Genomic DNA, 44,967 nt, shown 5'->3' with positions numbered 1-44,967 from the left:
CATGGTTGCCGGCAAAGACGAGGTAGGCGGACGCTGTATCAAGGGAATCTGCGGCCAGGTGGACGGTTCGGTGCTTCCGGGATTCGTCGGTTTCGAAGCCGGGCAGTCGGCTTTCGGAGACATCTACGCCTGGTTCAGGAAGATGCTGGCATGGACACTGAAAGATATCCCCGGAGGGGAGGCCAGGCAGAAAGTTCTGGACGGCATGCTGGTGGAACTCACCCGTGAGGCCCAGGACATGGAACCCTCCGAGGACGGTGTTGTCGCCCTGGACTGGATGAACGGCCGCCGTACCCCCGATGCGGACCAGAACGTGAAGGGTGCCGTTGCGGGACTCACGCTGGGTACCAGCGCCCCGGAAATATTCCGTGCGCTGGTGGAAGCCACCGCCTTCGGTTCCCGCCGTATTGTGGAGCATATGAAGGGCCAGGGGCTGCGCATTGATTCGGTCAATGCCATCGGAGGTATCAGCAAGAAGGCGCCCTTCGTGATGCAGACGCTGGCGGACGTGCTGGACATGCCCATCCGTGTGGTACGCTCGGAACAGACCTGTGCCTTGGGAGCGGCAATGTTCGCGGCAGTTGCCGCAGGGGTGTACAAGGATATCAACGAGGCGACAAGGCACATGGAGTCGGACATCGAGGCTGAATACCGGCCGGATGAGAAAAGAGCCCTCATCTACGAAAAACTATACAAGAAATATCTTGAACTGGCAAAACTTGCTGAAACCATTAACTAAGTATACAAACCATTAATCTATTTAAAACATGAGAATCAAATCATTAATTTTGGCGGCCTTATGCATGGTCACCGTGGGTGTTTACGCCCAAAGCAACTACCCGTTCAACGGTCTGGACATGAACATGGGTAACCTGTCAAGACTGTCCGATGCCAAGACACGTTCCATCAGCCCTGAGAACTTTACAGGCGAGAAGGGCAAGGGCGGCATGGCCGATCCGGTCAGGGACAAGGATCAGCGCAATGTGGCCAACGCCCACCATGCGGCCAAGGACCTGGGCAAGGGTTGGAAGGTAAACCCCTTCATCATCGTGAAACCGGGAGAGACAATCACGATTGCGGAAATCGAGGGTCCGGGAGCCATCCAGCAGATCTGGATGACACCGACCGGGAACTGGCGCTTCTCCATCCTGAGAATGTACTGGGACGACGAGAAGGAGCCTTCCGTCGAATGTCCGGTGGGTGACTTCTTCTGCAGCGCATACAATGAATATGCACAGCTCTCCTCACTGGCCGTCTGCGTGAATCCGGGCAGCGCCTTCAACTGCTACTGGAAGATGCCTTTCCGCAAGAAAGCCCGTATCACGCTGGAGAACATCAACACCGCCGAGGAGATGCGCCTGTACTACCAAATCAACTACACCTTGACAGAAGTTCCTGAGGACGAGGCCTACTTCCACGCGCAGTTCCGCCGCTCCAACCCGACCCAGGGGTCGCTGCACACGCTGATTGACGGTGTGAAGGGCAAGGGACAGTACGTGGGTACCTACCTGGCATGGCGTGTAAACGACAACTGCTGGTGGGGTGAAGGGGAAATCAAGTTCTACATGGACGGTGACAAGGAATACCCGACTATCTGCGGGACCGGGACTGAGGACTACTTCTGCGGCTCGTACAATTTCGAGAACCAGAAGACGCGCCAGTACCAGGAGTTCACCACCCCCTATGCCGGCATGCACCAGGTAATCCGTCCCGACGGGCTGTACCGTGCGGTGACCGCTTTCGGGCTGTACCGCTGGCATATCCTTGACCCGGTACGCTTCGACAAGGACCTGAAGGTCACGATACAGGATTTGGGATGGCGTCATGACGGACGCTACAACAACCAGAAGTCGGATATCTCGTCGACCACTTTCTGGTACCAGGCCGAGCCGCATGCCAAATTCCCGGCTTTGCCGAGCAAGGACGATTTGGAAATTCCAAGATGGTAAAATTGGGTATACCCGATATTTAAAATTACGTTGTTTTTTTATTAACTATTAAATCAAAGTATTATGAGGATTTCTTTTAAAAGGAATGGTTTCATAGCATTGGCATCAATGCTATCATTTGCAGTGTATGCAGGGGATAATTTGCCCCTTGCAACCGCTGCATCGGGGACAAATGGATCTATTCAAGTATCTGAGCATGGCGTAGATACTTCTAATGAGATTCAACAAGCGAGAGTAATACAAGGAACAGTTCTGGAAGAAGGGACTAATGAACCTCTTATTGGGGTAAATGTTGTCGTTAAAGGAACTACTATAGGTACAACTACTGATGTGGAGGGAAAATATTCGATAAGAATACCTTCTGATAATGCTGTGTTAGTCTTTTCTTATATTGGTCAAAAAACAGAAGAATATTCTGTTAAAGGCTTGAAATCTTTGGATGTTATTATGAAAAGTGATGCTACGATGTTGTCTGAAGTCGTTGTATACACTGGTTATATGACTCAGAAAAAAGCTGACTTAACCGGATCGGTTGCATTGGCGGATTCAAAAGACATCAAGAAGACTTCCGCTAACGTTATGAAAGCTATGCAGGGTAAGATGGCCGGTGTGAAAATTAGCAACAATGGCGGTAATCCTGCAGAAGATATAGGCATTCAAATTCGTGGTCTTTCTTCTTTGTCTGGAGCTGTTACTCCATTAATTGTATTGGATGGTATGCCAGCTGAAGGTCTGAATCTACGTGACATAAATTCAGGAGATATTGAATCTATTCAGGTATTGAAAGATGCTGCTTCTGCCTCAATTTATGGTGCACGTGCTTCTGGTGGTGTGATTTTAGTCCAAACTAAAAAAGGTAAAGCTGGTAAGACTACCATTGACTATAATGGTAGTGTTTCTGTAAGTTCTATAATAAATAGACCGGAAATGATGAACGCCACAGAATGGGGTACTGCTGCCTTCCGCGCTGCTGCTTATGATGAGTGGGCTTATGGTTCAGGCCTATTATTACCAAATGGCTTTGAGTATGAGTATCATAGAGGTGATAATGGAATGCTGGTATTGGATAATATGAAAATGAAAGAATATTTGGATAATAATCAATTGGTAAAAGCAACTGATACAAATTGGATGGATGAGATTTTCCGTACAGCAGTTTCTACAAATCATCAGTTGACTATTTCTAATGGTTCGGATAAAGCTAAAAGTTTGTTTTCATTAGGGTATACTAACAACCAAGGTACACAAATTCATTCTTTTTTCAAACAATATTCTGTACGTGCTAACACGGAATATAGTTTGATTAAAGATCGTTTGAAAGTAGGAGAAAATTTAGCTATTTCTTATTTGCAGTATAAAAGTCAATGGGAAACCTTTTTGGCTATGATTATGCCACCTATGGTTCCTGTTTATGATGTAAATGGTAACTGGGCAGGACCTGCAGGACTTGATGATTTTGATAATCCGGTACGTAAAATGACTATGGGTAAAGATAATATCAATAATTATGTGAAAATTATTGGTAATGTTTTTGCAGACCTGAATATTTGGAATGGTATATCTGCTAGAACTCAGTTTGGTATAAATTATGGTAACTCTTATAGTAGAACAGTAGATGGGGCTTATGTAGAGACTGGTTTTAGAGGCAATGATAAAAATTATGTAAGAAATAACCAGTCCCATCCGTTAAATTATGTATGGACTAATACTTTGTCCTATAATAAAAGTTTTGGAAAACACCATATTGATGCTGTATTTGGTAGTGAGTTTACCCGTTATGTACAAGAAGGTTTTTATGCAAGTAGAGAAGGACTTTATTTGGAAGATCGTGATTTTGCCGGTCTTAGTGTTGCTACCGGTGATGAAATTGATGTAAGTAGTTCTGCTGATGAATATACTTATTTCTCTCTTTTTGCTAAGGCCAATTATTCATATGCTGGTAAATATTTGTTGTCTGCAACTGTACGTCGTGATGGTTCTTCTTTGTTTGGTGTCAATAATCGTTATGGTGTATTTCCTGCATTTTCTGCTGGTTGGAGAATTAAGGATGAAGCTTTTATGGAAGATGCGGACTGGTTGTCTGATCTGAAAATTCGTTTCAGTTGGGGTACGAATGGTAGTGTACAAGGATTACCTCGTGGTTACACAACTACTCCATTTACTACTAATTATTTTGATACTGCATATCCTATTAAGGGACAAGCAACCGGCGCTTTGCAGTCTGGCTATAGAAGAACTTGGATTGGTAACCCTGATTTGAAATGGGAAACAACCAAACAAACAGACTTCGGCGTTGACTTTGGATTTTTCAATCAACGTTTGACTGGTTCTTTTGACTATTACTATAAGAAAACAAATGATATCTTGGTCCAGACTCCATATATCGCAGCAATGGGTGAAGGTGGTGAACCTTGGGTTAATGGTGCTAGTATGAATAACCAAGGTGTAGAATTTACAGTATCTTTCAAGAGTGACCCCTCCAGTGAATTCCAGTGGGCTGTTAGTGCCAATATTGGTACATACAAAACTGAATTGACTGACCTTCCTTCCAATGTAATCAATAAGTATGCTGGTGATGGTGTACACGATTTGATTTTAGGACGTTCTCCAAATTCTGCTTATGGTTTGGTAGCTGATGGTATTTTCAAAACTCAAGAGGAAGTTGATGCTCATGCAGACCAGCCAGGTAAAGCAGTTGGACGTATTCGCTACAAGGACTTAGATGGTGATGGTGTAATCAATGAAACATATGATAGAACTTGGATAGGTTGCTATGACCCGGATTTCTTTGGAGGTCTTAATTTTGATTTCGCTTATAAGGGTTTTGATTTGAACTTGTTTTTTGAGGGTATGTTCGGTAATGATGTAAATAGCGACTGGAAGAAAGAGAGTGATATTTGGCTTTTCACCAATCCTGCATGGAAAAATCATGCAACTCGTATGTTGGGCGGTTGGTCACCTGACAATCCGAATTCTGATATTCCGGCTATCTCGAATAATACTGCCAATCAAGAACAAAGATTCTCTTCTTGGTTCATAGAAGATGGTTCATACATTAAGTTGAGAAATATTGAATTGGGTTATACATTTCCGACTAAGCTTATCAAAAAAATGCATATGAGTAATCTGCGTTTGTATGCTGCTGCATATAATGTATTTACTTTGAAGAAGTTTTGGGGAGATGACAAATATACAAGTTTCGATCCAGAAAGACCTTCTTATCATTATCTGACACCATTTACTTTCAATTTCGGTATCAATGTTTCTTTTTAAACTTAATTAATAAATTATTATGAAAAGCAAATATATAACTTTATCAATTGCTCTATGCTCTATATTAGGAGTCAGCAGTTGTGATTCATATTTGGATATCAATCCTAAACAAGTTCTGGACCAAAATATACTTAACAAACCTAGCGATATAGAAGGTTTTGTCACAGCAGCCTATGCCCGTATGTGTGAGATGGGGTCATTGGATTCCTCTCCTTATATGTATTGGTGGAGTGGTTCTATGCGTTCGGATGACTGCTACAAAGGTGGTGGTGGTGTTGCTGATGCTGTAGGTTCTTTTGGTAACATATCGCTTTTTACTTATGTAAATCCTAATACCGGTGCATTGGATGGTACTTGGTATAATTCTTATCAAGTTATCCAAAGATGTAATACAGCAATTCAAAGAATGGCAAATTTTACGGAAGAAGAGTTGCCTAATAAGAATAGTTTTATGGGTGAGATGCTCTTTATTCGTTCATTTACGTTGTATCGTTTGAAAAAACTTTGGAAATATGTACCCTATATTGATGAGAATGTAGTAGGTATGTCAGATGCTTTTGAAGCAGTGCCTAACCGTGAATTGGATAAAGGGAATGATCTCTACTTATGGCAACGTATTCTTGATGATTTTAAGAAAGCTGAAGAATTATTGCCTTTGGATCAGATGGATAAAGGCCGTGTAAGCCGTAATGCTGCTACTGCTATGGTTGCTAGGACAATATTAAATATGGCTTACGAACAGGATGACCGTCATCAGGTGATAAATATCAATAAGGAATTACTTGCAGAAGCTTTGCCTTATATTGATAAAATTATTGATCAAGAAGGTGGTCGTGTAGGTTTGGAATCTGATTTTGGTAATAACTTTTTGGTAGAGTATGATAATGCTACTAAAGAATCCATTTGGGAATTACAATTTGCTCTTGATAATAATTTTCATACAGCAGGTCGATTTAATCGCGCTGAAGGTTTGAATCATCCATGGATGTGGCCCGAAACACAACCTGGTAATTTTGTATTTAAGTGTTGTGACTTTAACCATGCTAGCTATACGTTGACTAATGCGTTTAAGACAGATGAAAACGGTTTACCCCGTTTCGAGGATTATAATGAGGATGATTATGGTCAATATATTAAAAATTCAGATGGTTCTTATAATTTGGATATCGTTAATTCTGGCGCTAAGCCTTACTTTGATAAGTATACATGGGATCCCCGATTTAGCCATACTATCGTAGCTCCTGGACAGCCTTGGAAGTATGATCCTGATTTATTATTCCATTCAACTGCTACTCGTGATCCGATTACTTATAGTTTCTTGAAACCCATCAAAGATATGCCACATCCTGATTGTGGTTGTATTGCTTATGATGGATGGCAATTTAATTCTATGAATAAGAAGATGATTCGTTACGATGACGTGTTGCTGTGGAAAGCTGAGATTTTGATTCAATTGGATAGAGAAATGGAAGCCCTGCCATATATTAACCAGATTCGTACTCGTGCTGCCAATAGTTTGGTTCGTTTGACTCAAGCTGACGGTTCATATACAATGAATTATCATATTGCTACTTATCAGCCGGGTATTAACTGTAATTGGACTAAGGACTTTGCATGGAAAGCCTTAATGTGGGAAAATCGTCTTGAATTTGCTTGCGAAGGTCATCGTTTCTTTGATTTGCAGCGTTGGGGATTGTTGGAAAAGACAATGAACGAATATTTTGCTATTGAAAGAACTCGCTTCGATTGGTTCAATGATGCTCGTTTTACTGCCGGTCGTGATGAGTACTTTCCGATTTCCCAACCACAAATGAATTATTCAAAGGGTAACTATACGCAGAATCCGGGATATTAATGTTTAACTATTAAGAAGAAAATTATGAAAAAGATAGTAACCATTTTTACAATGTTGTTGGTAGTGTTATCACTGTCCAGCTGCTATGACAGAGATGTGCTTGATGACAAGGGCTTGAATTATTTCATGCCTACGCCTGAGAATGTGCAGTATATTCAAGATAATGCTACTACAGTGACATTGACTTGGAGTATTCCTTCAGTAATTCCAGAAGACTTCAGACGTCCTATTTCAGTACAGATTCAAATAGTGGAAAATAATATTTATAGAGATAGAATAACCTTGGTAAATGAGGAAACCTCTCATACTTTCACTATTGATCCTGCTAAGAAGTATCGCTATATCGTTAAATTGGTAGGTACTTTTACTGAGGAAAATCAAGAAACAGGGCGTACATCTACTGTTACTTCTGAGGGTGTAATAGTTAATGTCGAATAGTTTCGAGAAGGATTTTTGTAGTTAATGATAGAGAGTGGGCTTTTACTGGTATTTTTCTGAGTCAGCTCACTCTCTATTTTAATATTTGATATAAGGCGAATGGGTTATCTGGTTACGATAAATTGAAAAATGAATCAATAGACATGAAAAACATATTATTTATAGCATTCTCTTCGTTTATATTTTTATTTGTTTCTTGTACTTCTGAACAAGAAACTGAAACTTATATTCCTATTGATGAAATTATACCTTTGGATACTCATTTGATTCCAAATAAGGATACAAAAATTGTATCAACAACATTGAATTTTAAGGATATTGATGCCATAGATTATTTGCTGGTTAGAAAGAGTGTAGGTGACAGCTATTCAGCTAAGATAAGTCAAAGCGAACTTACGTCTGATTATATTTTCAATTATACCATCCAAAAAACAGATCCACAGAAATTTCGGCTAGTATTAGCTGCCTTTTACAAAGATGGTAATATGTCAAAAGAGCTCTCTTTGAATGTGGATAACCGTTGGGGTTTTTTTATTCGTAATGTTACTCGTATAGCTCGTGTTACAGGGAGTATAATAAATGGAGAAAACTTTCCAAGTCCTAATAATACTGCGACAAAATGGAATGTAGGAGGAACAGATCTTGGCATTATTTGGGAGATGCAGCCCGGAAAATATGGAATTTTCTTTGGTGATACTTTTGGGTATGACTTTAAGCCTAATCCAGCTAATCCTGGACCTAACGGAGGGAGTTGGCGTAGTAATGTGCTGGCTTTCTCGGAGGATAATGATTTAGAAGATGGATTGTCATTCAGCAATATGGCTACTGATGATAAAGGGTATGCCCGCGAGATAGTATATGGGGGAAAAGATTCGTCAGGTAATGGTGATTGGACTTCTATCCCAACAGCTGCTATTCGTGCTAATGGAATAGATTATGTACATTATTTTAATATGAGAAATTGGACGGGATGGATTACAAATTATTCGGGAATATATAAGTCGGTTGATAATGGTTTGACATGGGCTAAATGTAAAGATATAACCTTCTCATCTTATAGTTTTTTTGGCCAGGTAGGGTACTTTAAGAAAGATGGATATGTTTATATGATAGGTACTCAAACGGGGAGGGATAGCAATGCTAAATTAGCACGATTTCATGAAACAGATATTGAGAATAAGACAGCTTATGAATATTGGAATTCTTTTACTAATCAATGGATAAAAGGCAATGAAAATGAGGCAACTGTATTAATAGAAGATAAGGTTGGTGAACTTTCTTTTATATATAACGAGACACATAAGAAATGGATAATTGCTTATTTCAATGCAGATAGATATAATATAACTATGCGTACGGCAGAAGACATAACTGGCCCATGGAGTGAACCCTATGAGCTTGCTAATGGTAGAGAGTATGCCCAATTGTATGGTTCTTACATTCATCCGTTGTCGGTAACTGGTGATAATTTATATTTTACGATGTCAATGTGGATGCCTTATAATGTTTTTTTAATGAAGGCTGAATTGGCTGATATGGGAGAGTTTTAATTATATTGATAAATATAATATCATGAACACACGCACATTAATTATAACTTTTGTTTGGATGATAATGTCCAACATAGGCATCTTTGCTCAAGAGCATTGGGATGCACAAGAGAGAATTGAGTTGAATAAGGGTGTTTTTCCGAAGAATTTTAGTAAAGCTATTGATATTATACAGTATGATTTATTAGGAATTGAGAGAGGAAAAAGCCATGTGAAAGTGATAGATAACAACACTTTGTACATAAACCTTTCTTTTTCGCTTAAAAACTCTGTTCAACAAGGTGATTGGCGTATAGCGGTAAAGCCGGATTTTTTACCTTCATTCCATTGGGCGCCACATCTTACTCCTACTGATAGAAATGTCATCGATCAACATGTATTCCGTTCTCCTGCCCTTATCGTAGCAGACGATCATCAAACTCTTATTCTTATCCCCGATTTGGATATTATGCAGAAGGGGACTCCTGTACGATGGTATATGGATATGGACGCATCCTCTAATACACTTATTCTCGGAATGTGTAATAACCATGTATCCGAACACGTTCTGTTTGAGCGTGATCAAGAAACTACTTACCCAAAAGGAGATATTGAAATAGGCTTTTATTTGATGTATTCTGATAGCAAGGAAGTATTGCGGAATCCTTTTAAGAAGCCGTTAGAATTTATGTGGAGTCGATGGGGGCATGCTGCATATGAGAAAGGTAATCCGGTGAAGGAGAACCTAGAAACGTATGTGAAACATACTTATAATTGGGCTTTTAATTCATGGTCAGAAAATGTGTGGCAGCAATTTGAGTTAGATGGGAAAAAAGTGGGTGCTCCCGTATTTATTGTGAATGTTACTCAAAGTCCTAATTATCCGGGAGAGATTAATGAACGTGAATTTCGTTCTATCTGGAATCAGGCATGGTTCAGTTCATTGCGTTCTGCAAGTGGATTATATCGATATGCAAGAAGAACCGGTAATAGGGAGCTTCTTGCAAAAGCAAATTTGACAAAAGAACTGGCTCTGTCATTTCCGCAGAGGAATGGTTTTTTCTATGGACTTATCGGTACGGAAATGCATGAAGTAGAGATTGATGGTAAAAAGTATAATCGGAGCAAGGGGTGGAATACCTATTATTGGGGAAATTCCAACAGAAATCCTTATACCTGGAATCCGAAAGAATCTCCGTATCATATTCTTGATATGAGTTGGACAGCATTGTTGATGCTTCGGTGGTATGATGAATTAGAAAAAGATGCCCGTCTTTTGGCTTATGCAGAAGATTATGCGATGGCTTTACTTGGAATACAGTATGAAAATGGTTTTTTCCCTGGCTGGCTTGACTTAAAGACAATGCAGCCGATGAACCATTTGAATGCTTCTCCTGAAACATCTTTATCAGTTACTTTTTTACTTAAACTGTATGAGCTTACACATAAGGAAGAGTATAAACGGGCAGCATTTAAAGCCATGAATGCAGTTATCCATGAAATTATCCCGGTTGGGAAGTGGGAAGACTTTGAAACCTATTGGTCTTGTTCTCGTTACGGTTCGGATAACTTGGTAGGTAAAAAAGTTTTGCGGAACAATATGCATAAACAGAATAATTTTTCAATGTTCTGGACAGCTGAAGCCTTACTGGAGTGCTATCGTCTTACCTCAAATAAAGAATATCTTGATTATGGACAGCGTACACTTGATGAATTGCTGATGACCCAAGCATCGTGGCAGCCGCCATACATGTATGTAAATGTATTGGGTGGTTTTGGTGTGTTGAATGCCGATGGTGAATGGAATGATTCACGCGAAAGTCTTTTTTCCGAACTCATCATTCAATATGGAAAACTTTTTGATAAGCCAGAGTATATAGAACGGGGATATGCTGCACTTAAGGCATCTTTTGTAATGATGTATTGTACTGAAAATCCTCAAACCAAACAGCAATGGGAAAAAGTCCATCCGTTCTTTGCTTCAGAGGATTATGGATTCATGATGGAAAATTACGGGCATGGCGGCCGTACAAATCCGGTAGGTGAAGGTATGGGTGAGTTTACAATCTATGATTGGGGAAATGGAGCAGCGGCTGAAGCGTACAACCGCATCCTTGATAAATTTGGAAAAATAGAATAATGATTCGTTAACATTAATAATTCAACTATGGTAAGATCAACTTTAACTTTATTGGCCCTATTTAATGTGGCTATACTGTTTCCGGGTAAAGCAATGTCCCAGAACAGTGAAGGGCGGGAGTTTAACGGTAAGTATCAAAAGGAATATCTGGATAAGATTGCATTTCCTATAGGGGGAATCGGCGCCGGAATGTTCTGTTTGGAGGGAACCGGTGCCATTTCGCATGTGTCTCTCAGACACCATCCTGATGTGATGAATGAGCCGTATACCTTTGCTGCGATTTATGTAAAGGGGGTTGAGAACGGAGCAAAGGTATTGGAAGGGCAGGTTCCGACTTGGAAGTTATTTGGTCCTGCACAGAGTGGTTTAGGTAGGGGAGACAAGACGTACGGTCTTCCACGCTTTGAAGAGGCGGTATTCCAGGCACGTTTCCCTTTTGCAACTGTAGATTTGAAAGACAAGGATATGCCTTTGGCTGCAAAGATTACGGGTTGGAGTCCTTTCATTCCGACGGATGCGGACAATTCCAGTTTGCCGGTTGGAGTACTGGAATATCAATTTACAAATACTTCCGGTAAGGCTATCGAGACGGTATTTTCTTATAATACCAAAAATTTCATTGATGGTCAGGGTACTATTCAAGGAGTAAAGAACGGGTTTGTTTTAGAATCCGATCAGAACAACAGCGGACTGGCCATTTATGTGGACAATGATGCTGCTGTCGTAGACCATTGTTGGTTCCGTGGTGCCTGGTTCGATCCGCAGACTGTGGTTTGGGATAATATTCGCTATGGGCGGATCGCTGATAAGCAACCGGTTAAAGGTGCTGCTCCGGGAGCGTCTGTTTATGTTCCGTTAGCGTTGCAGCCGGGAGAGACGAAAACAGTCAGGGTAAACTTCTGCTGGTATCTGCCCGATTCAAACCTTTCTATCGGTGGTGCCAGAAAGGTAGGACAGGCATTTACGGGAATGCCCTGCAAGGGAACGGCTTCCGGTCAGCAACCTGTGAGCGGCTTTGTCGGCAAGCAGTTGCTGAACTCGTTCGATAGGGGTGGAGATGGACTGACGGGTATTATTCAGTCTCCTGAGTTCAATATTGGGAAAAGATATCTGAAGTTTCTGGTAGGTGGAGGCAGTCAGGCTGACCGTACTTCTGTAAATCTTGTAGTAGACGGAAAGATTGTAGAGACGGCGGTCGGAAATCAGACGGAGACTCTGAGTGAAACCGTATGGGATTTGAAACCTTATCAAGGAAAGAAGGCTTTTGTGAAAGTCATTGATTTGGATGTTTACCCGTGGGGACATATTCTGGCCGACCAGTTTGTGTTGACAGACAATAGGAATGAAGATATTTACAACTTGTCTTCTACATCCACCTTACTTGCCGATTTTGAAAGTAACAGTTGGGGAGACTGGCAGGTTGTGGATTCTTCTGAAGAAGAAAAACAATTCCTGGCAGATGAAGGAGATGTCGAAGCTACCTACAGACCTTGGTACTCGGAGCGCTTCAAGAGTTTGAATGAGGTTATCGGCTATTGGGATGCAAACCAGGCGATGCTGGAAAAGAACAGCCGGCTGTTCAGCGATGCATTCTATAGTTCCTCTTTGCCGGCAGAAGTACTGGAGGCTGTTGCTGCTAATTTAACTATATTGAAATCTCCTACGGTATTACGTCAATGGGATGGAAGATTTTGGGCTTGGGAAGGATGTCAGGATTCTTTTGGCTCTTGTCACGGAAGTTGTACGCATGTGTGGAACTATGCACAGGCTTTGCCCCATTTGTTCCCGTCTTTGGAAAGAACCTTGCGTGAAACGGAATTCAGGGTAAGCCAGAATACGGAAGGACACCAGAATTTTAGAGTCAACTTGCCTATTTCGGCACCGCCTCACAACTTCCATGCTGCTGCCGACGGACAGTTGGGCGGGATTATGAAAGTTTACCGTGAATGGCGTATCAGCGGGGATACACAGTGGATGAAAGACCTTTTCCCGGCAGTGAAAAAGAGTCTTGACTATTGCATCCGTACATGGGACCCCTTGCATAAGGGCTATCTTGAAGAGCCGCACCACAATACTTATGACATCGAGTTCTGGGGACCGGACGGCATGTGTACAAGTTTCTATTTGGGAGCTTTGACTGCGTTTATAGAGATGGGCAAGGAGCTGAAGCAACCCGTTAAGGAATATACGGCCCTGCTGTCAAAAGGCAAGAAATACATGGAAACTGCACTCTTCGATGGAGAATATTTCATACAGAAAATTCAGTGGGAAGGGCTTCAGGCTCCCAATCCGGTTGATGTAATGTCTTTCGGGGGAAGTTATTCCGAAGAGGCCCTGAAATTGCTGAAGGAAGAAGGGCCAAAATACCAATACGGTACCGGTTGTCTGTCCGATGGAATTTTAGGGATGTGGATGGCTTCCGTATGCGGACTGGATGAAGTGCTGGACAATGAAAAGGTCAGGAGCCATCTGGTGGCCGTACACAAATACAATCTGAAACATGACTTGATAGACCATTTCAATCCTCAAAGACCGGTGTATGCTTGTGGTAAGGATGGCGGATTATTGCTTTGCACATGGCCGAAGGGTGGTATGCTGTCACTGCCTTTTGTATACAGCAATGAAGTCTGGACCGGTATCGAATATCAGGTTGCCAGTCATTTGATGATGAAAGGTGAGGTGGAAAAGGGCTTGGATATTGTCCGTGAATGCCGTGAGAGATATGATGGAAGAGTAAGAAACCCATTCAATGAGATAGAGTGCGGCCACTGGTATGCACGTGCCATGGCAAGCTATGGAATGTTGCAGGGGCTTACAGGAGTACGGTATGATGCTGTTGACAAAACCATGTACATCAATTCTAAGATTGGTGATTTCAAAAGTTTCATCAGTACTGATACCGGTTTCGGAACCATTGAATGGAAAGCAGGAAAGCCTGTGTTGAATGTGGTTTATGGCAACATTGATGTGAAACGCTATAATGTTTCGGGCAAGATTGTGGATTGAGGTCAATTAGGATAGGATGTACAATCAAAGACAGATTAAGATGACAGAGAAGAAGAAACTTTTTGTTTTGTGTGTTGCACTATTTTGCTTTATGGCTGTTTCTGCACAGCAGAGAATGTCTGTATCGTCTCCTGATGGAAAACTTAGATTTTCTCTGAAAGTGACGTCGGAGAGTGTTTCATATGACATCGACTATAGGAAGCAGCCTCTTATAACAAATTCTTTGCTTGGTTTCAGCTTTGATAGCGGAGAGTTCGGAAGGAATCTTAAAGCAGGAAAGGTGCAGCGTAAAAAGATTGATGAGACATACAAGCTCATTGTCGGCAAGACAAGTAGTGTACGTAGCCGTTGTAATGAAATGACCGTTCCCATGCAGGAACGGTCAGATTCCGGCCGTCTGATAAACCTGGTTGTAAGGGCATTCGATGACGGGATAGCATTCAGATATGAATTTCCGGAACAGAAAGCATGGGATTCATACGTGATGTATGATGAAAGGACACAGTTCAACTTGCAAGGAAACCCGATGGCGTTGCTCATGTACCTGCCCGGGTATGTGAATACACACGAAGGGGTATACAGTCATGTAAGATATGACAAGGTGGCAAGGAAAAGGCTGATAGAGATGCCGGCGACATTCGAGTTCGACAACGGGGTGGCAGTGGCTATAACTGAAGCGGCCATAAGGGACTATGCGGGAATGTACCTGGTGAAGGAGAAGGGTGGACTGGTGGGAAAGCTCTCGCCAAAACTGGGGCAGGAGAAGATAAAGGTCGAGACAGACAGTTTCCCGCACCGTACCCCGTGGCGCGTAATCTCCGTTGCAGACCGGGTGGGAGGATTGCTGGAGACGAATATACTAACAAGCCTGAACGAGCCCTGCAGGATTGAAGACACTTCATGGATTAAGCCTTGCAGGACCACGTTCACATGGTGGAACGGGAATGTCGTGCCGGACAGCACGTTCTCTCCGGGAAACAACTTCGATACAAACAAGTACTACATCGATTTTGCAGCACGCAATGGCTTGGATGCACATGGAATCTACGGATATGCAGAGACTCCTTGGTACTATGATGACAACTTCAATTTCGGATGGGCGGGACCCAATGCGGACGTTACAAAACCGATACCGTGCCTGAACATGCCAAGAATTGTGGAATATGCAAGGAGCAAGGGGGTTGGCATACATCTGTGGGTACACTGGAGACCGTTGTACGACAAACTCGAAGAAGCCTTTGCGCTCTATGAGGGATGGGGAGTAAAAGGACTCATGGTGGACTTCATGGACCGCAATGACCAAGAGATGATACGCATCCAAGAAGAGATACTGGAATGTGCGGCAAGACACAGGCTCTTCATACAGTTCCATGGGTCGAGCAAGCCTTCCGGACTGGTAAGGACGTATCCGAATGAATTCACACGGGAGGGGACACTCAACTATGAAGTATGCAAATGGGACACGCTGGTGAATGCGGACCATGACATTGCGATACCCTTCACCAGGATGCTGGCGGGAGCGACGGACTATCACCTGGGAGGGTTCAGGGCACTGCCGCGCTCGGAGTTCAAGATACAGTATGTAAATCCTCATGTAATGAGCACACGCTGCCATATGTTGGCCATGTATGTGGTTTTGGAAAACCATCTCACCTCGTTGTGCGATACGCCAAAGGCTTATGAAGGTCAACCGGGGTTCGAGGTGCTCCGTACCGTGCCGGGAACGTGGGATGAGATAAGAGTTCCGCTGGCAAGGATGAATGAGCATGTCACGGTGGCCCGCAGGAGCGGTTCGGACTGGTGGGTAGGCTCGCTAAACAACGGTGCGGAAAGGAATCTGAAATTGGAATTGGACTTCCTTAGTGAGGGAGACTACCAAGCAACGATCTATACCGATGCAGAGGATGTGGACCGGAATCCAAACCATCTGGACAGACAGGTACGGAAAGTTACAAGGAAGGATATCATTGAACTGAATCTGGCAAAGGATGGAGGAGCGCTATTACATATCAGAAGGTTATAAGGGTGATGTTTATCAGTTGAAATTGTATTTCAATCAGTTGTTAGTTTGTTAGGATAAGAAGATTGTTCCAGGATAATATTTTTAGTCAATGGATTTATAACATGAACAGAAGAAATTTTATAAAGAGAGTGGGCCTTTTGGGGGCAGGATATGCGCTGAATAAAAACTTGATGTTTGCGAATTCAGGCGTAGCTTCGACAGCTGCCTCTTTTTCGTCGTTTCCAACAGTAAGGAAGCCTATATCGGAAAGGAACTTCAAAAGTCCTGCCATTGAAAAGGCCATTACTACTTTTAAACAGAAGGTCAAGAATGAAGAACTGGGCTGGCTGTTTGGGAATTGTTTTCCGAATACGTTGGACACAACCGTTTTTTATTCAGAAAAGGATGGCCGACCGGATACATATGTGATTACCGGTGATATTGATGCCATGTGGTTAAGGGATAGTTCTGCCCAAGTATATCCGTATTTGGATTTCATGTCTGAAGATAAGAACCTGCAAAGACTGATAATTGGCGTTATCAATAAGCAGACCTCCTTTATATTGAAGGATCCGTATGCCAATGCCTTTTATGATGATGATACGAAGTATACAAGATGGAACAGCGACCATACGGAGATGAAACCGGGTATTCATGAGCGTAAATACGAGTTGGATTCGCTTTGCTATCCCATTCGCCTGGCATATGGATACTGGAAAAAGACAAATGATGCTTCTCCTTTCGATGCGCAATGGAAGAAGGCGATAGAAACCGTTTTAAGGGTCTGCAAGGAACAGCAGAGAAAAGATGGTAACGGGCCTTATAGCTTTCGCAGAACTTCGGAATGGGCTATAGATGCTGTTCCTATGGGTGGAGTGGGCTATAAAGTAAATCCGGTCGGATTGATTTGCTCTACTTTCAGGCCTAGTGATGATGCCACTATCTTTCCTTTTCTCGTCCCGTCCAATTTCTTTGCGGTGGCCAGTTTGAGGCAGGCTTCCGAAATGGTTCAAAAGATAACCAAAGACAATGTACTGGCTGATGAACTGTTGGCGTTGAGTAAAGAAGTTTATAATGCTTTGCAGACTTATGCCGTGGTGAATCATCCGAAGTTCGGTAAAATCTATGCTTTTGAAATAGATGGCTTTGGATCGGCTTATCTTAGTGATGATGCCAACGTCCCTAATCTGCTGGCGTTACCCTATCTGGGTGGTGTTGATAGTGATGATGCAATTTATGCCAATACCAGAAGATTCGTGTGGTCGGAATACAATCCTTATTTCTTTAAAGGTTCTTATTTTGAAGGGATAGGAGGACATCATATTGGTACGGACATGATATGGCCGATGAGCCTGATAATGAAAGCCCTGACTGCTCAAGACGATAAAGAGTTACAGCAATGTATCCAGATGCTCCAGAAAACGCATGCCGGTACCGGGTTCATGCACGAGTCATTCCACAAGGATGACCCCAAGAAATTCACAAGGAGCTGGTTTGCATGGGCCAATACATTGTTTGGAGAATTGCTGTGGAAAACATTCAATGAGAAACCATATTTATTGGAATATTAATCATCTAATTAATCAATGTAAACAAAAATTTATGAGAAGAATTACAAAATTCAGTTTGTTACTCTCCCTTGTTCTGGGATTGTACTTTCCTACTGTTTTTGCACAGTCGAACATGATGAACGAAATGTTTGACTTGGCAAAGTTGAAGTCGGGTGTAAAAAACAAAAGAATCTCCAGTACAGATCCTACCGGAGGTAACAGAGATCACTTGGAGCCCTTCAAACCAGGTGAGAAACGCATCATTGCAGACATCAAGGGAACGGGAGTCATCAACCACATTTGGGTGACGATTGCGCCTCCACCTCCCACTTTGAGCAGAAACGACATTATCATTCGCATGTATTGGGACGGCAACGATTATCCTTCGGTAGAGTCTCCCATCGGCCCTTTCTTCGGACAAGGCTGGGATGAGAGATACAACTACGCATCCTTGCCTCTTTCGGCCGGTCCTGAAAACGGTACCGGTCTGTCGTGCTATTTCGCTATGCCTTTCGAGAAGGGCGCACGCATTGAAATTGAGAACCAGAGCGACCGCAACATAGATGCTTTCTACTTCTACGTGGATTATCTGGAGATGGCGAAGCTTCCCAAGGACATGGGCCGCTTTCATGCCTGGTATAACCACAACCTGACTGAAGCACTTCCCGAAGGCGAGACGGAGTGGGGAGTTACCGGTGCCCAGAAGCCGAACACCACCGGCGAACGCAACTATGTGTTCATGGAAACCCAAGGCAAGGGACACTTTGTAGGTATCAATTACTATGTGCATTGTCCCACTCCCATGTGGTATGGCGAAGGTGACGACATGTGGTTCATTGATGGAGAAAAGGTTCCCTCGCTGATAGGTACAGGTACGGAAGACTTCTTCAATACGGCCTGGTGTCCTAAAGAAGCCTTCTCGCATCCTTACTTCGGTTATCCCCGTGTGAACAATGATATAGGCTGGCTGGGTCGTACCCACGTTTACCGATTCTTCATTGAAGATCCCATTTTCTTTGAAAAGAGCCTGAAGGGAACCATCGAACATGGCTCCAACAACAACTTGACGTTGGATTTGTCTACCGTGGCTTATTGGTACCAAGATTCGGCTGTGGCTCTTCCCGAAGCTCCTACAAAGGCACAGCGTGCTCCGAAACCTTTCATCAACCATGTTGATATACATCGTTGGCGGGATGCCTGGCGTAAGTCCAAGGGTAACAAAGCCACTCTGTGGGGCAACGAGTAAACTTTTGTAACGCTCTTTTTTTATACGTTCATAGGCTGATATTTATATCCGGGGTTTTGCCATTATATTGGCAAAACTGTGTCTCTATATTGGCAAAACTGTGCCACTATATTGGCACGACTATGGAAAAATAGTTCTACGGAGCAGCAAATTCAATAAATCATTAATAAAGGTACGAAATGAAGAATATTCCCAAAAAGCAATTTGTGGGCTGGATGCTGATGCTACTGTTGTGCATCAGTAGCTCGGCATTTGCCCAGTCGCCTAAGAAGGTGACCGGACGTGTGATGGATGCACAGGGTGAGTTGCTCATCGGTGTGAATGTGACGGAGGCGGCAGACCCTTCTAATGGTGTGGTGACGGACATCAACGGTACGTATACGATTACGTTGAAAGGTAATAAGCCGTCATTAAAATTCTCTTATATTGGCTTTAAGGATAAAGTGGTAGCGGTAGGCTCCAAAGGAGTGCTTGATGTAGCTTTGGAAGAAGATGTGGCAGCCCTTGACGAAGTGGTGGTAGTGGGCTTCGGAACGCAGAAGAAAGCTTCTGTGGTCGGCTCCATTACCAATATAGAGCCGGCCAAACTTGCCGCGGCTCCCAGCCGTTCGCTTAGTAACAACTTGGCGGGTATGGTTCCCGGTGTGATTGCGGTTCAGCGTAGCGGTGACCCTTGGTTCAATAACTCCGACTTCTGGATTCGTGGTATCAGTAGCTTTACTGGCAATACCAATCCGCTGGTATTGGTGGACGGCGTCGAGCGTTCGCTCCACGACATCGACCCTGAAGAAATCGCCTCCTTTTCCGTGTTGAAGGATGCTGCCGCCAGTGCCGTCTATGGTGTGCGCGGTGCCAATGGTGTAGTGATGATTGAGACCAAGCGCGGCAAGATTGGAAAGCCGCAGGTGAACGTCCGCTTCGAACACTCCTTTACGCAACCCATCAAGATACCCGACTACATCGGCAGTGTGAAGTATCTGGAACTGATTAACGAAATGTATGCCGAGCAGGGTAGAAACCCGTTTGTAAGCGAAGCCACCCTGCTGAACTACAAGAACCAGACCGACCCGGAACTCTATCCCGATGTGAATTGGTGGGATGTTATCTCCAAAGACCATGCAGACAACACAAAGGCGAACGTTAGTGTCAACGGTGGTACGGACATTCTTCGTTATGCGTTGGTGGCAGGATATTACAATGAGAACGGTATCATTGAACGCGACAAAAACCAGGAGTGGGACTCTTCCCTGAAGGTGAGCCGATATACGGTGCGTTCCAATGTAGATGTGAATGTGACTCCCACCACTTTGTTCCGCGCCAATGTGGGCGTATTCCTGCAAACTCGTAACGCTCCTCCGGGAGACACGGAAACCAACCAGGGCATTTTCTATCAAGCCATGCGTGTACCTCCCTACGTGCATCCGGCTATCTATGCCGATGGGCGCATTCCACGTGTGATGTACAAGGAGAACCCTTGGGCGTGGGCCACGCAGCGTGGATACGAAAAACTAAATCATAATAAGATTGAATCCTTAGTATCGTTGGAACAAGATTTGAAGTTCGTTACACCGGGATTGAAGTTCAAAGGAACCTTCTCTTTCGACAAGTTCTCGGCAACTTCCGTAACACGTTCCAAGAACCCCTATTACTACAATCCCGCCACCGCACGCGATGCAGAGGGCAACATCATCACTGATGTGCAGACCACCGGACAAGAGTTCCTGGGCTATGCAAAAGGAGCTGAATGGGGCGACCAGTCCATCTATCTGGAAGGAATGCTTTCGTACAATCATGTTTTCGGTGACGTACATGATGTGGGGGGGATGTTTTTGTACAATCAAAAGGACTACAACAACGGAGAAGCGCTTCCTTATCGTACACAAGGTATAGCTGGAAGACTCTCGTACACTTATGACAGCCGTTATATCGCCGAGCTGAATTTCGGTTATAACGGTTCCGAGAACTTTGCCAAGGGCAAACGCTTCGGCTTTTTCCCGGCAGCGGCGATAGGATGGATTGTGTCTCAGGAAAAGTTTATGGAGCCGCTTTCAGGTATCATCTCCAATTTAAAGTTGAGGGCTACTTGGGGTAAGGCAGGAAACAGTGAGTTGGGAATCAGGGGACGCGCAGATTACAGACGTTTTGCATATATTTCCACTATCGTTGATACGGGTTCTTATCGCTGGGGTACGGATGCAGAGATATATCGCTTGGGACGTTCGGAAGGTGAGATTGGTGTATCTGACCTGACCTGGGAGACTGTGACTAAGATGAATGCTGGACTAGATTTGGGGTTATGGAACAATAGCGTGAATATTGTTGTGGATGTGTTTAAGGAGAAGCGTGAAGATATCTTTATGAAGCGTACCAATGTACCTGGTTCTACCGGATTCAACCGCCCCGTTTGGGCCAATTATGGCAAGGTCGAGAATCAGGGATTTGATGTGTCTTTGAATGTCAACCATAAGTTCAATAGCGATTGGGCCATTTCCGCTATGGCAAACTATACCTACGCACACAATAAGGTTGTGGAAATAGACGAACCTGCCGCCATCTTGGGTACATACCGTTCGCAAACCGGTAAGCCTATAGGGCAATTGTTTGGCTTGATAGCCGAAAGGCTCTTTACGGAAGATGATTTCGATGAAAACGGTATGCTTAAGGAAGGAATTCCGGCACAGAAGTTCAGTGATATGAGTAACCTACGTCCCGGTGACATTAAATACAAAGATTTGAACGGGGATGGTGAAGTGACCGCAGTAGATAAAACAGCCATTGGTGGTACACGTATTCCCGAGATTGTCTATGGTTTTGGAGCTACAGTAAGCTATAAGTCGTTCGATTTGGGAGTATTCTTCCAAGGAACAGGTAAAACCTACCAGCTCTTGGGCGGAGAGACCTGGTTGCCGGGTTCTTCCTTAGGTGCTGGTAACATCTATTCGAACATTGACGACCGTTGGACACCTGAAAATCCGAGGCAAGATGTATTCTGGCCCCGTATGGGAGACAAGGCTGTGGCAAACAATGAACAAGCTTCCACATGGTGGTTGCGTGACATGAGTTTCCTGCGCCTGAAGAATCTGGAACTTGGATATACTCTTCCGCAACGTTGGACTACCAAAATTGGCATCCGCGGCTGCCGTTTGTTTGCAAGAGGAACCAATCTGCTGACGTTCTCCAACTTCAAGCTTTGGGACCCCGAACTGGAAACTACCGATGGATTGAGATACCCACAGATGAAATCTGTATCAGTGGGTTTTAGCATCAATTTCAACAATTAATTAAGATACGAAGAAAATGAAAAAATATAAATCTATAGCAAAAGCTGTCTTATTGTCGTGCACCCTGGCATTGACAACGAGTTGCAACGATTTCTTGGACAAGGCTCCCGACGACCAGCTTACCATGGAGATGATTTTCACGGACAAGATAAGGACTGAGGACTGGTTGGCAGGTGTTTATTCATCCATTCCCAGCCCCATGTGGGGGTATTTCAAGGAGCAAGGTTATAACATTATGGGCGATGATATCACTATTCCCCAAGATTGGTCGCCGTATGGATGGAGCAGTGTGTATGCCTACACCACCGGAAACTGGAGTCCTATCTCAACATGGGCCCCCTATTATTGGGTAGAATTGCACAAGCGCATACGTTCCGGCCTTATCTTCTTGCAGGAGGCAAAAGTACTTCCGGAAAAAGACCTGACGGAATCTTATGTCAACCAGATGAAGTACGAAGTCCGCTTCTTGATAGCCTACTATTACTCTTTGATGATTGAGTTGTATGGTGCCATACCGTTTACTCCCGGTGTGCTTGTTGCCGTCGATGCGCCCGAATCGGAGATGATGACGCCCCAAAGACCCTATGCCGAAGTGGTAGATTGGATTGACAAAGAGCTGCTGGAAGTGTCAGAACATCTGCCCGCTGTCTATCCCAATAATACCGATTGGGGCAGGGCCACCTCTATCATGGCTTTGGCAATACGTGCCAAAACACTGTTATTTGCCGCAAGTCCGTTGTTCAATGGCAATCCGGACCTCAAGGACTGGAAGAACTCAGAAGGAGAATTCCTTTTTGATGCCGAAGCCAAACCGGAAAGATGGGAAAAGGCTGCCAAAGCTCATCTCGACTTGATAAAGGCAGCCGAAGCAGCCGGACATAAGCTGTACTATGAATATAATGTGGATGGAAGCATTGACCCCTTCATGTCTTACTATAACATGTCGTTGAAACGCTTCTCAGAAGGTAATAAGGAGATTCTTTTCGGACGCCCCGAAAATGAGAACCTGAACTCCTGGCAGGCTCATCATCTGCCGAAAGGTATCGGTGGAAATGCCGCTATGGGTGTTACTCAGGAACTGGTGGACGCTTTTTATATGAAGAACGGTGAAATGCCTATATTGGGATATAACGAGGATGGTTCGCCCATTATCAACCCGGAATCGGGGTATGTGGAAAACGGATTCTCTACCAATACAGAGTATAGAACCACGAAGTGGCCGGGCGGTGGACCTTCGAACCTTGCCAATAAAGAAACCGGTGTAAGCCCGGTAACAGAAGAAGGTACCTACAACATGTATTGCAACCGGGAGCCTCGCTTCTATGTTTCCGTCATCTATAATGGCGCATGGCTGGGAGTTGATAACCGTCGTGTGAACTTCCTTCAAGGAGGCCGTGATACGGATATGACTTTCGACTCTCCGCAGAACGGTTATAATGTCCGTAAGCGAATCTCTTTGGATGTATTTCCCAGAGATAAAAAGCATGTATATCAGCCGGGTATCTTATACAGAATGGCTGAAGCGTATTTGGGCTATGCGGAAGCATTGAACGAGTCTTCGCCAGCTCCCACTCCCGATGTATATAAGTATGTGAACTTGATTCGTGAACGTGCCGGAATTCCCGCTTTGAAGGAAGGGCTGAGTAAGGAAGAAATGCGTGCCGCCATTCAGCAAGAACGTCGGGTAGAGTTCAATTGTGAAGGTATCCGTTTCCATGACCTCCGTCGTTGGAAGATTGCCGACAAATACCTGGGCGGCAAGCTTTATGGTATGAATCATGACGGTTCTGAGAAGAGCGATGATGTGAACAATTCGAAGGCTTTTTATAAGAGAACTTACTACAAGAGCCGTACCTTCAACAAAAGAATGTATTTATGGCCCGTTCCGCAGGCTCAGATGGACATCAACCCCAATTTGAGACAAGCTCCCGGATATTAATAAATAATTAGAGAACAAGTATGAAATCAATAAAATTCATTTTTTGTACGATGGCGTTAGCGTTTACCACATTGATGTCTTGCTCGGATGATAATGAGGTGGACTTGTCCAATCGTAAGTTTGTCCGTATCGATCAATCGGCAGTTTATGTGGAGATTGACGAGAATGTCACTGTCACCGCTTCCGTTGACACTTTGGCGGGTGATTCCTATCTGTTGAAATGGAGCGTGCTCGATTCCGATGTAGCGACCATTGAAGGTGTAGAAAACAACGCAGCCGTCATTACGCCTATTGCCGTTGGAAAAACGGTTATCAAGGTAGAGACAGCCGATGGCAAGTTGTGCTACTTTAGTGACTTGACTGTTACCAAGACTCCTAAGACGTGTTACATTGACTTTGGTGTCATTGATTCTCCGGCTCCGTTTAACAACTATAGGAATCCCAGAGACCCCGGATTGGTAAATATGCTCGACCATAGAGGTCGTCCTACTACTTTCGGCATCGAGGTGGACAAACCGTTTTCCGGAAAATTGGCTCGCGGTTTGAATAATAATTTGGGTCTTCCAAAAACAGCTTCTGAGGATATGTTTTTCAGCGACGGTATTAAGATTCCGCTCAGTGGATTTAAGGTGACAGGTCTCTCTCAAGGAACAAAATATACGTTCAGTTTCTATGCTCACATCAATGACCGTGGAACTGAAACCGAGTTCCATGTAATCGGAAAGAACGATGGCGTTGCTTATTTGGTTAATGACTATAATTTAGATAGAACGGTAGAGATTAAGGGTATTGAGCCTAATGACGAAGGTGTTGTTTATATCGAGATGAAACCGGGCCCGAACAATGTACAATGGGCCAAATTCTTTGGCGTAAATACCATGGTACTTTCAGAAGAGGAGAATTGATGTGGTTTTATAGACCATAATCCTTTCTATTGAAATAATACTGTCAGTGAGGAGAGATACCGTTTAAACAGGCATTCTCTCCTTGCCTTTTTAAAAAACATATAGTAAAATAGTTTATGAAAATTAATTTGAAAGAAGTTTCTGTTTTCTTGTCTGCCATTCTATTGGCAGGCTCGTATGCCGTGGCTCAGAACCCATACAGATGGACGGATGAGCTGGAGTTATTGAAAAGAGTGGATAAATTGCCGGAGTATCGCACTGGCTCTTATGTGGAGCAGTTCTCGAGTTACGACCGTACCGGAGGCAATGATGATGGTTTTGCGGGTACTTATTCTTTCCTTCGTAAGGAAGGTGATAAGTTGGTGATTGCTGAGATGGAAGGCCCCGGAGTCATCAACCGAATCTGGACTCCTACACCGACGGACAATATGCTCTATTTCTATTTTGATGGACAGAAAGAGCCCGGTCTGAAAATAAAGTTCTCGGATTTGTTTTCCGGTAAGGTTTATCCGTTTACAAAGCCCGTTTGTGGTAATGAAATCGGTGGTTTTTATTGTTATCTGCCCATTACGTACAAAAAGTCCTGCAAAATTGTTTTCGATGGACCTAAATTGGAATTCATTCAGATACAATACCGTAACTTGCCGGAAAAGAAGGTGGAAACCTATACCGGTGAATTCTCACAGCAGGATAAGGATTTGTTGGCTGAGGTGAATAGAATATGGGCTGACTTGTCTCCTGCTGTAACGAATTATACCTTTGGAAAATCAGCTGGTGTACAGACGGAAGAAAAGGTATTTACACTGAGTCCGGGAGAAGAAGTTTCTTTCTTTGAGATGGCAGAACCGGGACGTATTGTAGGTATGTCGATTGATGGCGGAACATCTTTCGAAGGTTTATACAAAGATGTGATTCTTTCAGCTAAATGGGATAATGAGAAGGTGGAGGCTATTTATGCCCCCGTTGCTGATTTTTTTGGATATGCCTATGGAAAAGGAGCAATGCGGAGTATCTTAATGGGTAAGCAAGGTACTTCCAACTACTGCTATCTGCCAATGCCTTTTGACAAGTCAGCTTCTATGAAGATGATTTATAAAAAGAGAGAAGGTATTCAGCAATCTCCTATTTCTGTAAACGTTAAAGTGTACTATAACAGTAATAAGCGTAATGTGAAGGAAGAGGGTAAGTTCTATTCTGTATGGCGTAGAGAGAAAACTCCTCTCGGCATTTTCCATAAGTTTGCTGCACAAAAAGGAAAAGGACATTATGTAGGAACCATCCATCAGGCACAAGGCCTGCGTCCGGGAATGACCTTGTTCTTCGAAGGGGACGACAGCACTTACGTAGATAATAAAATGCGTCTGCACGGCACCGGTTCCGAAGACTATTACAACGGTGGCTGGTATGCTTTATTGGATCGTTGGGACAGAGGAAACAGCCTCCCTCTCCATGGTTGTCTGGATTATTCACTTCCGATGGCCAGAACCGGTGGATACCGTTTCTTCTTGGCCGACAAAATGTCCTATGAGAAGGAAATCTATCATGGAATGGAACATGGTGAAGTAAAAAATAATTTCCCGGTAGATTATACATCTGTTGGATTCTTCTATGCAGCCCAGCCATTGCAAGGCAGAGAAGAGCCTACTGCTGAATTACGCACTGTATATCAGCCGACAGAACATATTTATTTCCCTCAATTGATGCAGCTGAGTCTTGGTGGAGGTGTCCAGGTAACAAATGAGCGTGGAATCCGTATGACCACCCAGCATGGAGGAGTAGTGCGCATCATGCTGAACGATGTGCCCGAAGGAAAATATAAAGTGCTGATAAACTATTTCGAGAAACCGAATGGTGCCGATTTCCAGGTTTGGCAACGCCAGAAGCAACTGTCCGGATGGATCTCTACTAAGAAGGACAAAGAAGTGTCTAAAGACAGAGTACATGTAGGAGACATCAATTTGACGGAACAAACCAATTCGGTCACTTTCCATGTGAGAAATAATAACGGTGGGGACCAGTTTGAACTGGGACTGATTATCCTGGAAAGAATAAAGGAATAGATGTGGGAATGTGTACTTGTATATGGAATTGATAAGAATGAGAACTAAACAAATTTTACTGTTCGGGCTTGTTACCTGTAGTTTGACGGGCAATATGGCTTGTAAGGATGCTGATAGTGAAAAAACGCTGTGTATTGATAATGTACGCATGATATCCCGTGTCACGGGTGATCCTTTGCCGGGAGATACATTGCTGAATCCCAATAATACCGGACCTGACTTTGATGTATATGGAACGGATTTGGGGTTAATGTGGCATATGGATGGAAACCGTGTGGGCATGTTTTTCGGAGATACCAGTGGAGAAGGTTTTGTCGTGAATAAAAATGGTGGCAATGGTTCCAACTGGCGTTCCAACGTACTGGCTTTTTCATCGGATACAGAGCTTACAGACGGTCTTAAAATAGATTCAATGCTGCTTGATGCCGATGGTAAGGCGCTTGAGGTATGTGCGGGCGGTAAGACGAATCCGGAGGTATACCAGACTTCCATCCCTACGAGTGCTATTCGGGCCGGTAAAACGGATTGTGTCCATATTATGAACATCTATGATTGGGGAGCGCCTCATGGACGCTGGCTTACCAATTTTTCTTCTGTCTATACTTCCAATGATGACGGTCGGACATGGGAACGGCGTGAAGAGGTGACTTTTTCTCCCGACAGTCATTTTTCGCAAGTGGCTTATGCCAAACGTGACGGATGGATTTATATGCTTGGCACACAGGCCGGACGTGGTGATGCTGCGTATCTGGCGCGTTTCCTTGAGAAAGATCTTCTGGATATGAAGGCCTATGAATACTGGAATGGTGAAAGTAAAGAGTGGATACGTGGAAATGAGGCTGCCGCTACTCCGGTATTGAGAGGTCCCGTAGGAGAAGCGTCGCTGATATGGCACAAGAAGTTTGAGCGTTGGATTCTGACTTATAATTATGATCCGAATCATGACGAGACTCCTTTGACCAAAAGGCATGCCATTCTTTATTGTACATCGAAGGATCTCGTCCAGTGGAGCGAGCCGAAGGTATTGGCGGAAGCGGACAGATATCCAGCTTTGTATTGCGCTTACATACATCCGTTGAAAGACAATGATGACCAGCTTTGGTTCATCATGTCCATGTGGGGGCCGTACAATGCTTTCCTGATGTGTGCCGATATGAAGCTGGAATAATAATCACTTGACTTGAATTGGATATGAAGCTTAGGAATTTATTTTTATTAATAGCTCTCTCGTTACCGGTTTGCTTGTCTGCACAGACAAGCAAACAAATCTATCTGCAACGAGCCGATTCTTTGCTTCAGCAGATACTTACTCTCTATAAAGTGGAGAAGTATGGCCTGCTGACGGAAACTTATCCAAGAAACCCGGAGCAGAGAATTACATATACGGCCAATACCGGCGCTGTTGTTAACCAGCAGGAGGTCTCTTTCTTGTGGCCTTATTCAGCCTTGGTATCCGGTTGTGTCTCTTTGTATAAGGTTTCCGGGCAAAAGAAGTACAGAAAACTGATGGACCGGCAGATAAAGCCGGGACTGGACCTTTATTGGGACTCTACCCGGATTCCCCATTGTTACCAGTCGTATCCGGCTTTTGCAGGTCATAATGATCGTTATTACGATGACAATGACTGGGTGGCCATTGATTTCTGTGATTACTATGAACAGACTGGTGACAAGGAGTATCTGGAAAAAGCCATCCAGCTGCATGACTATATTTATTCCGGATGGTCCGAAGAGTTGGGGGGAGGAATCTATTGGTGCGAACAGAAGAAAGAATCAAAAAACACTTGTTCGAATGCTCCGGCTACTGTTCTCTGTATGAGGCTGTTTAAGTTGACTAAGGATGCAAAATACCTTGAGCAAGCTAAGAAGACCTATCAATGGACCCGTGACAATCTTTGTGACCCTTCTGACTTTGTATATTGGGACAACAAGAATTTGCAGGGAAAAGTGGATCCGGCCAAATATACTTATAACAGCGGGCAGATGATTCAGGCCGGTGTACTTCTCTATCAGGTAACTGGAGAGAAGCGTTACCTGAAGGAAGCGCAGCAGACAGCCGAGGGTGCCTGCCGTTTCTTTCTGAAGGTACAGCCTATCGCAACAGGAGAGATGAAATTCTTTCCGGCAACTCCTTGGTTTAATGTAATCTTGTTCAGAGGTTTGAAGGCGCTATATCTGGTTGATAGGAATGAGGCGTACATAAAGACCATGATTGCGAATGCGGATTATGCTTGGAACTATGCGCGTGATGAGAATGGCTTGTTTAGTAATGATTGGTCGGGAAACAGAAAAGAGCAGTTCAAGAGTCTACTGGAGAATGCCTGTATGATTGAGCTTTTCGCCGAGATCAGCGAACTGCAATAAATAAAACCTTTAAACACAATAAACAATAAATAAACAGAAAATGAAAAGACAGATTGCAGTATTGGTATCCGCCTTGCTAATGGGTGGCGGTACCTATGCTCAGAATGGTGCTCAGGCGCAAAGACCGAAAGCCTACATGGTGTCTGATGCACATTTGGACACACAGTGGAACTGGGATATCCAGACCACAATAAAGGATTATGTATGGAACACGATCAGTCAGAATTTGTTTCTGCTGAAGCAGTATCCGGAATACATCTTTAATTTTGAAGGTGCGGTCAAGTATGCCTGGATGAAGGAATATTATCCGGCGCAATACGAAGAGATGAAGAAATTCATAGAGAGCGGCCGTTGGCATATCAGCGGAGCCAGCTGGGATGCCACTGATACACTGGTTCCTTCCATAGAGTCTGCGATTCGTAACATCATGCTTGGTCAGAATTATTATCGGAAGGAATTTGGTGTGGAAAGCACTGACATCTTTTTGCCGGATTGTTTCGGTTTTGGCTGGACACTTCCTGCCATTACGTCCCATTGCGGACTGATTGGTTTCTCTTCTCAGAAGTTGCAGTGGCGCAACAAGCCGTTCTACGGCAACGACAAATATCCTTTCACTATCGGCCTATGGCAAGGTATAGACGGCTCTACCATCATGATGGCTCATGGATATGATTATAACCAGCGTTTTGAGGACGAAGACTTGTCGGAAAACAAGAATTTGTTGGAATTGACTACCCACTCTCCGCTTCACATGGTCTACCGCTATTACGGTACGGGAGACATAGGTGGTTCACCTACATTGGAGTCTGTACGTGCCATAGAGAAAGGCCTGCAAGGCAATGGTCCGCTGCAGATTGTCAGTGCCACGAGTGACCGGATATATAAAGACTTCCAGCCTTACGCAAGCCATCCGGAACTGCCCAAGTTCAACGGTGAACTGTTGATGGATGTTCACGGTACCGGATGTTATACTTCCCAGGCTGCCATGAAGCTGTACAACCGTCAGAATGATCTTTTGGGGGATGCAGCGGAACGCTCCTCCGTTGTAGCCGAATGGCTGAACCAAGCTTCCTATCCCGGAGCTGCATTGACTGAGAACTGGCAGCGTTTCATTTTCCATCAGTTCCATGATGACCTTACGGGAACAAGTATACCGCGGGCTTATGAATTCTCATGGAATGACGAGTTGATTTCCCTCAAGCAGTTCTCCGGTATTCTTACTTCCTCCATTGACGCTGTGGCAAGAAAGATGGATACCAGGGTGAAAGGGATACCGGTGGTGCTTTACAATGCGCTTGGATTCCAGGTTGCCGATATGGCAGAGGTGGAACTTGCCTTGCCAAAGAAACCGAAAGGGATTACCGTATATGATATGAATGGCCGGAAAGTGGCCGCCCAACTACTGTCCTATGTCGATGGTAAAGCCAGACTCTTGATGGAAGCTGTTTTGCCTGCTACCGGTTATGCGGTATATGATGTCCGCACATCCGGTCTGTCGGCTGACGCCCGGGTATCTGTGAATGCCAATACATTAGAGAATTCTGTTTACAAGATAACGTTGGATAAGAAGGGAGACATCATTTCACTGTTTGACAAGAAGAATGGCAAAGAGCTGGTGGAACCCGGTAAATCTATTCGTTTGGCGCTTTTCACGCAGAACAAGTCCTACATGTGGCCTGCTTGGGAAATCTTGAAGGAGACCATAGACCGGGAACCGGTTTCCATCACAGAGGATGTGAAGATGACACTGGTGGAGGATGGTGAGCTGCGCAAGTCACTCTGCATCGAGAAACGTTATGGAGAGTCACTCTTCAAGCAGTACATCCGTTTGTATGAGGGTAGCCGTACCGACCGCATAGACTTTTACAATGAGGTGGACTGGCAGTTGTCCAATGCTTTGTTGAAGGCCGAATTTCCTTTGAACATGGCAAATACGGAAGCCACCTACGATTTGGGACTTGGAAGTGTGAGGCGGGGCAACAATACGGAGACTGCCTACGAAGTCTATGCACAGTATTGGGCCGATTTGACTGACCGTAGTGGAAACTATGGCGTGTCTGTCCTGAATGACAGCAAATACGGCTGGGACAAGCCGGACGACAACACCCTCCGCCTGACCCTGCTGCATACCCCCGAAACAGACAAGGATTATGCTTACCAGAACCGCCAGGACTTCGGGCATCATTGCTTTACATACAGTCTGGTGGGTCATGCCGGCGGACTTGACAAGGCTGTCACCATGGAGAAGGCGGAGATATTGAACCAGAAGCTGAAAGCTTTCCGTACCGATAAACATAGGGGTACATTGGGTAAGGAGTTCTCTTTCGTCTCTTCCAATAACCGCAATGTCATTATCAAGGCATTGAAGAAAGCCGAGAACTCGGATGAGTATGTAGTGCGTGTCTATGAGATGGGCGGTGAGAAGGTGCAGGATGCGGTACTTTCTTTTGCAGGCGAGATTGCCAGTGTCTGCGAAGCGGATGGCACTGAAAAGAGTATCGGTTCGGCCGAATTTAGTGGAAACGGGCTGTCTATAAGTATAAAGCCTTATTCTATAAAGACATTCAAGGTACGTTTGAAGTCATCGGGCGAGGACGCTTATCAATTGCAGTATGCCTCTTTACCGTTGTCCTATAACTATAAATGTTCCTCATTCAACGAGTTCCGCGGTGAAGCTGATTTTGAGTCGGGTTATTCGTTTGCGGCAGAACTGTTGCCCGAATCCTTGACTGTAAACGGAATTCCTTTCCAGCTCGGCGAGAAAGATGCCGCCAACGGAATGACGTGCAATGGTGATACTATTGTTCTACCGGAAGGTAAAAAGTATAATAAACTGTATTTTCTGGCTGCCGCTACGGACGGGGACTATGCCGCCACTTTCCGGTGCGGAGGGAACAAGAGTGAGGTCATTGTACCTTCCTATACCGGATTTGTCGGACAGTGGGGACATTCGGGACATACCAAAGGTTATCTGAAGGATGCCGAAGTGGCTTATGTGGGAACTCACCGCCACTCTCCTACAGCCGATGAGGCCTATGAGTTTACCTATATGTTCAAGTTCGGTGTCGATATTCCGGCAGGTGCTGCCAGCCTTATACTTCCGAAGAGTGAAAAGGTTGTTCTTTTTGCTGCCACATTGGTGGAGGAAACTCTGAAACCCGTCCAGGTTGCCACTAGCTTGTTCCATACAGCCATCCGTGACAATGAGATGGAGTTGAACAGTGTGGAGGTGGAAAAAGAAAACCTGTTGAAGGGTGCGAAGATTATCGCCTATTCCGGCTATTTTAATGATAATGAGAAGCCCGAACGTATCGTTGACGGGGATGTCGATACCAAATGGTGTGAAGTGGGAAGTGCGTTGAACTATGTGGATTTTGATTTGGGTGAGGCGAAAACTGTGAGCGGTTGGAAACTGGTGAATGCAGGCCGTGAGGACAAAGGGTACATTACTTCCGCTTGCTTCCTGCAAGGCAGAAACAGCCAGACTGAAGAATGGAAGACACTTGACAATATAGATGGAAACCGGCAGAATGTCGTATCACGTATGATTGACACTCCGGCGCAGGTACGCTATGTACGCTTGATGATAACCCGTCCTATGCAGCATGCAGGAGGAAAGGTGTTACGCATCAATGAGATGGAGATTTACTAAAATAATCGGTTATGATGAAAAAACTAGTTTTTGTAATTCAGTTGATATTTCTCTATAGCGGTTTGGCTATGGCCGACCCGGTTATCTCTCTTAAGACATTGTTGCATGAGATGACAGACCGTTCCGTGCTGGCGCGTTGGCCCGAAAATGCCTATACGTGTAAGCAGTTCAGCAGCTACGACCGTAGTTCGCATAACATGACGGATAAGCGTGCCTGGTTTGGTAATTTCGACCAAGGACAGTTTATCCGCCAGGAAGAGAACGGAGGGAGGACGGAATATGTGATGATGGATGCCGAAGGCCCCGGTGCCATAGTTCGTTTCTGGATGACTTTCTCCGGCATAAATCGGGGACAAGGGACTCTGCGTATCTACATAGACAATGAGGAAAAACCGGTAATTGAAGGCAATGTACGTGATATATTGAGCGGGCAAGTCCTTTGTGGAGAACCTCTTTCAACTTCAGTACCCGATGAGGCTCCGATGGAAGAAAGAGGGCATAATTTATATTTGCCCATACCTTATGCCAAGCGGTGCAAGGTGACTATCGAATCGCCGGACTTGAAGATTACTCCGGAGGGGAAAATTGAGAGTAAGACCATTGTATACTATGCTATCAATTACCGCACTTATACTTCTCCGGTCAAGGTGATTTCTTTCTCGGCCAAAGAGTTGAAGAAGAATGCCCGGCTGATAGCTGCTGTCAATAAGAAGCTGTCGGAAGGAACACCTGGTATTGATACTCCGCTTGCGGGAAGAGAAAGTACGCTCAATCTGGCGGCTTCTCTGGCTCCGGGTGAAAGCCGTAGTTTTACGATTGACGGCTCTCGTGCCATTCGTCGTCTTTCGATGCGGATTGATGCCGATGACCGTCGCCAAGCACTTCGCTCTACGGTCTTGTCCATTGCCTTTGATGGGGAACTAACTGTCTGGGCTCCGGTCGGTGAGTTTTTTGGGGTAGGCTATTATCCCGTTGCAACTGGTACGTGGTATACGCGGGCCGTGCAGGATGATGTGATGAGTGCATGGTGGGTGATGCCTTTCGAGCGGAACTGTACGATTACCTTGACCAATTATGGGGAACAGCCGGTGGAGATATCCAAGGCTGCTGCAGTTAGTGGAAAGTGGCAGTGGGATGAGCGCTCCATGCACTTTGGTACCACATGGCAGCAGTTTACGCATATCCATGCCCGGGGCGATGAGTTTGCCCAGGACCTTACGTTTGCCGATCTTAAAGGTAGGGGCGTGTATGTGGGAGATGCGGTTACTGTCTATAACCCCAACTTGGGTTGGTGGGGAGAAGGAGATGAAAAGGTGTATGTGGACGGTGAAACCTTTCCGTCACACTTTGGAACGGGTACAGAAGATTATTATGGCTATGCCTGGGGGCGCTATGAACCGTGGATAAACCATCCTTTTGTTGCCCAACCCATAGGAGATGGTTGTTATGCTCACATAGGTTTGGCGCAGAATACCCGTGTTCGTAGTTTGGATGCGATTCCGTTTACCCGGAGCCTGCGCTTTGACATGGAGTTATTCGATTGGTCGAATATACACCTTAATTATGCTCCGATAACCTTCTGGTATATGCTTCCCGGAGGCGAAATACAGCCGAAACCCTTTGTGAGCGATGTACGCGAACGGGTTGCCAACCAACCGTCAGATATTTTCGGTTCAGGGATGAGTCTGGTTGTGGAGGGCGAAGTCATGCAGCCTCGTCCGGGGCATATGGGTTCCGTTGAATTGCAGACCAACTTCCACCCCTTGTGGAGTGAGGGTATGCAGCTCTACTGGAAAGAGTTTAAACCGGGAGATAAGCTGTCATTAGTTTTTGACAGTGAAGTGGAAGGAACTTATTATGCGAAAATACAGTTCACTGTGGCGCCTGATTATGGTACATTTGCCCTTCGTGTAAATGATAAGGTAATTACTCCGGAAGTCAGTCTGACCAATGGAGAAGTGTCTCTGCTTTTGGTGAATCTTGGGCGGGTCAATTTGAAAAAAGGAAAGAATGAGTTGCAGATTGAGTCGATTGCACTGGCTCCGGGACATGATACCGGTTTCTTTGGGATTGATAAGTTGACTCTTCGCAAATAATTCTGTAGACGTCTCTATCGCAGGGATTGTACTTGTATGGATAGCTTTGGATAAATAAAAGTCCAAGGCTATCTTTTTTGTATCAGTTCTTTTTCTATGATAAAATGCTATCTTTGTCCTCAAAATAATAGGTAAGATGAAACTTCGTTCACTCTATATCCTTTCTATTGTAGGGCTGCTACTGGTAATTGTGGTGCAGATTGGTGGTATGATGTATGCTTACGACAATACCAAGAAAGAGGCAGAACGCGCACTGAACGAATGTTTTCGTCTGGCTTTTATCGAAACGGTGGACAACGAGATTAATAATTTACCGTTTCCTGACATGACTATCCCTTTTTACTCGTATCTATCCAAAGACAGTATCAGGTCTTTCGAAGATGAGATGTTTTTAAACTATCAGCAGGCAGCTTCCTTTCTCGAAGATGTATATCATGTCGCCATTCCATTAGATGTGATGGCGAGGTTGGTAGAGAAGAAACTGAAATGGAAAAATATAGACCGGACTGTAAATATCCGTCCTGCGACGGACAGAAGCAAGCGTTCGGTATATGTACGGTTCAAGTCTGTTCTTTCGGAAAAAGCCTGGTTGAATGAGAAGAAAGGAGAGGCCATTGAAGCCGTCATGTTTTCTCCTTTTATACCGCTTGTCAAGGATATAGTCTTTTTGTTCCTTCCTACGCTTCTCTTGGTTGTTTTTCTGGTGTACAGTTGGGCCAGGCAAATGGATTCCATACTTAAACAAGGTAATGATATTGAGAAGCAGCGGTCTGCTTTTTATGTGCTGGCAGAGAAGATGAGGTTGCCGATAGGTGAGGTACGTAGTCAGATATCGGAGAGCCGGTGGGCAGATATAGAAGCCTCGGGGCAACATTTGCTGGACATGACAGAACATACGCTTACGGGAGCTAAGCAAAGCGAACGGCAGCGGCAGGTGCGCAAGCAATATTCTTTTAAAGTCTTTTCGATTGTCGGGTTGATTGCCGGCTGTCTGCTGATGGTAGTCTGGTTTGTCTATTTGTACCGTGCTTCTTTCAAAGAAACTGCCTATCAGGTAAATGATTGTTTTGAAGCGGCTTTTTATGACGAGGTCTTGAAACGCCGCCTTTCTTTGCTCTACGAACAGACTGATAGGGATGGAAAGGATGAATGGGAAGAGAGTGTTGAATCGCCTTTTGCAAAGGAGCAAAGGGAATTTCTGGAGAAAGAGCAGTCGAAGTATAAGGTGAACCGCTTTGGAGTGGTACATATGTACAATCCGGTCGATTTGAATTATCGACTACGCTCTGCTTTGATTATGCAGCGCAGCATCAATGAAAGCGGAATGGAATTTCCTCTCTCCGTGCAGTACCTCGATTCTGCTTTTGCTTCCAGGTTGGAAGCCTTGGGAATGACCTATAAGAGTGGTATCCGCCAGTACTACGCTCCCTCCGATAGTACAGTGGTGGAAGCAGGATATGCCTCGGCAAAATATCAGGATATTTCTTCCCGGTTTATACCGTTGAAGGAGGACAGCATCCTTTGTATACAAGGTGTGGTGAAGAATCCGTATCGCTACGTCATAAGTTCCGTATGGTATCTGTTTCTGCCTCTTTGGGTGATGTTTTTGGTGGTGTTGGACTGTATTCTCGGCCAGGTGAAAGTTTTGCGTACACAGCGGCATTTGGAGCAATTCCAGAAGGATTTTACTTATGCTATGATACACGACATGAAGTCTCCTCTGAGTTCCATCCTGATGGGAGCTCATATTCTGAATAGCGGCAAATTGTCCGGTAAGCCCGGAAAAGAAGAGAAATACCGGCAGGCGATGATGGAAGAGTGTGAGCATCTGCTTACCCTTTCCAATCGTGTACTGGTACTTACCAAGCTGGATGAGGGACATTTGGAACTCCATCAGGAAGAGGTGCCTTTGCGGCCTTTACTTGATGATATGATTGCCAAAATTTCTCTGAAAACCAGCAAAAGGGTAGAATTTACGACCGTTTATCATCGTTGTGAAATGGTGTATGCCGATGCCTTCTGTTTGCGTGAAGTGTTGGGCAATCTGCTGGACAATGCCATTAAATATTCCCATGAAGAGGTAAAGATAGATATTATTTGCGAATCGGAGAAAGGCTTCTGCAAGATAAAGGTGTGTGACAACGGATTGGGTATTCCCTTAAAAGACCAGTCTCTTATCTTCAACCGTTTTGAACGTTCTGCAGCAGTCGGGCGAAGTGGAAGGGGCGGTGCTGCAGGTTTTGGTCTGGGCCTGAATTATGTACAGCAGGTGATGCTGGCACATGGCGGCAGGGTAGAAGTGGAAAGTGAAGAGGGGTGCTTCAGTGAATTTACACTCTACTTTCCTATTGAGACTGTATAAATTTACCACACGTGGAGATTCAATCCTTCTGATTTGTCAGTAATATAGGAGTCTCCGCCGAATGAGCGTAATTGCCAGAGGATGTAAAGGTCGTCGAAACTCATGACAGCCAGTAATATTCCAAATCGTGTGACATCATAATTGCCACTTGTCATACCATATATAAGGGGCAATATACCCAGTAGCAGGAAGGGCAGCAGGCATGTGGTGCGATATTGCCACATGCGTATCGGCGAAAACAATCTGAACAACAGTTTATGTAGGAATAGATTTACCAGGACAGCTGCCAATATACACATGAAGAATCTGACCAGCGATAGATGGCTGGTTGTTTCTCCATGTATCGACTGAAACAGAATCAGCATTGGTACTGCAAATACTATGGCAGCTATGATGCCGTATTTATTAATCCTCTTGCCCGAAACTACTATCTCTGTCCCTTTTCGGCTTTTTGTTATTGAAATATCTGCTTTCATAGTGTGGATTTTTTGTATTGATGTTGCAAAGGTAGAGTGGGGCACATGCTTCATAAGTTATCGCTACGTTAATATTAGGTTAAGAGGCGTTGTTTTCCTCGTTTATTTTATAGCAATATGACTGTTGCATTCATTCTTTTCCTTATTTTTGCAATATATAATAAACGCATTATGATAAAGTTATTGTTGGTAGAAGACGATGCAAGCTTGAGATATATAGTTCAGGGAGGGTTGGAAGATATGATAGGCGGTTATGAAGTGATTACTGCCGCCAATGGCGAGGAGGGCTTGAAACAGTGGAAAGAACAACATCCTGATGTGATAGTATCTGATATAGAAATGCCCGTTATGAACGGTTACGAGATGGTGAAGCGTATCCGCGAGACAGATGGGGAAACTCCGATTCTGTTCTCCTCTGCCCTGATATCTCCTAAAGATGTGGTAAAAGGTTATGAAATCGGTGCCAATAACTATATAAAGAAACCGTTCATTCCCGAAGAACTGGATGCACATGTCCACGCCTTATTGAAGCTTTCCAAAGGCAAAAAATCGAAAGACACGAGTCAATGCTACAAGATAGGCAAGGAATATGTGTTGGATGCCACACATGCCACTTTGAAACATGCTTCGGGTGTAAACAAGACTTTGACTGTGCGCGAGACAGGTTTGTTGCAGATGCTTTGTGAGAAGCGGGGAGACGTTATCCGCCGGGAAGCTATCTTGGATAAATTCTGGAATACGGAAGATGATTACTTTGCTTCCCGCAGCCTGGATGTATTTGTGACGAGACTTCGGAAATTTCTTTCGGAAGACGAGTCGGTAACCATTAAAACAGTGAAAGGAGTAGGATTGATACTGATAGAAAATTAATAATGTATCCTTCTATATTGCAATAATTTAGCAGTACATGTACTGTTCTTCTGGTTTATTTTCGTTATTTTTGTATAGCAGTATTATATGAATATAAAGAAGGAGGGTATATGCGTATAAAACGGAAAGTCAGTATCTCTTGTCTTGGTGGTCGTTTGGGAATCTGCCTGCTGTTGGCTTTTGTGCCGCAATTGCTTTTTGCGCAGGAAGACAGTGTACGTTTCATTCGTGACAGTATACAGATACAGCCGGAATTCAATGAATCTCTATTCTCTCCTTTTGAGCTTCCTTCTGAAAACTCTGCCCCTTCTTCCATGTTTCATCCGGAGCACTCCTATTCCCTGCCCGATTTTTCACTGAAAGAGTCTCTTCGTCTGCCTTATCAGACCAATCCTTCCCTGCTATTTCGGGGAGATTACAGTACAAGCGGTGTATTAAGACAGTTTCCTCACGGTATGTTATTCGGTTCCGGTGGGCAGACCAGCGTATCGGGTATCGGACGTTTCAACAATGCTTCCCTGGGATATCAGCATGCCTTTAACCAAAGGCTGACGCTCCAGCTTGGCGTAGATGCCATGAAGATAAATATGATTCATTCCACCGGGCAGGCTTTCAATACTTCGGGAGCTTTGCGGTATCAGGCTTCGGACCGTGTAGCTTTTAAGGTTTTCGGTTCGTATGCCATAGGAAATACTTACGGGATGGATACCCACCGCTACGGTGCCACCATGTCTCTGGATATGTCCGAACGTTTTGGTATGGAAGTTGGAGTACAACGTTATTACGATGCTTATCGCGGTCGTTGGGAGACGGTTCCCGTTGTGATTCCCTATTATAATTTCGACAAGTTTAAATTAAGTCTGGATGTAGGTGGAATCTTGTATGAGATTCTGCGTAACACCGTCTTTGATAATAGAGGGGGCAGTGGCGGAGCGACTATTGCCCCACCACGTTTTCAGATGCCGCCATTGAGATAAGATAAGTATAAATCAGCTTTTTGTAGGGACAATCATCAAACAGTTTACTACTGTTACATAATATTATTGCTAATGTAGAAATACTTTCATGATATTTCGTTTATTTTTTGTTTTGCTGTTCGTTTTTGTGCGGACAGTTGTCCGAAAATGGACATTACTATAAAATAGTTATTCTTTGATAATCAGTGATTTAATTCTTTGGCACGCAGATTGACTATATATAGGCGAAGGCGGTTACGAAACAACAACCTCCTCAGAGAAAGAAGTAATAACAATAAAAAATAACGATTATGAAAGCAACAGTATTTTCAAAAGCAGTGGTAATGATGGCAGTGGTAATGGCAAGTGTAATGAACTTTTCTGCAAGTGCGGCAACTCCTGCCGATTATGTGAAAAACGAGGAGATGACCGGCGAACTGATGACCGCCAAGACTATCTTCCGCAATGAGGACGGACACCTTTTCCGTCACCTCCGCTACACTTACACTTATGACAGTGAGAACCGTGTGACGAGCAAGGAAGCTTTCAAGTGGGATAGCGTAAAGGAAGCCTGGGTGCCTTATTTCAAGCTGGATGTTGAATACACTGACAGTGAAGTTGAGTTGAACTATGCCCGTTGGAACAGTAGAACTAATGGTTACGACAGCTATACGCAAACTACCGTTTACGAACTGAATGACAGCAATGCGGCTTTGATGTTGGCAAGTACCAAATAAAGGATAATATATCAAATACAAAAGAGCCAAGTATCGTGAGGTGACACACCTTTGATACTTGGCTCTTTTTCGTTGAGGAAATGTATTATTGTTTCTCTGTTATCAGTCCGACAGCATAATTCAGCACTGTATCTTCATCCTTCATGAAATCTGCTACGGTTTGGGATACTTGATGATGGGGCGGTATGCCTATACCTTCCATGGGGAAACCTTTAGAAGAGACGTCCGGCTGGCGGGTAGGGATACGGAAATAGGTCCGCTGTTTGGTACAGAAAGGACGGGGGCCATTGCCGGTATCCCCTCCGGTAGCTTCGCCGATGAGGGTGACATTTCCGCTTTCCTTCATGTCGAGTGTGAAGCTCTCGGCAGCAGAGAGCGTATATGTGTCGGTCAGCAGATAGATTTTACCTTTATAGGCGTCGGTTTCGGGCTGCATGATGTAGTTCTTGCTGACGCAGTGTGGTTGTGCTTCGCGGATGAAGTACTTGCAGATGTCTACTCCATTCATGCTGTTTCCTCCTCCGTTTCTACGTACGTCTATAATGAGGTATGGTAAATCCTTGACTTTGGGATAGACCGCCTTGAAATCTTCCATGACGGGATTCATCATGGTTTTGATGGTAAGGTAACCAATGCTGTCTTGTAATATCCTGCTCTCCACCGTTTGTTCTTCGCTATCCGGAAAATAGTCCCTTTGTTTCAAGGGAAGGGTGATGGTCAGAGTATCGCCCCCTCTCAGTAGTGTATAGTTTCTTAGGGTGTCTGCATAACTACGGAACGCATCATAGGCTGTACGGAGCCGTCTGTGGGGGACGGTAGATGCTTCGGTATATTTTTCGTTCTGTTCAATCCATTGTTTATAGGGGAGTCCGTTGATAGCTATAATCCGGTCTTTGTCCTGGAAGCCGTATTCTGTCAGATAGTCACTGGGTTTGTCAACGAACAAGGAATCCTCTATAAAGGCTACGCGCTGATTGGCTGTGTACCTCTTGTAGCAGGTAATGGCGTGGGCGCATTGTAAGGCAGAGATGTATTCCTGCACTATCAGTCCGTAGTCTGTGGTGGTCTGCGCCTGGCGAACGCGGGCGTCACAAGCTTGATACAATGAATCCATATTCAGATGCTTGGCTTGGTATAATGAATAATTCTCCATGACAATCTGGTGTATTTCTTTGAAATCTTCTTCAAACTGCGAGGGGGTTAACGGTAGTTCCGCGATGTAGAAGTTTTCTACATCAATCTGCTTGTCATTATAGAAATAGTTGGCATAAACATACAAACCACACCAAATGGTTGCCAGTACAGCCATTACGATGACTATTACTTTTGAAATTTTTTTCAGAATCTTCATGTTTTATAGAGTTTAGTCGATATTTGCTTTTTCGGCAAAAATAGTAATAATTTTTGTTAATCTTATTTTTCTAACTCCTTATTTGCCAATAATGGTAACATGGAGGTAACTAACTGAGCTTCAAGTGCCTTCTTGTACGATGTCTGGTAGTTGGCTAACTTTGCAGCCGTAAATCAAAACATACTAAGGAGAAGTGATTATGAAGAACTATCAGAAAGTAAATGTGCCCGCAGGCGAGGCACGTGTCGAGTTGCACGATTCATTGAATCTGACTGGTGCAGAAGTATCTATCAGCAATTTGCCGGCTGGTGCAGGAGTACCTTTTGTGCATTCGCACAAGCAAAATGAAGAAATTTATGCCGTCCTCTCCGGACGCGGCACCATGGTGGTTGACGGAGAAACCGTAGAACTGCAGGCGGGTGACTGGCTTCGCGTGGCTCCGGCAGGAGAACGCCAATTGTCGGCTGCGGCAGACAGCGCCATCAGTATGATTTGTATTCAGGTGAAAGCCGGCTCTCTGGAAGGCTTTACGATGACGGACGGTGTGGTGAAGTAAGAGGAAGTCACACAAGTAGAATTAAGGTGATAGGGGATGGGCTGTGGTGCAGGCTATTCCCTATTGTCATATGATGTGCAGTGATTTATTGACTGCGATTTGTTTTAAGTCAAAATAATCATATATTTTGTACTATACCTAAGAAAACAGACTATGTCAACTGATGCAATAAAACAGAAATTATGATTAAATTGAAGAAAGAGCATTGTTTCTGTCACATAGCGAGGACCCAATCAAAGAGCTTAAAACAAAGAATTGAAAACATAATATCATGCCCCAGCATAATGCCATCAAGCTTTTCGAAGCGAAGAAAGTCCGAACCGTTTGGGACGACATAGAAGAAAGATGGTACTTCTCAATAGTAGATGTGGTGACAGTCTGCTGTATGCCTATCCAGTTACGTCTCCGATAGATTGGAAAAGGAAAGATATAAGAGGAAACGTGTTTTCATTTTGTTCTTGTTTTGGGCGCAAAAGTAATAAATATCTCCGTTAACCTAACATTAACGTAACGATAACCTAAAAGCTTTTTACCACCTCCTATCTTTGCAATGTCGAAAGGGAACAACTCCCCCAAAGACAAGAACTTGAAACAAAATGTATAACTTAAAAAATAGAACCATTATGAAGACTTTAGTAATTTCAGCAATCATCGCAATGACCTCTTTAGTAAACGTAGTAAGCGCAGCAGCCGTTAACCGTACAGACAACTTTGCCTATAATACCGAAACCAACGACGGCCGTGTGGAAACACAAACCGTATTCAAAGTGGAGAATCAGAAATTCCTGCACCGCCACCTGAAGTACAATTACATTTACGACAACTCCGGTCGCATCTCCCAAAAAGAAGTGCTGAAATGGAACGAATCCACGCAAAGCTTTGAGAAGCACCACAGTCTTAACTTCTTCTATACGGACGACGTCACTGTGGAATACGCCCTCTGGAACGAGCAAAGCAATGCCTACACCGACATCAAGCAGAAAGCCGTCTATCGGCAGACCGACAGCAGTGTCTTGCGCTACCTCAGTTACGAATGGGACGAAAAGAACAATGACTGGAGCTTGACAGCAGACCATCACATGACGGATGAATCTGTGCAGCTATTGGCAGAGAAATAAGAACAGATTTGAATAAACTGATTTTCTGTAATTATATAGGCAATGCGTTTTTTTGTTTTCCGGCACCAGGGAAGGCAGAGTTCCCCGGTGTCGGAGAGGGTGTTCCTCGGTGCCGGAGAAATACCCATTTAAAAGGCGTTTGGAGTGGCATTACGCATTGCAACATTGAAACGCCAAAATTGTCAATAAGAAAAAGGATGATACCATGCTTTTCAAACATTAATTTTTGATACTTACCGACTTTTTTTAACCCTATTTCGACTTTTTATTTGTACTTTTGCACCGGATTTCTTAATCAATAGTGCTCGAAATTCGGTTCTCATCTTTTTTATATTCCCTGATGAGGCCGTTTGTAGCGCATTGTGGCAGATGTTGTGCTGTCCGGACTCTTATGGTTCATTATTAGTATTTCCGAGGGAATGAACAGAGGTTAACGGCTTATAGTTAACGGTTAGAGGAAAAAATAATGAACAACAATACATCTATTTTTATTTCATGAACAAACTTATGGTTTATTCTGCTCTGGCTGTCGCTCTGATGGCCGGAGAGCCTTGTCTTGTGCCTATATATGCACAAGACAAGGCTATGCAGGCGATGACACTCACGGCACTTTACAATCTTGCTGACCAACAGAGTCAGAAGGTGAGGGTGAGTGAGGTGGCTTTGCAGGCAGCCAGCGAAGGGGTGGCAGCAGCCAAATCGGCTTTGCTGCCCAGTGTGGATTTGAGCCTTCAAGGCAGTTATACGGGCAATGCCTTCATGCTGTCGCGAGGTTTTTCGACCGGTGGAACGACCGATTACATCGTGCCGGGTATGGGAGCTATTCCCGTGGCAAACGGTAAGCAGGACACCCCCCATTGGGGAAATAGTTTCACGGCTCAGGTGTCGCAGGTTGTGTATGCCGGTGGCGCTATCCGTTCGGGCATCCGCATGGCAGAATTGGGCGAAAAAATGGCAGAACTCGATGTGGAGAAGAACCGCCAGGAGGTGCGCTTCTTGTTGACGGGTTACTATCTTGACCTCTACAAGTTAGGCAATCAGATAGAAGTGGTGCGTCAGAATATCGCACTTACGCAGAAGGAGATTGACCAAATGAAAGCCCGCCGTGAGCAGGGTACTGTTTTGCAGAACGACATCACTCGCTATGAATTCCAGTTGCAGAGTCTTGAACTCACACTGGCAAAGCTCACCGATGCCTCTACCATCATCAACCATCAACTGGTTACAACGCTTCATTTACCGGAGCAGACGGTTAT

29 protein-coding genes (1 of these 29 running past the window's edge) are annotated in these 44,967 nt (G+C 44.3%); 27 read left to right on the top strand and 2 right to left on the bottom strand.

Features of this window, described 5'->3' with window-relative positions; genetic code table 11:
• The 20 genes from DWY55_RS03635 to DWY55_RS03540 all read left to right on the top strand — a co-directional run.
• Window positions 1–739 (top strand): FGGY-family carbohydrate kinase (locus tag DWY55_RS03635; RefSeq protein WP_243633634.1); only part of this gene is annotated, 739 nt, incomplete at its 5' end.
• Between the two features lie 64 nt (window positions 740–803).
• Entirely contained in the window at window positions 804–1,949 is a 1,146-nt protein-coding gene (locus DWY55_RS03630; protein WP_371413549.1) for a glycoside hydrolase family 172 protein, read from the top strand.
• A gap of 63 nt (window positions 1,950–2,012) precedes the next feature.
• Window positions 2,013–5,222 (top strand): SusC/RagA family TonB-linked outer membrane protein, encoded by a 3,210-nt coding sequence (locus DWY55_RS03625; protein ID WP_009037504.1) that lies wholly within the window; start codon window positions 2,013–2,015, stop codon window positions 5,220–5,222.
• Window positions 5,223–5,241: 19 nt separating this feature from the next.
• On the top strand, window positions 5,242–7,077 hold the full coding sequence (locus DWY55_RS03620; protein ID WP_034529209.1) for a RagB/SusD family nutrient uptake outer membrane protein: 1,836 nt from the start codon (window positions 5,242–5,244) through the stop codon (window positions 7,075–7,077).
• Between the two features lie 24 nt (window positions 7,078–7,101).
• Window positions 7,102–7,515 (top strand): DUF4945 domain-containing protein, encoded by a 414-nt coding sequence (locus DWY55_RS03615; RefSeq protein ID WP_009037502.1) that lies wholly within the window; start codon window positions 7,102–7,104, stop codon window positions 7,513–7,515.
• 143 nt (window positions 7,516–7,658) lie between these two features.
• A complete protein-coding gene (locus tag DWY55_RS03610) occupies window positions 7,659–9,065 on the top strand; it encodes a DUF4185 domain-containing protein (protein WP_057259238.1) in 1,407 nt (468 codons plus the stop codon).
• Window positions 9,066–9,087: 22 nt separating this feature from the next.
• Window positions 9,088–11,184, top strand: coding sequence for a hypothetical protein (locus DWY55_RS03605; RefSeq protein ID WP_057259237.1), 2,097 nt, complete (start codon window positions 9,088–9,090; stop codon window positions 11,182–11,184).
• Between the two features lie 27 nt (window positions 11,185–11,211).
• Complete coding sequence (locus tag DWY55_RS03600; RefSeq protein WP_229103222.1) at window positions 11,212–14,190, top strand: GH116 family glycosyl hydrolase; 2,979 nt, start codon at window positions 11,212–11,214, stop codon at window positions 14,188–14,190.
• A gap of 40 nt (window positions 14,191–14,230) precedes the next feature.
• Complete coding sequence (locus tag DWY55_RS03595; RefSeq protein ID WP_120178023.1) at window positions 14,231–16,213, top strand: glycoside hydrolase family 97 protein; 1,983 nt, start codon at window positions 14,231–14,233, stop codon at window positions 16,211–16,213.
• A gap of 101 nt (window positions 16,214–16,314) precedes the next feature.
• Window positions 16,315–17,763, top strand: a complete 1,449-nt coding sequence (locus DWY55_RS03590; RefSeq protein WP_117652553.1) for a glycoside hydrolase family 125 protein — start codon at window positions 16,315–16,317, stop codon at window positions 17,761–17,763.
• Window positions 17,764–17,794: 31 nt separating this feature from the next.
• The gene (locus DWY55_RS03585) at window positions 17,795–18,988 is read left to right on the top strand and encodes a glycoside hydrolase family 172 protein (RefSeq protein ID WP_120178021.1); all 1,194 of its coding nucleotides are present in this window, start codon (window positions 17,795–17,797) and stop codon (window positions 18,986–18,988) included.
• Window positions 18,989–19,167: 179 nt separating this feature from the next.
• Window positions 19,168–22,269: a SusC/RagA family TonB-linked outer membrane protein gene (locus DWY55_RS03580; RefSeq protein ID WP_120178020.1), complete on the top strand. Its 3,102-nt coding sequence runs from the start codon at window positions 19,168–19,170 to the stop codon at window positions 22,267–22,269.
• Window positions 22,270–22,285: 16 nt separating this feature from the next.
• Entirely contained in the window at window positions 22,286–24,208 is a 1,923-nt protein-coding gene (locus tag DWY55_RS03575) for a RagB/SusD family nutrient uptake outer membrane protein (protein WP_118931255.1), read from the top strand.
• A gap of 20 nt (window positions 24,209–24,228) precedes the next feature.
• A complete protein-coding gene (locus DWY55_RS03570; RefSeq protein ID WP_120028732.1) occupies window positions 24,229–25,113 on the top strand; it encodes a hypothetical protein in 885 nt (294 codons plus the stop codon).
• A gap of 116 nt (window positions 25,114–25,229) precedes the next feature.
• A complete protein-coding gene (locus DWY55_RS03565) occupies window positions 25,230–27,173 on the top strand; it encodes a glycoside hydrolase family 172 protein (protein WP_005824777.1) in 1,944 nt (647 codons plus the stop codon).
• A 22-nt stretch (window positions 27,174–27,195) separates the two neighbouring features.
• Window positions 27,196–28,341, top strand: coding sequence for a DUF4185 domain-containing protein (locus DWY55_RS03560; protein WP_005833955.1), 1,146 nt, complete (start codon window positions 27,196–27,198; stop codon window positions 28,339–28,341).
• Between the two features lie 23 nt (window positions 28,342–28,364).
• Window positions 28,365–29,537, top strand: coding sequence for a glycoside hydrolase family 76 protein (locus DWY55_RS03555; protein WP_117703756.1), 1,173 nt, complete (start codon window positions 28,365–28,367; stop codon window positions 29,535–29,537).
• A 40-nt stretch (window positions 29,538–29,577) separates the two neighbouring features.
• Window positions 29,578–33,189, top strand: coding sequence for a glycoside hydrolase family 38 C-terminal domain-containing protein (locus DWY55_RS03550; RefSeq protein ID WP_120178019.1), 3,612 nt, complete (start codon window positions 29,578–29,580; stop codon window positions 33,187–33,189).
• Between the two features lie 11 nt (window positions 33,190–33,200).
• Window positions 33,201–35,285: a DUF2961 domain-containing protein gene (locus tag DWY55_RS03545; RefSeq protein WP_008662208.1), complete on the top strand. Its 2,085-nt coding sequence runs from the start codon at window positions 33,201–33,203 to the stop codon at window positions 35,283–35,285.
• Between the two features lie 136 nt (window positions 35,286–35,421).
• On the top strand, window positions 35,422–37,647 hold the full coding sequence (locus DWY55_RS03540; protein WP_057259000.1) for a sensor histidine kinase: 2,226 nt from the start codon (window positions 35,422–35,424) through the stop codon (window positions 37,645–37,647).
• A gap of 2 nt (window positions 37,648–37,649) precedes the next feature.
• Here DWY55_RS03540 and DWY55_RS03535 read toward each other — a convergent pair whose 3' ends face one another.
• Window positions 37,650–38,123 carry a metalloprotease family protein gene (locus tag DWY55_RS03535; RefSeq protein ID WP_008662204.1) on the bottom strand — a complete coding sequence of 158 codons (474 nt, stop codon included), beginning with the start codon at window positions 38,121–38,123 and terminating at the stop codon, window positions 37,650–37,652.
• A 171-nt stretch (window positions 38,124–38,294) separates the two neighbouring features.
• Here DWY55_RS03535 and DWY55_RS03530 point away from each other — a divergent pair, with 171 nt between their 5' ends.
• The 3 genes from DWY55_RS03530 to DWY55_RS03520 all read left to right on the top strand — a co-directional run bounded on the left by DWY55_RS03530 (window position 38,295) and on the right by DWY55_RS03520 (window position 40,686).
• On the top strand, window positions 38,295–38,993 hold the full coding sequence (locus DWY55_RS03530) for a response regulator transcription factor (protein ID WP_034532712.1): 699 nt from the start codon (window positions 38,295–38,297) through the stop codon (window positions 38,991–38,993).
• Window positions 38,994–39,103: 110 nt separating this feature from the next.
• Window positions 39,104–39,970: a hypothetical protein gene (locus tag DWY55_RS03525; RefSeq protein WP_022400917.1), complete on the top strand. Its 867-nt coding sequence runs from the start codon at window positions 39,104–39,106 to the stop codon at window positions 39,968–39,970.
• Window positions 39,971–40,260: 290 nt separating this feature from the next.
• Window positions 40,261–40,686: a DUF3836 domain-containing protein gene (locus DWY55_RS03520; RefSeq protein WP_008662201.1), complete on the top strand. Its 426-nt coding sequence runs from the start codon at window positions 40,261–40,263 to the stop codon at window positions 40,684–40,686.
• A gap of 85 nt (window positions 40,687–40,771) precedes the next feature.
• On the opposite strand, the gene DWY55_RS03515 is transcribed toward DWY55_RS03520, so the two are convergent.
• Window positions 40,772–42,037: a S41 family peptidase gene (locus DWY55_RS03515; protein WP_057256608.1), complete on the bottom strand. Its 1,266-nt coding sequence runs from the start codon at window positions 42,035–42,037 to the stop codon at window positions 40,772–40,774.
• 199 nt (window positions 42,038–42,236) lie between these two features.
• Between DWY55_RS03515 and DWY55_RS03510 the strand changes: the two genes are divergently transcribed.
• The 4 genes from DWY55_RS03510 to DWY55_RS03500 form a co-directional block, all read left to right on the top strand.
• Window positions 42,237–42,593 (top strand): cupin domain-containing protein, encoded by a 357-nt coding sequence (locus DWY55_RS03510; RefSeq protein ID WP_117887582.1) that lies wholly within the window; start codon window positions 42,237–42,239, stop codon window positions 42,591–42,593.
• 271 nt (window positions 42,594–42,864) lie between these two features.
• Complete coding sequence (locus tag DWY55_RS21940) at window positions 42,865–43,005, top strand: hypothetical protein (protein WP_165852974.1); 141 nt, start codon at window positions 42,865–42,867, stop codon at window positions 43,003–43,005.
• A 184-nt stretch (window positions 43,006–43,189) separates the two neighbouring features.
• Window positions 43,190–43,711, top strand: coding sequence for a DUF3836 domain-containing protein (locus DWY55_RS03505; protein WP_005824811.1), 522 nt, complete (start codon window positions 43,190–43,192; stop codon window positions 43,709–43,711).
• A 507-nt stretch (window positions 43,712–44,218) separates the two neighbouring features.
• A protein-coding gene (locus DWY55_RS03500; RefSeq protein WP_243633633.1) for a TolC family protein crosses the window boundary here: on the top strand, window positions 44,219–44,967 show its 5' portion. It continues 634 nt past the right edge of the window; 749 of the gene's 1,383 nt are visible here — the first part of the coding sequence; its start codon is at window positions 44,219–44,221; its stop codon lies beyond the right edge, outside the window.

Source organism: Bacteroides sp. AF25-38AC (genome assembly GCF_003602995.1).
Taxonomy (GTDB): domain Bacteria; phylum Bacteroidota; class Bacteroidia; order Bacteroidales; family Bacteroidaceae; genus Bacteroides; species Bacteroides uniformis.
The sequence above is the reverse complement of the archived record's forward strand: the minus strand, read 5'-3'. Positions and strand labels throughout refer to the sequence as shown.

What these genes read in the sequence shown, in the direction of transcription:
- DWY55_RS03510 (WP_117887582.1), top strand. Translation starts at nt 42,237, where the DNA reads ATGAAGAACTATCAGAAAGTAAATGTGCCCGCAGGCGAGGCACGTGTC.
- DWY55_RS03580 (WP_120178020.1), top strand. Translation starts at nt 19,168, where the DNA reads ATGAAGAATATTCCCAAAAAGCAATTTGTGGGCTGGATGCTGATGCTA.
- DWY55_RS03540 (WP_057259000.1), top strand. Translation starts at nt 35,422, where the DNA reads ATGAAACTTCGTTCACTCTATATCCTTTCTATTGTAGGGCTGCTACTG.
- DWY55_RS03600 (WP_229103222.1), top strand. Translation starts at nt 11,212, where the DNA reads ATGGTAAGATCAACTTTAACTTTATTGGCCCTATTTAATGTGGCTATA.
- DWY55_RS03560 (WP_005833955.1), top strand. Translation starts at nt 27,196, where the DNA reads ATGGAATTGATAAGAATGAGAACTAAACAAATTTTACTGTTCGGGCTT.
- DWY55_RS03620 (WP_034529209.1), top strand. Translation starts at nt 5,242, where the DNA reads ATGAAAAGCAAATATATAACTTTATCAATTGCTCTATGCTCTATATTA.
- DWY55_RS03525 (WP_022400917.1), top strand. Translation starts at nt 39,104, where the DNA reads ATGCGTATAAAACGGAAAGTCAGTATCTCTTGTCTTGGTGGTCGTTTG.
- DWY55_RS03570 (WP_120028732.1), top strand. Translation starts at nt 24,229, where the DNA reads ATGAAATCAATAAAATTCATTTTTTGTACGATGGCGTTAGCGTTTACC.
- DWY55_RS03610 (WP_057259238.1), top strand. Translation starts at nt 7,659, where the DNA reads ATGAAAAACATATTATTTATAGCATTCTCTTCGTTTATATTTTTATTT.
- DWY55_RS03595 (WP_120178023.1), top strand. Translation starts at nt 14,231, where the DNA reads ATGACAGAGAAGAAGAAACTTTTTGTTTTGTGTGTTGCACTATTTTGC.
- DWY55_RS03515 (WP_057256608.1), bottom strand. Translation starts at nt 42,037, where the DNA reads ATGAAGATTCTGAAAAAAATTTCAAAAGTAATAGTCATCGTAATGGCT.
- DWY55_RS03615 (WP_009037502.1), top strand. Translation starts at nt 7,102, where the DNA reads ATGAAAAAGATAGTAACCATTTTTACAATGTTGTTGGTAGTGTTATCA.
- DWY55_RS03505 (WP_005824811.1), top strand. Translation starts at nt 43,190, where the DNA reads ATGTATAACTTAAAAAATAGAACCATTATGAAGACTTTAGTAATTTCA.
- DWY55_RS03605 (WP_057259237.1), top strand. Translation starts at nt 9,088, where the DNA reads ATGAACACACGCACATTAATTATAACTTTTGTTTGGATGATAATGTCC.
- DWY55_RS21940 (WP_165852974.1), top strand. Translation starts at nt 42,865, where the DNA reads ATGCCCCAGCATAATGCCATCAAGCTTTTCGAAGCGAAGAAAGTCCGA.
- DWY55_RS03575 (WP_118931255.1), top strand. Translation starts at nt 22,286, where the DNA reads ATGAAAAAATATAAATCTATAGCAAAAGCTGTCTTATTGTCGTGCACC.
- DWY55_RS03520 (WP_008662201.1), top strand. Translation starts at nt 40,261, where the DNA reads ATGAAAGCAACAGTATTTTCAAAAGCAGTGGTAATGATGGCAGTGGTA.
- DWY55_RS03545 (WP_008662208.1), top strand. Translation starts at nt 33,201, where the DNA reads ATGATGAAAAAACTAGTTTTTGTAATTCAGTTGATATTTCTCTATAGC.
- DWY55_RS03590 (WP_117652553.1), top strand. Translation starts at nt 16,315, where the DNA reads ATGAACAGAAGAAATTTTATAAAGAGAGTGGGCCTTTTGGGGGCAGGA.
- DWY55_RS03585 (WP_120178021.1), top strand. Translation starts at nt 17,795, where the DNA reads ATGAGAAGAATTACAAAATTCAGTTTGTTACTCTCCCTTGTTCTGGGA.
- DWY55_RS03530 (WP_034532712.1), top strand. Translation starts at nt 38,295, where the DNA reads ATGATAAAGTTATTGTTGGTAGAAGACGATGCAAGCTTGAGATATATA.
- DWY55_RS03565 (WP_005824777.1), top strand. Translation starts at nt 25,230, where the DNA reads ATGAAAATTAATTTGAAAGAAGTTTCTGTTTTCTTGTCTGCCATTCTA.
- DWY55_RS03555 (WP_117703756.1), top strand. Translation starts at nt 28,365, where the DNA reads ATGAAGCTTAGGAATTTATTTTTATTAATAGCTCTCTCGTTACCGGTT.
- DWY55_RS03550 (WP_120178019.1), top strand. Translation starts at nt 29,578, where the DNA reads ATGAAAAGACAGATTGCAGTATTGGTATCCGCCTTGCTAATGGGTGGC.
- DWY55_RS03630 (WP_371413549.1), top strand. Translation starts at nt 804, where the DNA reads ATGGTCACCGTGGGTGTTTACGCCCAAAGCAACTACCCGTTCAACGGT.
- DWY55_RS03535 (WP_008662204.1), bottom strand. Translation starts at nt 38,123, where the DNA reads ATGAAAGCAGATATTTCAATAACAAAAAGCCGAAAAGGGACAGAGATA.
- DWY55_RS03625 (WP_009037504.1), top strand. Translation starts at nt 2,013, where the DNA reads ATGAGGATTTCTTTTAAAAGGAATGGTTTCATAGCATTGGCATCAATG.